Raw genomic sequence first — 57,671 nt, 5'->3', positions numbered from 1 at the left:
CTTTGCATACACGGTGAGACAATTTCATCTCTCCGCATGACGGACATTCTGTCATACCAGGTACATTAAGTTTGAAATGTGTACGGCGCAATCTTTTTTTCATTTTAGAAGTTCTTCTAAAAGGTACAGCCATTATTCCCACCTCCTTAAAGAGTTAAGATTCATCATCTTGTTTTAAGAGCTTTTCAAGGGCAGCAAGTCTCGGATCGACTTGATTCTTCTTGTCTTCCTCTGAAATGACTTGCCAGTCCTTTCCTTCTTGAGGAGCAGCTCCTTTTTCTTGTTCAGATTCACAAAAGATTTGCATAGGGATTTCTAAAAGAATTTCTTCTTTTACGATCGGAGTTAAGTCGATAGTATCGTCCTCAACAATGTGAACGTCATCATCTTCTATATCATCCGTCTGATGAAATATAAACAGTTCTTTTGTTGAAATTGTAAATGGATACGGAACATCAACGAGTGTTCTTGAGCATGGCAAAATCATTTCGCCTGAGATCGTAAAATCAAACGAAACCTGCTTAGATTTGATATCCGCTCTGCCTTTCACCCTTACAGGAGAAATGCGGCGAATGTCAGAATTCAGCTTTGTCAGCTCATGTAACTCAACTGTCTCATCAAACTCAAAACTCGGGTTTTTCATTTGATGCAACTGATAAATCGTCCATTTCATTTGTATCACCTCAGGAAAGCAACAAACATGATTATAGCTTTTAAGAATGTTTTTGTCAATATTTTTTCTTTACAGCATAATGCTGCCAGCCAAGCATCGTTGACAGCTGAATATCCTATGCATACACTTAAATCAAAAAAGACGTAAGAGTTTTCAATTGCAAATGTACCATACGTTTTTAAACATAGCAAGAAAGGCGGAAAAAATATGAAAGCTGTCGGATTGGTGGTTGAGTATAATCCCTTTCATAACGGACATCTTTATCATGCCCAAACAGCCAAACAGCAAACCGGATGCGACACGGCTGTTGCGGTGATGAGCGGACATTTTCTGCAGCGCGGGGAGCCTGCTGTTGTATCCAAATGGGCCCGCACAAAAATGGCGCTTCAGAGCGGAGTCGACCTCGTAGTCGAATTGCCTTATCTTTACGCGGTGCAAAAAGCGGAGATTTTCGCACGCGGCAGCGTCTCCACTTTGAATAAACTGGGATGCGAGGCACTGTTTTTCGGAAGTGAGAACGGACAGATTGAGCCGTTTTTAGAATCCGCAAAGGTAATGGATGAGCATAAAGATTCGTTTGATCAATGTATAAAAGAAGAGCTTAAAAAGGGTGCCAGTTATCCATCAGCAGCTGCTATCGCCTTCAAATCCATTTTACATACAGAAAACGGACTTGATATGTCGAAGCCGAACAACATTCTGGGGTACCATTATGTAAAATCGGTTCTTTCCGGCGGATATGAAATGAAGCCCTATACGACAGCGAGAATCTCCTCGGATTATCATGATGCTGACCTTCCTGATGAAGATAGTCATATTGCCAGCGCGACCAGCATCAGAAAAGCCCTGATTGAAAAGCCTTTTGATGACTGCGTTCCGTTTCTTCCTAAAGCAGCTGCACGAGAATTAGCCGATTACCGCAAGACTTTCGGACTGTGGCATACACCAGAAAGCTATTTTTCTTATTTGAAATACAGCCTTTCGACTCTCACAGCCTTAGAATTACAGCAAATATATGAAGTTGAGGAAGGACTGGAGAACAGAATCCTCCGTTCGATCAGAAAAGCCAGCTCCTATCAGGAATTTATGGAGCTTCTCAAAACAAAGCGATATACGTGGACGAGGCTTCAGCGGATGAACACACACATTTTAACGAGAACGAAAAAACAGGAGATTCACCGGCTGATCAATGACGAGGAGGTCCCTTATATCAGACTTCTTGGGATGACGAAAAAAGGACAGGCCTTTTTATCAGAAAAGAAAAAGGCGCTGTCCGTTCCGCTTGTCAGTAAGCTGTCTTCCTTTTCCCACCCTGCTCTCGATCTGGACATTAAAGCAAGCAGAATCTACAGCCTTGCGATAGAAGAGCCCCTTAGAACCGAATTTGATATACAAGAATACGGACATGCCCCGATACGATATGACGAGGATGAACACCGTTTTTTGAGCATATAAAAAGAGCACCTGGATTTCAGGTGCTCTTCGCTTTCAGCTTATTCAAATAATCAATCGCATCCTGCATCGTATCAACAGGCACAATCTTCATGTCTGAATCAATATCTTTCGCTGTTTTTACTGCGTTTTGATAATCAGAATTGCTGGCGCCGTTTTGATTCGGAGCGAAGAAGATGTCTTTACCAGCTTTGTCTGCGGCGACGACTTTTTGATCAATGCCGCCGATCGGTCCTACTTTTCCGTCGACATCAATCGTACCGGTGCCTGCAATGTCATAGCCTTTGGTTTCATCTGTTTTTGTCAGCTGATTATAAATTTCAAGCGACATCATTAATCCCGCTGATGGGCCGCCGATGTTTTCGATTTCGAAATCAATATCAGGCTTCACCTTGACGTTTCTGTCCGTATACAGCGAAACTCCTATTCCAGCACGGCCAGGGTCATCAGGAAATTGTTTTAAAGCAAGGGTGGCCGTCTTTTCTTTTCCTTCTCTTTCAATTTTTAACGTAACTTTCTCCCCGGCTGTTTTGCTGCTGATATAGTCGATCAGCTTTTCAGCAGACTGATAGGTTTTCCCGTCTGCACTGATGATTTTATCGCCGACTTCTATTTTGCCTTTCGCCGGCATGTTTTCTACCACTGAGCTTGCGTAGATGCCGTTAAAGGAATAGCTTACTTTTTTTCCTGCCTTTTGATAAGCGGCGATGACGGCATTTTCCTGTGAGCTTTTCATCATTTGAAGCTGCCGTTTCATATATTCCTCATCTGATTCGCCTTCTTCCTTGATGCTTTCATCAGGAACGATTTCATAATAGGGATGCATCTTAGCCCATGCATATGTAAATGGATTAGCCGGCCCCACTTTGACAGTCATTAAGGAGAGACTCCCTGTTTCCGAGTAGCCTCCCTCCACTTTTATCAGTGAACCAAGCTCTGTCGCTTCTCCCGGTTTCGTAATATAGTATGGCAGTTTTATAAATGATAAAACGGCAATCAGAATGAGGATGACAAGCATCCAGCTAAAATGTTTTTTGCGTAGCAAGTTATTAGCCCTCCCAATTCTCTATTTCTTTTTTTATCTGGCTGATCATTCGATTTGTTGCCTGCTCGCCTGCTGTTATCATCTCTTCTATATTGGCAAACGAGCTGGAGCTGTATGTTTCAAGAGAAGGGCGAATCATGATATCAGCGGCGATCGTCTGATGTCGCACCAATTCATTTTGGAGTATATCCATACTTTGCATGATTACATCAAAAATATGCGCCGCCTTTTCGGTTTTTCGAACCCTGGAGACATCTGAGGCGATGATAATGTCAGCCCCCATGTCTTTTACAACAGACACCGGGATACGGTCGACGACCGCGCCGTCTACAAGAAGCCGTCCGTCCAGCTTCTGCGGAATAAAAATGCCTGGTATGCTGATGCTTGCCCGCACCGCATCTGATACTGATCCTTTTCGGAAAACAATCTTTTCTCCTGTCTGCAGATCACACGCGACAATTCCAAGAGGGATTTTTAGTTCCTCAATCGGTTTGCCGAATGTATAAGCATGCACGAGCTGCCTGACACGGTCACCTCTCAAAAAACCGAGTCTCGGTACCGTATAATCAGCATAGAGCCGCCGTTTGAAAGCCTTGGCGACTTTCTTCATCGTTTCCACGTCATGCCCCGCGGCGTAGAAACTGCCGACCAAAGCGCCCATACTGCTCCCCGCAATCATATCCACTTCAATTTGGTGCTTATGTAAACTGGAAAGCACGCCGAGATGAGCCAGTCCTCTGGCGCCTCCCGATCCTAACGCTAACCCGATTTTAGGTTTGGCCAACTTGTTAACCTCCTGCCTGAATTCCCTGTATACCGAATTCTATGGTCTAAACTGAACCCCTATGCTCGTATATTAGTACAAAGGGTCAAGAGGACAGGTACTGCTTGGCCGTTTCGAGTCATACCATATTTTATCATGATATACATGTCATTGTGCATTTTTAGCGTCGGGGAGGTAAGAATGAACTTGTCGAAGATTCATACACTTTTGATTGCTGCGTTTTTTATTTTTTTAACAGCGACTGTCATCTCACATCCGCAGGCCTCATTCGAAGCCTCTAAAACCGGGCTGTCCATGTGGTGGGAGGTCGTATTTCCGTCTTTGCTGCCGTTTTTCATACTGTCTGAGCTATTAATTGGCTTTGGTATTGTAAGGTTTGTCGGTGTTCTGCTCGAGCCTTTTATGCGCCCTATTTTCCGCGTGCCGGGTGTCGGCGGCTTCGTTCTGGCCATGGGTATGGCATCAGGGAACCCCGCCGGCGCAAAACTGACGGCAAGGCTGCGGCAGGAAAAACAGATTTCAAGAGTAGAAGCAGAACGGCTTGCTTCCTTCACCAATTCATCCAACCCGCTCTTTATTTTTGGAGCTGTCGCCGTCGGCTTTTTTCAGAATGCGTCATTAGGTATTTTATTAGCATCTGCACACTATTTAGGAAATTTGGCTGTCGGTTTAACGATGCGCTCCTACGGGCGTAAAGAAGAGCGGCAGCTCATGAGAAACAAAACCATCTCTTTGCCTTCAATCAAAGATGCTTTACATGCTCTTCACACTGCAAGACTTGCGGAAAAAAGACCTTTAGGAAAAATTTTAGGCGACGCTGTAACGTCATCTGTGCAAACCCTTCTAATGGTGGGCGGCTTTATTATTTTGTTTTCTGTCTTTAATCGTTTGTTATCTGTCGTACAGCTGACCGATATTCTCTCTATTGTTACAAAAGGCGCACTGACCTTGTTTCAGCTTCCCGCTCAATTGGACATTCCTCTATTATCAGGAATGTTTGAAATCACATTAGGAAGCAAGCTTGTCAGCGAGACAGATGTCTCCCTTTTGCAAAAAGCCGTTGTCGTCAGCTTTATCCTCGGGTTCAGCGGCTTTTCCGTTCAGGCTCAAGTGGCAGGCATTTTATCAGAGACGGACATCAGATTTAAACCTTTCTTCATCGCGCGTGTGCTGCAAGGCATTTATGCCGCCGTTTTTGTCATTCTGTTATGGAAACCTCTTTACACCGCGTGGAATGACCATGATCATTACGTTTTTAAATCTCTTGAAACAGGTGAGCTGCCGACAGCTCTTATCAGCGGATGGAATCTGCTTGTGCAGATTGGCCCTGCTGTCACGTTATGTGCACTGTTTACGTACATTTTCATTTTTTCATACAGACTGACAAACGGAACAAAAAAAGGATGAGCTCAAAACACTCATCCTTGTCTGAATTTTTCCTGAAGCGCCTTCTCGACTTCCGGCGGTACAAATTCTGATACCGCGCCTTTATACTTTGCCACTTCTTTTACTATGCTTGAACTTAAGAAAGAATATTGGTTATTTGTCATCATAAAAAAGGTTTCAATTGATTCATCAAGCACGCGGTTTACGGATGTTCCCTGCATCTCGTACTCAAAATCAGACACCGCTCTCAAGCCTCTTAAAATGGCTTTTGCATTTTTTCTTTTTGCATAATCAATTAACAGCCCTTGTGACGTCTCAACTGTTATGTTCGGAATGTCTTTTGTCACTTCTCTCAAAAGCTCACAGCGTTCTTCTACACTGAATAATGGCTTTTTTGAAGAATTGTTCAGCACACACACATACACTTGATCAAATATATTGGCCCCGCGTTTAATGATATCCAGATGCCCGTAGGTCACCGGATCAAAACTGCCGGGACAGACAGCTATACTCGTCACATCACAACCCCCTCTTTTTATAGATCGCCACCCCTGTCAATCCGTAGGTTTCTTTTCTTGTTATCACTAAATCACCTACTGCTTCGGGAAGCTCGACGTCTTTATCATGCTCTGCGACGATAAAACCGTCATCTTCCAGCATTTGTTGTTCGTCTATCACACTTAAGAGCGCCTTCAGTTTTTGTTCCTTATACGGAGGATCAAGAAAAATCCCGTGAAAGCCCGCTTCTCTTTTCGCAGCTGCGTGTAAAGCACGTTCCGCATCATTACGGTACACATCTGCGTATGCTGTAAGCTCTAATGTTTTCAAGTTCGATTTTACTGTTTGAATCGCTTTAAAATCACGGTCAACAAATACACAATGGTCAAACCCTCGTGAAAGCGCTTCAATACCAAGACCTCCGCTTCCTGCGAATAAGTCAAGTCCCCTGCCCCCGTCAAAATAAGGGCCAATCATATTGAAAATGGATTCCTTCACTTTATCGGTTGTCGGTCTCGTTGATGTTCCTGGCACTGCCTTTAGTGAACGGCCTTTTTTTGATCCAGAAATTACTCTCATGTTCCACACCACTTTTTCTAAAAGCTATTTTGTTACCTTGTTCGGCCGGACGCCGTTATGTATAAGAAAAAAACCAATCCTATCTTATCATAAAGCATTCTTTCAAACAATGAGCGCTAAACTTCATTTACAAGTGTATAAGCGGAAGGATCATTGTCCATACTATAAGCAACAGCATCCAGAGGATGTTGTTGCCAACCGCGGAGAAGACTTACGTTTCCCCATAAGTTCTTCCTCCGGTTTCTCCTCTCCCTTTGCCTTCTCCTTAACAAGTTAAGGAATAGAAGGACCCCGCAGAAACCTGCGGGGATTTTTTTATACAGCTATATTCCGATTTTATAATCATATTCTTTCGCTTTATCGAGCTTTGACTCAAATTCCAATTTTAAAAACGGTTTATAAGAAGGCACAACTTTCTTAACAAAAGAATATGACGAGATCTTGTCCATTGTTTTTTCAATTTGATCCATATCACAATACAGCACGACATATTTTAAGCGTTTTGACACATAATGCACATTTCCAAACTTTCTCAGCATTTTGCTTTGCTTTAAAGAATGAAGATACACAATCATGCCCTGGCGTCTATTCTCCAATACGTTCACCTGCCTGATTTCTCTTATATGTAAAAGACGAGACGGCCAGTCTCGTCATGACACTTTGCATCCGCAGCCGCCGCCTGATCCGCAGCCGCCTCCGCATGAAGACAAACCGTCAAAATAAGGATTCCCAGTCGGAACTTTTATATGCTCTGATACAGCTGTCCCAATTTCAACGCTGATTTCATCAAGAATAGACTGCAGTTCGGTCTCTGCTTTTTTGAAGTCGGCCACCTTATCGTTCAGGTCGAGCTCCCGCTTGATCTCCCTCATTTTCCGGGATATTTCTCTATAGTCAGGATGATATTTGCCAAAACGCTGCACATCCTCATATTGCTCTTTTATTTTGATAAAAGAACGAATAATCCGCCCTGCCTCTTCATCTTCCTGGAGACGCTTGTAACAATTGCGGTAGTTCTCAGCCGTCTCCGACTGCAGAATCATCTCGGCAAGCTGCTGAGCTTCACTTTGAAGCCGCACGGATTCCATCGTCGCATACATAGCACGCACCTCCAGTTGTTAGTTTACCATGAAACCTGCCAATTGGAAAATGCTTAGCCGCCCTTAAAAATGGAGTTGTAAAAGCCCACACTGGTTTACACAATGAAAAAGACCCATTTTCGGGTCTTTTAATCTTTTGTCCGCATCGCTTGGAACATTTGCATCATCATTTGTGCCATTTGAATCCCGTTCGTAAACTGATTCACCCGATGCGGAATGGTTTTTTCATAAAAATTCATCATCTCAAGCTGAAATGAAGCCAGGTCATCCGGCTTTCTCGCCAGCCTCCGGTACCAAATCGGCTGTTCTCTTAAGAATCGTTTTCGTTCTTCATCTGCTAAAATAAATTCCTGAACGTCTTTGCGCATATAAGCTCTCCTTTATTAATCCTTCCGAAAAGAAAAAGGATGCTGTCCGGGTCCTGGCTGAGATTGCTTATGTCCGCTTCCGGAAAATGTGTTGAGAAGGCTTTGCAACGATGAGATCGACTGGCTCATTTTATTGATCTGTTCATTCATTTGATTGACATCCATCTTTTTCACAGCTGTCACCATTTTAGAAACAAAATCATTTCTTTCTGATGTGTCGGTTACCGCTTCTGCGGCTGCCCCCGGTTCTCTGTACGGATCCCAAATCGGGTCTTTTTCTCCGAAGAGAACCCAATTTTCGTATACGTCCTGCCAGCTTCTTTGTTCTTTGCGCACTTCTTTGATTAGCTTGGGATGTTTTTTAACGAATTGTTTAAAGTCATTAATTGAATGATTGGCATGTTGATTCGCCACAATCCTCACCCCCTCCGAAAAATGTACCTACTACAATGTATCGGTTTATGAGCCATAGTGTTCGCCTAATATTTACAGAAAAATTTTTAAAGCATTTCCCCTTAAAACATGAAGTGCAGAACAAACTCCGCGTAATTTCTCAATGCGCTTTCAGGTCGAACAACAGAAGCTTTATCCCTAGCCGAGACCTTCGTTTCAAAATCAAGATTCCAGCCCTTTGTAAATGTTTAGATACGGCATGTACCGAAACCCGTCAGAACAAGATCCCTAATTGGCTCCGGCCGTCTGTCAGTCTCCTCATCAAAAAAGAGCTGGACAGCAACTCGTTGCAGCCTTTTTTGGTCCGACGTCACTCACAGTATCCATCGAGAAAGGTTCATCTGAGTCTTTGCAGAAACAATAAACAGCCGCGGTACCTGTGGCCCGCGGCTGATCTATCAGCGTTTAATAAAGTTTTGAGTGTAATACTTCCGGTCTACACCGACGCCAAGATGCGTGTAATCTGAATTTAGAAGCGCTTTTCGATGGCCTTCACTATTCAGCCAGCCTTCTACAGCAGCCGGACCGTCCACATAATTGTACGCGATATTTTCTCCCGCTTGCTCAAAGTCGACATCACCTTTTTCCAAGCGGTCCTTCAGCGTGCCATATTTCTTCGATACATGGGAGAAATAGTTGTTTTTCTTCATATCCTCACTGTGGCCAAAAGCCACTTCGGCCGTCGGCTGATCCCACTCAAGCTTAGCTAACCCATGTTTGACACGAATGACATTGGTTAAATCGAGTATTTGCTTTTCACTCGTTGATTGGATCTCATTCCACTTATCTTCCGTAACAGTTTTCGGTTCTACTAACTCACCGCGGTACACTACCTCATAAGGTCTTTGCTTGACAAAGGTTTGCGCATCAAACGCCCTGATGCTGGATAGCTTCCCTTCAAATTTGTCCATATACAGCTGGACGTACATCTTCCCTACTTTTACAGTCGGTCTGGTGTTAATGTCCTCTTCAGAAAACTCAAACCGATAGGAATTTCCCTTATACTCTACATTTACAAACGGAGCCACCTGGGTTGTCTTAAATACTTCTCCCGTTGACTCACCGATTTTGAAGGGCTTTGCGTTAATATCATTTCCCGCCGCAAATAATGTGACCACTTTATTGTCCAGCATCCCGATTTGCACATATTGGTCTTTTCCTTGATTGTAAACCCACCATTCGTAATCATAAGCCGAGGGGTCAATACGTTCCGGTTCCCCAAGTTTTTTCTTTACATCGTTGGCGGATTTGCCCATAAAGGACAATAATCCTGAAGTCGGCATATGTATTCGTTTGCCGCTTGCCGCTTCCTCGTTAGAGACTTGAGGCTCGCTGTCATTTGATTTTTTTTCAGGAACAGCCCCATATTGAATAAACAGAACATAAGTTCCGCAAATAATCAAGAGGATAACCATGGCTCTTAATATATTTTTCAATCTATCACCCCCGTGATGTGAATTGCATGTCTTGCCTTATTTCTCATTACAATACAGCCTATTTAACATGTCAAAGATTTATGTGTTAATGCAAAAAGCCTTGCTCTCTGTTTTCGTCCTCTGAAATATCTGATAAAGCACTGCCGGCACGTTCATTTGTTTGTTCAGATAAGGAAAGATCGCCAAGCGTGACAATACCAGTCAGCTTGTTGTTTTTGGTTACAGGTATCCGTCTGAGCTGATGGGATGCCATTAAATGAAGTACCTCATCAACTGGCGCGTCCTCTTCGACACTGACAGGTTTTTCGGTCATAGCATCAGTGATTTTTTGGGAGTTGGGCCTTTTTGAGGCGATGCCTCTTAACACTAGATCACGATCAGTTACGATGCCGACCAATGTTTCTCCATCCTCATCAACTACCGGAATGGCTCCTACATCCGCGTCTTTCATCTTTACCGCAGCTTCATATACATTATCTAATACCGTGCAATATTGCAAGTCAGCTGTCATCAGATCTTTTATTTTTGTCATCCGTAAAACCTCCTTTTATCTAGTGATATTTTCGTCAAATTTTCATTTTTGCATACTTTCAAAAGAAGAAGATTCATTGAAAGTTTAACGCTTTCATACTATGATTGTCAGGAAAGGTAATTTTTATAAGGAGGGGTCAGTGTTGAAGTTTACTGATAGCGGACTTGAAGGGGTAAAGGCTGAGCTCAGCCTCTTGGACGATTTGATGGAAAGCAAGGGACTCATCAGAGCCGGTCAATGGGATTATGAAAGAGTGACCTATGACAGAAAGTTTTCGACGATTGAGGGAACGTTTTACCTGCGGATTCAAGGCAATGCAACAGAGGGCGATGTCGGAAGCGGCCGCGCTGTTATTCAATTAATGCCCCCTCTATTAGGAAAACACTATTACCCGCACGGAGTGGAATACGGAGAAACAGAAGAGTTCCCAGTGCAGGTTGTGACCAAAAGCAAGGCACTCATCCAGGACATCTCCGACATGCTGAAAACCGTTCAAATGTAATAAAAAAGGTACAGCCAATTGCCGCTGTACCTTTTATGATATCGTCTGCTGAATATAAGGCGGCTCCTCGTGTCCATCCTTTTCCCTTTCCTTCTTCACCCATTGAAAAAAGACAATCGCCAAAAAAGCGCCGTATACAATTTCCTGAATGATTTTCATCATAACTGCCCCGAGCTGCTGATCCTCTAACAAAGGAAGTGTATTAAACATTTCCGGTCCTGTTAACGGAACCTGTCCCAGCATATCCGCAGGAACACAAAGCTTCATGGCTTCCGCCCAGGCAGACGGATCTGTATAGGTGGCATATAACGGCGTTCCGCTAAACATGATCAGGGCGCAAGCAGGCGTCAGCAGTATACCGTCCGCCATAATATAGCCCAGCTTCATCAAGCCGCTGAGCTGCGGAAGCCGAGCCACCTTATGGACGAGCGGCCACCACATAAAAAATGCTAACACGAAAATGAGCCAAGTCATTACCGTATGGTAAAGCGTATCCGTTTTGACAGTATCAAATATTAGCGGCACATGATAAAGAGAAAAAATGCCGTTAAATAAAAGCAATGCAATTAAGGGTGTTGAGAAAAATGTAAAAAAAGGCTTAATAGCAGGCCGAAAAATCATTTTTTCCCAGGCCCATGCAGGAATTCCTGCGATTAATAAAGGAGGAACCACTAAATACAAAACAGCCATCTGCACCATATGGGCGCTGAACATAATATGTCCGAGCAGATCAATCGGGCTTCCTTCGGCTGTATATAAAAACAGCATTGCCGACAGAAAACAGGCCATTTCTTTACCCGTAAGACGGTCAGGCTTTGAAGACATCCGTCTGTAAAAAAAGATGTAAAGCACCGTGATGCCTAAAAGGATACAAAAAAGATAAGGGCTCCACATAGCGCGAAACCCAAACACGTCTAACTGATTCATGTCTTCACCTCCGGCGGCTGCTCAAATTACCACCATATAATTGTAACAAACGCAAGCACCGTAATGAACGCGACAAACATACCTGAATACAGAAACAATGCCGGCGCTTCATGCCCTTTCTGATTCATATGCATGAAGTAATACAGCTGAAATATCACTTGAATAGCCGCAAGCAGTATTATGAAAGGAATCGTAAACCAGCTGCCGATGCCGTCTGTTGCCACAGTCAGAAACGCAACGAGCGTAAGGCCTATCATCAGGCCAAAAGACATGACTTGATATTTCATCTCCTGAGCATGCTTCTTTTTCTTATATTCAAGGTCGCCGCTGATATGTCCTCTGCTTTTTTTATCGACCATGTTTATCCCACCATCCCCATTAAATATACAACGGTAAAGATAAAGACCCACACGACATCAATAAAATGCCAGTAAAGACTGGCCACGTAAAACTTAGGCGCTGTATATAAGCTCAAGCCCCTCTTTGCATTACGAATCATCAGCGCGCTGATCCACAAAAGGCCAAACGCCACGTGTGCACCATGTGTGCCGACAAGCGTATAAAACGATGAGCCAAGAGCCGAGCTTGTGATGGTAAAGCCAAACTCATGTGTGTAATGCTTAAATTCATAAATCTCCAAGCCTAAAAATCCCGCACCCAATAACAAGGTAATCCCCAGCCAAAGCTGCATTTTCCCGAAGGAAAAGTTTTTCATATGATACATCGCATATACACTCGTTAAACTGCTCGTTAATAAGAGCATTGTGGCGATAAAAACGAGTGTGACATCAAACATTTCTGTCGTAGGCGGGTCACCGGCGTTTGAATTCCGGAGTGCAAGAAAAGTGGCGAAGAGAGACGCGAACAAAACAGTCTCTCCCCCAAGAAAAAGCCAAAAACCTAAAAATTTATTTTTCCCTTCCAGTGTTGCTTTTTCGGGAGAAGCTGGAAAGGTCTCTGCGGTGAATTTTTCTTCAATTTGCATTACGCCTTCACCCCTTTATCATCGTTCGGCAGTTCCTCTTTGTGAATATGATAACCGTGATCATCAATCAATGAACGGAGCAGCATTGTAAAAAATGTGATGCCAAGTCCGATAAAGATCACCGGCAGACCCCAAGCGTGCTCGGTTCTATACAAGAGACCAAAGGCAGCGACAAAGAGGCCGAAGGAAATGATCAGCGGCAGAATTGAACCGTTTGGCATATGGATATCTTCAACCGGTTCTGCCGGTGTCATTGATTTGTGTCCCGCCTGCTTCTCGATCCACAGCGGGTCAAGCCCTCTGACAAATGGAAGCTGTTTAAAATTATATTCTGGCGGCGGTGACGAAACAGCCCATTCAAGCGTACGCCCGTCATGCCATGGATCATCTCCGACATATTCGCCCTTCACCGAGGTCCAGATGACATTGACAAGCAGGAGGATAACGGCTGCTGCCATAAAAAACGCCCCGATTGTACTGATCAAGTTGCCGGTTTCAAGCCCCTGGCCTGGCAAGAAGGTATACACTCGGCGCGGCATGCCCATTAAACCGACAAAGTGCTGGATGAAAAAAGTAAGATGGAAGCCGATAAAAAACAAGACAAATGATATTTTCCCCATTGTTTCATGCAGAATTTTACCGAACATTTTCGGCCACCAGAAATGAACACCGGCTAATAGCCCGAATACCACTCCGCCTATAATGACATAGTGAAAGTGCGCCACAACAAAATACGTATCATGGAACTGGTAATCAGCAGCTGCTGCCGCCAGCATGACACCTGTCACACCGCCAAGCACAAAGGACGGGATAAATGAGACGGCATACAGCATGGCTGTGGTATATTTCACATTTCCTCCCCAAATCGTCAGCAGCCAGTTAAAAATTTTAATCCCGGTCGGAATAGCGATCGCCATTGTAGCAACTGCAAAGATTGCGTTCGCAATCGGTCCGAGGCCTGTCGTAAACATGTGGTGCACCCAAACCATAAAGCCAAGAAAACCGATAAGCACGATCGCAAAAACCATTGAAGAATATCCAAACAATCGCTTTCTGGAAAACACCGGGATGACCTCTGAGAAAATGCCGAAAGCAGGCAAAATCAGAATATAAACCTCCGGATGTCCGAATATCCAAAATAAATGTTCCCAAATAATCGTGTTACCGCCAAGCTCAGGATTAAAGAAATTTGTGCCGAACAGCCGATCCAGCATCATAAGAGCCAAGCCAACCGTTAGCGGCGGAAACGCAAACAAAATCAATGCCGACGCCACAAATGTCGTCCATGTAAACAAAGGCAGCCTCATGTACGTCATGCCGGGAGCCCTCATGTTAATAATCGTGGCCAAAAAGTTAATCCCGGCTATCAGCGTCCCCAGTCCGGATATTTGGAGTCCAAGAACGAAAAAGTCTATGCCGTGCCCTTTGGAATGAAGCGAAAGCGAGGCATATGACGTCCAGCCCGCATCTGGCGCTCCTCCCAAAAACCAGCTTAAGTTTAAGAAAATGCCCCCGAAGAAGAAGAGCCAAAAACCAAGCGAGTTTAAAAATGGAAACGAAACATCCCGCGCTCCGATCTGCAATGGAACAACCGCATTCATAAGAGCAAATAAAAGCGGCATCGCAGCCAAAAAGATCATTGTCGTCCCGTGCATCGTCATCACTTCATTGTACGCTTGAGCACTGAGAAAAGCATTTTCCGGCTTTGCAAGCTGGATTCTGATAAACATCGCTTCAATTCCCCCGACAAGAAAGAAGAATCCTCCTGCGATTAAGTAAAGTATTGCAATTTTTTTGTGGTCCACCGTCGTCAAATAATCCCAAAGCATAGATCCGCGCGTCCGCTTTTCTGTAAGCGCATTCAACATATGTGACCTCCCCCAATATCTCCCTTTCTTCCCTACTTGCTTTCTGCTTTCAAGCCTTTTAAGTATTCATAAAGCGCGTCCATTTCACTGTCTGAAAGCTTCGGATATGTTCCTGTCATTTTGTTCCCCGGCTTTATGCTCTCAGGGTCTTTCAGCCAGGCTTTCACATTTTCTTCATTGGCATCCTTTACCCCTGCCACTTTTGTCCTTTCACCGAAAGTCGCCAGATTTGGTGCCGTTCTTGCTGCCTCCGCACGCTTATCATTCGGCTCCACTGCATGACAGCTCAGGCAGTTTTTCTCTTTGAACAGCTCTTCCCCCTGCTTAGCCAAATCATTTTCTGCTGTCGTCTTATAGTTTTTCATATCTTTTGTCCATGCCTGAAACTCTTTCGCAGAAAGGGCCTTTACTTTAAAATCCATGAGTGCGTGTGAAGGCCCGCAAAGCTCAGCACACTTTCCAAAGAACGTATCTCCCGCCTCTTTGCTGCGTTTTGAATCGAACGTTAAGAAGAACGTATTTTCGTTATCAGTATTGGTATCAATTTTTCCTCCAGCTGAAGGAATCCAGAAAGAATGTTTTACATCAGAGGCTTTTAAACTGAAATAAACCCGCTGGTCTGTCGGTACGATCAGCTCCTGGCTTGTGATAATGCCGTAATCAGGATATTCAAACTCCCACCAATATAAATTCGCTCTGACATTGACAACGAGAGCATCCTCGGCTTTGCGGTTTTTCTTATCCATAGGTGATGTATCTGCGAGTTCAAGCGTATATAATACGACAGGGATAACAAGAATGATGAGCAGCAAAATAGGGATTACTGTCCATGTGATTTCTAAAAATTTATTCCCTTCCACTTGTTTTGGTATCGTGTTTTCCCCAACCCGTGACCTTCTGAATCTTACAATCACGTAAAAGAAGATAACAGATACGACTGCTACGACAACAACCATAATCAATGTACTGAGCACTGTCAGGTCATACTGTTTATCAGCCACCTCGCCAGCAGGCTTGAGCGTGGATAAAAAAGGTTTTCCACATCCGCTTAACAGAAGCGACACCAAGGCTAATAATAAGATAAGACGCCAATGCTTTACCATTTCACCCAACCCCTTTTCTGGTCAATACAGCGGCGGAAAATAGATTGATTCCATCGCAATCCGGCCGCCTCCCAATAAAGCACTTACATTTCCTCTTCTCTTAAATTATGAGTTTTTTTACTCAAAATGCCATCTATGTATAAAAGTAAAGCCGCCTGATTAAACAAAAGGTCAAGGCGGCATTCACTAGTTGTCATCGGTTATTTTGAAGCGATAAAACAAGCAATGTATCTATTTTTTAGAAAAGCGTAAAGACAACCATTGCAACGAAATAGATTGTCATGTAATTCAGTGAGTAAACGAACATCATCGTCGCCCACTTCATGATATTTTTTGAACGGAAACCCATCAACCCAAGAATCAGCCAGCCGATATTTAACAGCAATCCGAGAATCACAATCGGTAGACCTAGGCTTCCTAAAAAGAATGGAAGCGGCATCAGGCACGCAACCCATACAATAATTTGTCTTTTCGTCACTTCAAATCCATATACGACTGGAAGCATTGGAATATTCGCGGCTCTGTAGTCCTCAGTTTTCTTAATGGCAAGCGATAAGAAGTGAGGAATCTGCCAAATGAATAAAATCATAAATAATACCCATGCCACGACGCCGATATTTCCTTCTACTGCCGTCCATCCAATCAGAGGCGGCACTGCTCCGGAAACACTCCCCACTACTGTGTTAATCGTATAGCGGCGTTTCGTCCACATTGTGTACAGGACAACATAAGTAAATACTCCGATAAAACCAATAACAGCAGCCATCACAGTGGTCATCAGCAGCATGATCAATCCTAAAGCAACAAGCAAAATTCCAGACCATAAAGCCTGATTCGGCTGAATTTTACCCGTAACCGTCGGTCTTACTTTTGTACGCTCCATGATATGATCAATGTCCCGGTCATACCAGTTATTGATCGCACAGGAGCCCGCAATAATCAATGATGATCCAAATAAAGTAAGAAGAACGGTGTTTATATTGCCTAAAAAGCTTAAACCGGAAATATGAAAAGCAAGCCACATTCCAGTAAAAGTTGTGATGAGATTAGAATTTACGATCCCTATTTTAATGAGGGACAGAAAATCTTTCCATGCCGTTGTTTCTTCAATTTGTCCGTCTATAGCTGTATCATTTAAGATTCTGGAGTTAGCCATAACGTAAACCTCCCTTACAAACCTAACGCAGGTTCATAATAACCTGCAACTCTATCATACAAGATAACAACTTGTAAAAAAACATCCTATTAAATATTAAACGAGAAACAGGAATTTATTTGTGAACTTTTTATGAATTTTACCAGAGAAAAAGGCAATCGCCAATTCGCCAATGCGTTTACCTTATTTCTATCAGACCCGGCATGAATAATCAAGTATACATTTCCAGAAGTCGTAATTCTATTATATTTTTGTGAACAAAGGGCTCTAAGAATTGCCACAAAACACATATTCGCTTACACTTGGTACGTATAAAAAATTGCAGCAGTTTGTTAAGAAGGTGGATATTGTATGAATAAAGCATTAAAAGCTCTCGGTGTTTTGACTACATTTGTGATGCTTATTGTTTTAATCGGGGGAGCCCTCGTTACAAAAACAGGTTCCGGCCAAGGATGCGGCAGACAGTGGCCGCTGTGCCACGGGCGCTTCTTCCCTGAACTGAATCCCGCTTCTATTATTGAATGGAGCCACAGATTCGCAAGCGGCATCTCAATTATTCTTGTATTAAGCCTTGCCTTTTGGTCATGGAGAAAAATCACACCTGTTTTCCGTGAGACAACGTTTCTTGCCATCATGTCCATTATCTTTTTGTTTCTCCAGGCACTGCTTGGCGCGTTAGCTGTTGTATTCGGTTCAAACGCGCTTATTATGGCGCTTCATTTTGGGATTTCACTGATTTCCTTTGCGTCTGTTCTAATATTAACATTGCTTATATTTGAAGCTGATAAATCAGCCAGAAAACTTGTTAAACCGCTTCAAATCGGCAAGAAAATGCAATTTCACATGATAGGTATTTTGATATATTCCTATATCGTTGTGTATACTGGCGCATACGTAAGACATACAGAATCCAGTCTGGCGTGTCCTGATGTGCCGCTGTGCAGCCGGCTGAACAATGGACTTCCGACCCAATTTCACGAATGGGTGCAAATGGGGCACAGAGCTGCAGCCTTGCTCCTGTTTGTATGGATCATCGTTGCCGCTGTTCATGCGATTACTTCCTATAAAGAACAAAAGCAAATCTTTTGGGGCTGGATTTCGTGTCTTATTTTTATCACGTTACAGGCACTGTCCGGTATTATGATCGTATATTCTGAACTGGCGCTGGGCTTTGCGCTTGCGCACTCATTTTTTATTGCCTGCCTGTTTGGGGTTTTATGCTACTTCTTATTACTGATTGCACGCTTTCGTTACGAATCAAAACGGGCATAAGACACAGGACCAAAGCTCTTATACGCTTTGGTCTTTTTTATCCTTCCAACTTGATGATTGATATAAGGTTTGGATCATCTCGACCGATGATGAATGCTAAACCCGCTGTTCAGTCGATGTTTAGGACAGGATTTTAAATAAAATAACTTTTCACCAAGAAGTCCATTCATTCTTACCAGAAAAGCAGCCATCATCATACGAAAGCCTATGAAGCATCCCTCCTTGTTCAGCTTGTCTCATTCCCTGCGCCTGTGAGCAGACAACCAATGCGTCCTTTACACACGTTTGCATCAGCCCCCGATTTGCTGCACCTTCATGTCTTCATATCTCGTTCTTCACTAAAAAAGAGTGTATATCAGCTGATATACACTCTTTTTGATTATGCTTTTTCAATTTCGAGAAGCAGATCTCCCGTTTGGATCGGCTCTCCATTTTTCACATGAATCTGTTTGATTGTTCCTGAGAATGGCGCCTGAACCGTTGTTTCCATTTTCATGGCTTCGTTGATCATCAAATGATCACCTTTATTGACTTTGGCACCCGCTTCTGTCAGTACCTTGATGACAGTTCCAGGCATAGAAGCCGCAATATGATTTGGATTTGTACGGTCTGCTTTTAATCTCTCCTGAACGGAAGACTTAATGCTTTCGTCCTTTATGACCACTTCACGCGGCTGGCCGTTCAGTTCGAAATAGATCACGCGAGTTGCATCCGGCCGAGGTTCACCGATTGAAATCAGTTTGACGATCAGCGTTTTCCCGCGTTCAATTTCCACTTCTATTTCTTCTCCTAATGTCATGCCATAGAAGAAGGTCGGAGTATCTAATACTGAAATATTCCCATAGCTTTCAGCAGTTTTCACATAATCGGAGAAGACTTTAGGATAAAGGGCGTACGCCACAGCATCCTGGTCTGAAATCTCTAGGTTATACTGCTCTTTAAACTCCTGTTTGATCGCTTCAAAGGATACCGGCTCAAGCAGTTCTCCCGGTCTGACTGTGATCGGCTCCTGCCCTTTTAAAATGAGCTTTTGAAGCTTTTCCGGGAATCCGCCATGAGGCTGTCCAATATTTCCTTTGAAAAGCTCAATAACAGAATCAGGGAAATCTAATGATTCGCCTTTTTCGTAAATGTCCTTTTCAGTCAGGTTATTTTGCACCATGTACAGCGCCATATCCCCGACTACTTTAGAGGAAGGCGTAACCTTCACGATATCACCGAACATATCATTTACGCGTCTGTACATCTCTTTGACTTCGTTCCAGCGATCGCCCAGGCCTACTCCTTTCGCCTGCTGCTGCAGGTTGCTGTATTGGCCACCAGGCATTTCATGCTCATAAATTTCAGTATGCGGAGACTTCATCCCGCTTTCAAATTCACTATAATATTTACGAACTGATTCCCAATACTGGGATAGTAATTCCACGCCTTGCACGTTCATTTCCGGACGGCGGGAGTTTCCCTCCATCGCATGGTAAAATCCGCTCGCACTAGGCTGTGATGTTAAGCCAGCCATTGAGCTGACTGCCACGTCTACGATATCAACGCCTGCTTCTACTGCTTTTGCATACATATAAATTCCGTTGCCGCTCGTATCATGCGTATGTAAGTGAACCGGAATATTGATCGTTTCTTTCAACGCAGACACCAGCTCATATGCGGCTTGCGGTTTTAACAGACCTGCCATATCTTTAATTCCGAGAATATGGGCTCCTGCAGCCTCAAGCTCCTTCGCCATAGATGTATAATAAGCAAGATCATATTTTGTACGGGTTTTGTCGAGAATATCACCTGTGTAACAAATTGCCGCTTCAGCCACTTTACCTGAATCCCGAACGGCATCAATTGCTAACGTCATCCCTTTTACCCAGTTTAAGCTGTCGAAAATACGGAAAACATCAATGCCGGATTGAGCGGATTGCTTTACAAATTCTTTAATTACATTATCTGGATAATTCGTATAGCCGACAGCGTTTGAGGAACGAAGCAACATCTGGAACAGCGTGTTCGGCACTTCCTTGCGGAGGTCCTCCAAACGCTTCCATGGATCTTCCTTCAGGAAACGGTAAGCTACATCGAAGGTCGCGCCTCCCCACATTTCCATGCTGAACAACTCCGGCCATAACGCAGCCGTCGGATTAGCGATTTTTTTCAAATCATGCGATCTGAATCTAGTCGCCAGTAAAGACTGATGGGCATCTCGGAATGTTGTATCAGTTAATAGAACAGATTTCTGTTCCTTAACCCAATTTACAAGCCCTTCAGCGCCTTTTTCATCTAGAATTTGTTTTGTTCCTCTTGCAGGCTGCTGGTCGACGTCTACTTTGATAGCTAACGGTTTGTCAAACGCCGGTTTCTCTTTTTTGCCGATTCCAGGGAAACCATTCACTGTTACATTTCCAATGTAAGTAAGCATTTTTGTTCCGCGGTCTTTCTGTTTAGGAAAATTAAACAACTCAGGCGTTGTATCAATGAAAGACGTATCATATCGCCCTGTCAGAAACTTTTCATGCTTTGCGACATTTTCAAGGAACGGAATGTTTGTTTTAATTCCTCTGATTCTAAACTCCTGAAGGTTTCGAACCATTTTGGCCGCCGCCTGTTCAAACGTTAAAGCCCAAGTTGATAACTTAACGAGCAGTGAATCGTAATATGGCGTAATAACGGCGCCTTGGAAGCTGTTTCCTGTATCAAGACGAACACCAAAGCCTCCACCCGAGCGGTAAGCCATGATTTTCCCTGTGTCAGGCATAAAATCATTTTGCGGATCCTCAGTCGTTACCCGTGACTGAATCGCATAGCCGATTGTAAAAATGTCCTTCTGCTCCGGAATGTTGACTTTTTTGCTGTGAAGGCTGTGGCCTTGGGCAACAAGGATCTGTGTCTGCACAATATCAACACCGGTAATCATTTCCGTAATTGTATGCTCAACTTGAACACGCGGATTTACTTCTATAAAATAAAACTCGTTGTTCGCGACAAGGAATTCAACCGTACCAGCATTTATATAGTTCACGTTTTTAGCAAGCGCAACCGCCGCTTCACAAATTTGATCTCTCAATTCAGTTGACAGCGAAACGCTCGGCGCTACTTCAATCACCTTTTGGTGGCGTCTTTGAACAGAACAGTCCCGTTCAAAAAGATGAATCACGTTGCCCTGATTGTCTCCAATCACCTGAACCTCAATATGCTTAGGGTTTTCAATCAGTTTCTCTACATATACTTCATCATTGCCAAAGGCTGCTTTTGCCTCTGATTTCGCACGTTCATATGCTTCTTTGACTTCACTTTCACTTCTGACAATTCTCATGCCGCGTCCGCCGCCGCCAAGCGAAGCTTTAATAATAATCGGATAACCGTGAATTTGTCCGAATTGTTCGACTGCTTCAAGCGTTTCTGCAGGGCCGTCGCTTCCTGGAATAACAGGAATTCCGGCTTTTTCCGCCTGCTCACGCGCTTTTACCTTATCACCAAACATATCTAAATGTTCAGAAGTCGGACCGATGAACACGATGCCTTCTTCTTCACAGCGCCTTGCAAAATGTATATTTTCAGATAAGAAACCATATCCCGGATGGATCGCATCCACCTTGTTTCTTTTCGCAATATCAATAATACCTTCAATATCCAGGTAGGCGTCAATTGGTTTTTTCCCTTCGCCCACCAGGTACGCTTCATCTGCTTTGTAACGATGATAGGAACCGGAATCTTCTTTTGAATAAACCGCAACTGTACGAATATTCAATTCTGTACAAGCACGGAATATACGGATTGCAATTTCTCCCCTGTTTGCTACTAACACTTTTTGTATCGATTGCTGTGACAAACTTTTTTCCCCCTTACCCGAATGGAATATAATCTATCATATCGGAATACCCTTTACGTGTACACACTTGTTTTTTACAGATAAACAGTTTTTTCAAGCTGTTTCTTTTTCATTCCCTTTGGCGCCAAGGACTCTCTCTTCTTCTTATTCTCTGAATATTTCACAAACATGCTGATATTGATTAATATCCCCATACTTCCTAATAAAAGCAGTAAAGAAGAGCCTCCGTAGCTGATGAATGGCAGCGTAACACCCGTAATCGGGATGAGCCCGCTGACACCGCCAAGGTTAATAAACGATTGTACGGCAATCATGCTTGAAATGCCGATTGCCAGAAGACTTCCAAACGGGTCATCGCATTTTCTCGCAATATAGAAACCTTTTAATACGATAAAGCCCAACAGGAAAACAACAAACAATACCCCAAAAATGCCAAGTTCTTCAGAAATCACGGCCATGATAAAGTCAGTATGTGACTCAGGAAGATACCCGTATTTCTGGATACTTTCTCCGAGTCCAAGACCGAAAATACCTCCCGACCCAATCGCATAATAAGAATTGATCACTTGCAAACCTGATGTATTCGCATATTTAAACGGATCTTCCAGACTCTCAAAACGAGCTAAACGCCCTTCAGTTAAAATGTTATCCTTATTTAAATAAATAAGAGGACTGACCAGGATTAAAACAATTCCGCCCAGCAAAACAAGCCTTGCCAGCGTCTTCCCGCTGAAACCCGAGCACAAAATCATGCACGTAGCGATGATGGCGATAATCATCGCTGTACCAAAGTCAGGCTGCATGGCAATTAAGCCGCAGATAATAACCGTCATCACCACAGGAGGCGCAACTCCTGTTAACAGGTGATCAATATAGCTTTGTTTTTTTGCATAGACAGCTGCTAGATATAAAATCACTACCAGCTTGACAAATTCACCCGGCTGAATACTCATTCCGCCGATTTTAAACCAGCTTTGCGCATTTCCGGCAACATGCCCGAATACAAACAGTGAGATAAGCGCAAACACTGAAACAAGCAGCATCACCTTTTGAAATTTTTGATGAGCCAGTGCTTTGTAAGGAAACACGGCCATAACAATAAAAAGGATGCCTCCTGCGATTAAAGCAAACAGCTGCCGCATGAAGAAATAATTACTGCTTACGTTATACCGAGAAACAGCTGTAATCATACTTGAGCTGTATACCATCACTAAACCGAATCCGCATAGTAAAACAATTGCGAATATCAGTGAGTAGTCATAAGATTTTAGCATTTTTTTTAACATAACATCCTCTTCCCTGCTTCCAACTTCCATTACCTATGGTTTTTATGTATTTATATTTTTTATTTTACTACAATTTATCAAATGACACGAAGATTCTCTATACGATTCGGATGAAATGCGCAAAAAGAGACCGTCATTATACGGTGAAAAAGCCAGCGGTTATAAAAAAACCCAAACTGTTAATTAGTTTGAGTTTTATCATTTATTTACCTGTAAACGCGTCGTGCAAAGCAGACAATTCGCGTTCTAATGTGTATAAAAGGTCTTTTCCATCTTTTTCGTCAACCAATCCCAGGCGGACAGCAAAATCGATTTCCCTCGAAAGTCCGAACATTTGAGTATCTAATACCTCTTCATATAGAGGACATTGAGGCATCGTTAAGTTATCCATTTGTACTCGGATCAGCTTCAAAATCTTCTCAGCGTCAACTTTCAGTAGCTCAAAAGCTTTTTGCCGATGGTCAACTATCATCTCTGAAGCCAAAAGTATCCCTCCGTTCCCCAGGCGAGTACCTAATTCTTCTATTTATCATAAAGGGTATCAGCAGAAAATGCAAGAGGATTTAAACAGATGACATAAATTAAAAAATACTCAGCCTATACGTTTCAGACATTATTTTCAAAAGCTTTACACCTGCAATGCTGTTCCCTTTTTCATCCAAAGCCGGGCCGAAAATGCCGATCCCAAAATCATAGGGTGAAATGCCCATAATCCCTCCTGATACACCGCTTTTCGCAGGAATTCCGACCTTAATCGCAAATTCTCCGCTTGCATTATACATTCCGCAGGTGACCATAAACGTCTTGCAAATTCTTGCGACATCTTTTGAAATGACTTGTTCTCCTGTTTCTGGATGCCTGCCGTTGAGCGCAAACACAGCCCCAATTTTCGCTAAATCAAGACTGTTCATCTCAATCGCACATTGCTTCGTATATAAATCCATTACTGCTTCAACATCATCCTCAAAAATCCCATACTGCTTCATATAATAACACATTGCCCGATTAATCATTGATGTGCTGTATTCAGACTCAGCTACGTCCTGGCAGTAGGTGATGTCTTGGTTGTTTGTCAGTTTTCTGATAAAAGAAAGCAGATAATCGAGTCTCTCTTTAGACGTTTGTCCTTTAATCAAGCTGGTTACAACCAGTGCCCCGGCATTTATCATAGGATTTAGCGGCTTGCTCGGATTCATGGTTTCAAGCTTAATAATTGAATTAAACGGATCACCGGTCGGCTCCTGGCCGACATAACTGAAGACTCTGTCCTTGCCGTATTCCATTAACACAAGGGCAAGCGAGAGCACTTTCGATATACTTTGAAGGGTAAATGTTTTCTCTACGTCACCCGCTGACAGACAAGTATTATTGGAATAATAAATCGCTACTGAGAGATCGTGCTGATCAGCTTTTGCTAAAGCGGGAATGTAGCTGGCCACCTCTCCCTTGTCTGTCACCTTTTTTGCTTCTTTCACTAACGCTTCCAGCTCGTCATTATGCCGGCATACCATGCGACCACCCTCGCTCCCTGAGCATCTCAATACACATAATTTGTTACACAAAGTGACAATTCATGCGAAAACTTTTATAATTTTGAGAGAAGGGGGTTATACCATGAGCGTTATACAAGTAAAAGGCAATGTTACATATCCGATTACAATTGATCCGAGCGTATGGATTTTTGATGATCGTAAATTTTCATTTGACCGTAAAGGGGACGGCCAAGAAATCAATTTACATTCGGCTGAGAATGAATCTGGCCTGGATACTGAACGTGTTATTAGAGAAGGACAGATTGCGCCGCCTACATTAAAGACGGAAAAACAATTTGAGAAACAGAAATTGATGAACGGCAGCTTCGCAATGAAATTGGGAAATGTGCTGAAAAATGCTGAGCCGCTCAGCTCTGCATCACAATGCGTATTTATTACAAGTTCCGGTAAAGCCGCCGTTTCTCTTGATACCGCGCTGAACAGTATTGTCCATTTCAGCCAGGCAGGCAAGCCGATTCAGGAAGGCGGTCCGGTTCATATTTATTTTGAAGATCCAGTTGATCACGTACAGCCAATCACCAATATAAAAGAGATTGAAATCATTTAAATCATCACAGCAAGTCAGCGGCAAGCTGGGCAAGCCCGGATCTCTCACCTTTTAAAAGCTTCACACTGCCTGAGATGGGTTGTCCTTTAAATCGCTCAACGACATATGCCAGACCATTATTCAGACTGTCTAAATATGGGTGATCAATTTGTTCAGGATCGCCCATTAAGACAATTTTACTGCCTTCGCCCACTCTTGTAAGAAGTGTTTTCACTTCATGCCTGGTCAAATTTTGCGCCTCATCAATAATAATAAATTGATCGGGAATGCTTCTCCCTCTGATATAAGTCAGCGCCTCTACTTGGATCGAACCGATCCCTGCCAAAATCGCCTCGAGCTCTCCCGGTTTCTTGGCATTAAACAGAAACTCCAAGTTATCAAAAATCGGCTGCATCCAAGGCTTTAGCTTCTCCTCTTTTTCACCCGGTAAGTATCCGATATCCTTGCCCACAGGTACAATCGGCCTTGCCACGACCAGCTTTTTATATATCCCTAAATCTTCTGTCTGTAATAGCCCCGCTGCCAAAGCAAGCAATGTTTTCCCGGTTCCGGCTTTTCCAATCAGCGTTACCAGCGGAATATCTTCTCGCAGCAAAAGCTCTAACGCCATGGTCTGCTGAACATTCCTCGGTCTGATTCCCCAAACGTGTTCATCATCAAACACAAGCCTTTTTAAGACCGTACCCGTTTTATCCGCAATTCCGACAGCTGAGGACGATCCTCCTAATTCATCCTTCATTAACGCGAACTGGTTTGGGTAAAATGCATGCTGCTTTATATCCTGAACTGAAATTTGATTTTTTCCGTAAAAAGAGCTAAATAACTGCTGGTTAATATATAAATCCTTATAACCGCTGTACATCTCATCATTGTCCACAACCCGGTCATTTAAGAAATCTTCAGCAAGAAGGCCGATGGCATCCGCTTTGACTCTGACTAATACATCCTTGCTGACAAGGATCACAGGCCTGCCGTTTTCCTTCGTCTCTTCTTCGAGGCTTAAGTTTTTAGCAACGGCTAATATACGATTATCATTCGTTTTTTCGATAAAAATTTCTTGAAGCTGGTGAAAGGAACGGTGGTTTAATTCAATTCTGAGCGTCCCCCCCGTATCAAGCGGAACCTTCTCATGCAGTCTCCCCTTCAGTCTTAGCGCGTCTATCAGCTTAGATACGTGCCTCGCATTCCTCCCAACTTCGTCCATATATCGTTTCTTTGAATCAACCTCTTCTAAAACGACAGCAGGGATGACAACTTCATTTTCTTCAAAAGAAAAAATAGCGTTAGGATCCTGTAATAACACATTCGTATCTAACACATAAATTTTACTCAAGTCTCAGCCTCCTGATATAAGGGTCAAAGTTCTTCCTGCTTCTTTTACGATGAAAAAGGTGAACGCCTGCTAAAATATATGTTTTTGTGAATAAAGATAGAAGGTTAATTCAACAATAAAATTAATGAATGCATTTCAAGGAGGGAAACCGCAAGTGCGAATTCTTTTCATTATCATACAGCTCACACTCATTTTGTCCGCCTGCGCTGTTCAACAGGGAAGACAGGAGCAAAATATTGAAAAAGAATCAACGAGACAGCAGGAAACAAAACCGATTCACGTAAAGGACACATCTCAGGAAACAAAAGACAATGGAACTAGAACCGATATTGCCAAGCATCTTGTCGGCGTTGCTGAAAAAGTGCCAGATGTCAAGGATGCAACAGCTGTTGTGCTCGGGGGATATGCTGTAGTAGGAATTGACGTTGACGATAATCTGGATAGAAGTAAAGTCGAAACCATTAAATACTCTGTGGCACAGGCTTTAAAAAATGATCGGCACGGAGCCAATGCAGTCGTGGTTGCTGATCCTGATACCGTCAGCCGCCTCAATGAAATGGGGAGAGAGATCAGTGAAGGCCGTCCTGTTACGGGGATTTTAGATGAACTGGCCGCAATTGTCGGACGGGTGCTTCCGGAAGTGCCTAACGATGTGATTGACGATGAAGATGAACCGCAAACCAAGCAGCAAAACGATCAATTAAACGAAAAGCAAGAGAAGGAAATGGAAACGGAACAAAACGATCAATCTGATCATCATATGAAAAAGAACAATAATGATTAAGCTTTAGCCCTTGCGGCTTTAGCTTTTTCTTATTTTGGACAGCATCTGATCCATGATATAATACATAGTAGAGTGAAAGAGGTGATATGATGAGGGTCCAATGTTCTATTTGTGATAAAATTGAAACAATTGATGATGAAACCCTGATCGCGAAACGGCTGAGAAACCGTCCGATCCATACATATATGTGCCAGGAATGCCATGACCGAATTGCCCAAAAAACAGAAGAACGGCTGAAAACCGGAAAGTTCACGTTTCACCCGGGACAGCAGAAGAAAGAAAAAGTTAAAAAATAAAGCGGCAGCTATTCATACAGAATAAAAAAAAGACTCAGCGAGATGCTGAGTCTTTTTCATGATCTTGCCGACTGTTCCTTTTTCGACTGATACAGCCGAATTTTGTAAATGATTAAAATCAATGCAGCGACGACCAATCCCTCTGCCACAGGCAAAAATACACCAAGAAAAGTCAAAACAGTGCAGCCTAAAGCCAGAAATAAGTACACCACTGCTGATTTTAATACCGGAAGCCGTTTTGCAAATCCAAGTTTAAACACAATAACAGCTAAAACAAAAATGGTGCCGTATAGCAGCCACATGCCTGCTGCGGGCTGCCGGTCCACTTGATATAGAGCGGCGAAGAACGACAGGCGTTCGCTTACGTCATTCAAAAAGATTCCCTCCCCTGTAGCGTACGGGTTTTATCTTTTCAAATTCTGCAAAGGATTAAGACAATCCTGCTGTTTTTTTCTTTTTAGCCGCTTTTTCACGTTCGTTTTTGTTGAGGATTTTCTTTCTTAAACGGATGGATTCAGGCGTTACTTCGCAGTATTCATCTTCGTTTAAGTACTCTAAAGATTCTTCAAGAGACATGATGCGCGCTTTTTTAATTGTTGTTGTTTGATCTTTTGTTGCAGAACGGACGTTTGTCTGCTGTTTCATTTTGCTGACATTGACAACAAGGTCGTTGTCACGGTTATGCTCTCCAACAATCATTCCTTCATAAACTTCAGTACCAGGTTCAACAAAAATCACACCGCGGTCTTCAATCCCTTGAATTCCGTAAGATGTCGCTTTTCCGTTTTCCATTGACACGAGCACACCTTGACGGCGTCCGCCGACTTGGCCCGCCTGCATCGGCTGGTAGCTGTCAAACGTATGGTTCAGGATACCGAAGCCGCGTGTTAATGACAGGAACTCTGTTGAGTAACCGATCAATCCGCGGGAAGGCACTGTAAAGATTAAACGGACTTGGCCGTTACCGTTGTTAATCATATCGATCATTTCACCTTTACGCGCTCCCATTGATTCCATTACAGAGCCTGTATGCTCTTCCGGAACATCAATTTGCACACGCTCTATAGGCTCACAGCGTACACCGTCAATTTCTTTGATGATAACTTCAGGTTTTGACACTTGAAGCTCATAGCCTTCACGGCGCATGTTTTCAATTAGAATAGACAGGTGAAGCTCACCACGGCCAGAAACCACCCAAGCATCCGGAGAAGCTGTAGGCTCGACACGCAAGCTGACATCAGTCTGCAGCTGTGACTGAAGGCGTTCTTCAATTTTGCGGGCAGTCACATATTTTCCTTCACGGCCGGCAAACGGGCTGTTATTTACGACAAATGTCATTTGAAGTGTCGGTTCATCAATGCGAAGCACCGGAAGCGGTTCTTGATGCTCTACAGGACAGACTGTTTCACCAACGTTGATATCTTCCATACCGGAAACCGCAACGAGGTCTCCCGCTTTTGCTTCTTCAATTTCCACCCGTTTTAAGCCTTGGAAACCAAAGATCTTTGTCACACGGAATGATTTAGCTGTACCGTCAAGCTTCATAAGAGAAACCTGCTGACCGACTTTCATCGTACCGCGGAAAACGCGTCCGATTCCGATACGGCCTACATAGTCGTTATAATCAAGAAGTGCAACTTGGAATTGAAGCGGCTCATCTGCATTCTCAACAGGCGCCGGAACATGCTTAATAATCGTTTCATATAAAGCTTCCATGTTTTCATCTTGCTGCTTCGGATCAAGGCTAGCTGTTCCATTAATCGCGGAAGCATATACCACCGGGAATTCGAGCTGTTCTTCATTTGCATCAAGCTCGATGAACAGGTCAAGAACCTCATCGATCACTTCTTCAGGACGTGCGAAATCACGGTCGATTTTGTTCACAACAACAACCGGGTTCAAGTTTTGCTCAAGAGCTTTCTTCAGAACGAAACGAGTTTGAGGCATACAGCCTTCATATGCGTCAACGACAAGCAGTACGCCGTCAACCATTTTCATAATCCGTTCTACCTCTCCCCCAAAGTCTGCGTGTCCAGGGGTATCCAAAATATTGATACGTGTATCTTTATAGTTAATCGCAGTATTTTTCGCCAAAATTGTAATGCCGCGTTCGCGTTCAAGGTCGTTTGAGTCCATTGCGCGTTCAGCAACTTGTTCGTTGGCACGGAATGTACCAGCCTGGTGTAAAAGCTGATCGACTAGAGTCGTTTTCCCATGGTCAACGTGGGCAATAATCGCGATGTTGCGAAGATCATTTCGAAGTTTCACTTTTTCATCTCCTAAAAAAATTAGATAACTTTCATATTATACCACACATCCTCTTTAAAAGCGTCACGTTTTTCTGTAAACTTATCATAAGACGTAAAAGGGGATGGAAATATGAAAAAAATGAATTGGCTTTTATTATTATTTGCATTTGCAGCGGTTTTCAGCATAATGCTGATCGGCGTCTTTATCGCCGAAAAAAGCGCGTGGGGCATTATCGCCAGCATTGTGCTCGTTTGCGCCGTGATGGGAAGCGGATTTACGTTAAAAAAGAAAATGCGTGAGCAAGGATTGCTCGATTAAAAGCTTATCCTTGCTAAAGACATTGTAATCAAAAACACCGCAAATGAATGCGGTGTTTTTTCGTGGCGTAAGGCTTATCTCCCCTGTTTCCTAGGCGGGAAGAAGCAAAATAATATCCATTCATGGACAATCGTTCTAAATATGACATCTTTAACCAAACAAAAGTGGTTCGACATTGATATACATAAACTACCATAAAGCCTATTTTCCTGACACCAGCCCCTCCCTATAATGGGAATTGCACCACAATTCACAAAAGGGAGAGACGAAACATGAAAAAAACATTTGTAAAAAAAGCCATACTTACAACCGCCGCACTGACCTCAGCCACCCTGCTAACTTTCGGACCTGATGCCGCAAGCGCAAAAACAGTTAGTCACAGCACACCTGCTTTGCAGGAGACCATCACACATAAAGACCTGAATGCATTTTTAGATTTATTAAATCAATGTATATATGAAGAAGACGGGGTTTATTATTTTGACAGTGAAAAAGCTGTCGAGTTAGGAATGACACAAGAAGAGGCTCAAATCATTGCGAAATTGTGGGAATCGACCTCTGAATTTTTTGATGTTGTTTCACAATGTGTGTATGTTGAAGACGGCAGCTACAAATTTGATACAGAAAAAGCTGTTGAGCTCGGCTTCACAGAAAAAGAAGCACTCGCACTTGACCAATTTTTCGCCGCTGTTTCCCTTAAGATTCATATTCTGCAGGCATCCATTGTTTCAGAAGATGGAGCGTACAGCTTTGATAAAAATGCAGCTTTAGAAGCTGGTGCGACAACGGAGCAGGCAATTTTTTATGAAAAGCTCTTTGGCGCTCTGTCTCAAGAACAGCTTGCAGCCATCTACCAAATGCTTCATCCGCAGGCTTAATGTAATAAAAGCGCTTGTCCGTCAATCCGGCAAGCGCTTTTCCTTTAGATCAGCAGTTTGATGATCAGCATCACAGCAAACACTGCTCCAAACCAGAAGGCTGCTTTAATAATCAGCAAACCATAGTACCTTTGTTTAAAACGGATTTCTTCTTCAGGCAGAAAAGCATCTTGAGGTGTCTGTTCATCTTTAAACTCAAAAGGCTCAGACATCTGTTTATACATGTCTCTGCAGCTGCCGCAGGTGTTCATATGCTCTTCAATGAAGTTTTCCGTTTCTTTTTTGCAATCACCTTCAATATACAGAGGGAGAAGGTCTCTTACTAGAAAGCAGGTCATATCCGCTCCTCCTCTCTTCTTTTCGTCATGTTTTTCTTGAGCTCCAATCTTGCCCGGTGAAGTGCGGTTTTCACTTTTGAAAGGCTCCAGCCTAAGATTTCGGAAATTTCTTCATAAGAAAGCTCTTGAAATTCTTTTAAAATCAAAACGGATTGGTGCTGATCCTTTAGCTTTAGCAGCTCTTGCAGTGTATCTGTTCAAAATGCAATACATAATGACTGAATAATTCCAACACGTACAACAATCCTTTACTTCTTATTAAGGCCTCATTCGGTTAGACAAGCCACTTGTTAAAAAGTTTCAATAAAAACCAAAAATTTCTCATCTCCCCTTTGATGAAAAGACGACATCACTCTTGCAATCATTCAGCACATGACACTTGACTCATCTTGATATTATTCAACAAAAATAAACACAGGACAATTCTATCAATTTTGTCTAGTTATGTTAGTTTTTGTTGAGAATGCTAGATTGCTCGTTTAATATAACGATATAAAGATTTTTCAGTATTTTCAAAAAGGGGGATTTATTGTGGGTTTAGGTAAAAAATTGTCCGTCGTTGTCGCTGCTTCGTTTATGAGTTTATCGATCGGCCTTCCGGGTGTTCAGGCTGCTGAGAATTACCAGCTTAAGGAGAATCAAACAAACTTTCTTCCCAAAAGCGCCATTGCACAAACAGAGCTCTCTGCTCCAAATGACAAAGCTGTCAAACAGTTTTTGAAAAAGAACAGCAAAGTATTTAAAGGCGATCCCGCCAAAAGACTGAAACTTGTGGAAAGCACAACTGACGCTCTTGGGTACAAGCACTTTCGATACGTGCCTGTTATTAACGGAGTGCCTATTAAAGATTCCCAAGTGATCGTTCACGTCGATAAATCTGACAAAGTCTATGCGATCAATGGAGAATTGCACAATCAGTCTGCTTCAAAAACAAAAAACAGCAAAAAGGTATCCTCTGACAAAGCATTGGCACTCGCTTTTAAAGCCATTGGCAAATCACCTGACGCCGTTTCTAACGGAAGCGCAAAAAACAGCGATAAAGCGGAGTTAAAAGCGGTAGAAACAGAGGACGGCAGCTATCGTCTGGCTTACGATGTCACGATTCGCTATATTGAACCTGAACCTGCGAACTGGGAAGTCTTAGTGGATGCCGAAACAGGCAGCATTATAAAACAACAAAATAAAGTAGAACATGCAGCCGCAACAGGATCAGGGACCACACTAAAAGGTGCAACAGTTCCTCTGAATATTTCTTATGAAAGCGGCAAATATGTTTTAAGAGATCTGTCAAAACCAACCGGCACTCAAATTATCACGTATGATTTACAAAACAGACAAAGCCGCCTTCCGGGAACGCTAGTCTCAAGCACAACAAATAAATTCACAACTTCATCACAGCGCGCAGCTGTAGACGCCCACTATAACCTGGGTAAAGTGTATGATTATTTTTACTCGACGTTTAAACGGAACAGCTATGACAACAAAGGCAGTAAAATCGTTTCTTCTGTTCACTACGGCAGCCAGTATAATAACGCCGCTTGGACAGGGGATCAAATGATTTACGGTGATGGAGACGGCTCCTTCTTCTCCCCGCTTTCCGGCTCCTTGGATGTGACAGCGCATGAAATGACACACGGTGTCACTCAAGAAACAGCCAACCTTGTCTATGAAAATCAGCCTGGGGCATTAAACGAGTCGTTCTCTGATGTGTTCGGTTACTTTACTGATACAGAAGACTGGGATATCGGTGAAGACATTACGGTCAGCCAGCCGGCTCTCCGCAGCTTGTCCAATCCGACAAAATATGACCAGCCTGACAATTACGCCAACTATCAAAACCTTCCGAATACAGATGAAGGCGATTACGGCGGTGTACACATAAACAGCGGAATTCCAAACAAAGCCGCTTACAATACTATTACAAAACTAGGCATTTCTAAATCACAGCAGATTTATTACCGTGCGTTAACAACGTATCTTACGCCTTATTCCACTTTCAAAGATGCGAAGGCCGCCCTCATTCAGTCTGCCCGTGACCTTTATGGCTCAACTGATGCCGCAAAAGTTGAAGCAGCCTGGAATGCCGTCGGTTTGTAATTTCTAAATGAAAAGCCTGAGATATCTCAGGCTTTTTCTTGATTTTCAAGTTTTTTTGAAAATCTGCAGCTGTTTCACGACAGCCGGACATATGTTAATGTTCAAATGTGCGGACTGCCTACCTTACCTCTGAACAAATCGCAGACTGCGCACATACTAACCCGGTCATTATCCGCCGGCCAATTGTTTAAAAAAACGGGTTTAGTGATGTCAAAAGAGGTTCCGTCGGGGCTTACCATTAAAAGATGCAGAAGTCATTTCTACGACATTTATAAGGCGATTGGGTAGAAGGCGACCTTTTCCACACCATGAAAATCCTAATCCCGACTGTTGCGTCAGAGCAAATTTACATGAGATTCTAAAGCTAGGCCCAAGCCGCTTATGTTCATCGCGAGGAGCCTCCGATGCTGATGCGCACGGCGATCCTGATGACGTTGTTCCGTATGAGCAAAGCGGATTAATATAAGACTCTCACAAAAGCAGGTCATGTTGCAGTTATGTATTACAAGTAATAGCTAACAAATAAAAGAGAAAAATCTTACTCTCCCAACCCAAATATATTGACAAAATTTTTTATTTATGCTATAATTTACTATTAATATTTTTGTGTGTATAATAAGATTCTCCTGGCCGGGGGAATCTTATTTTTGTTTATCAGGAGGACATGATATGAAGGAAAATGAGTCCAGTTTAACAGCTTTACTATCTGCTTTTAGCCGAGCCTATCACAGTCAATATGACACACCTAAAATTTTTGACGATTATATTGCCAAACACCTTATTTCTGAAAAAGAGTTTTCCGACATTAGTCAAAATATGATACAAGGCATACAGTTTTTCAATAAGGATATTGCCTTGAAGTTTCAAGATGACCCAGAGGAAATGCTGAAGTGGATTACACAAGTCCAGCTTTCCCCTACGCCCTTAGCTCGAGCAGCATATTGTGAGAAAGTATTGCGCAACGAAGCGGTGCTGGGGGCAAAACAGTATGTCATTCTTGGCGCCGGGTTAGATACTTTCTGCTTTCGGCATCCAGAGCTGGAAAACAGCTTAGATATATATGAAATTGATTACCCCGCTACACAGCAATTGAAAAAGAAAAGATTGGATCATGCACAGCTGACTATCCCAACGAATCTTCATTTGGTTCCTATGGACTTTACCAAAACGTTTTCATATCAGCCTCTCTTAGATGAAGGCTTTGATAACAAAAAAACGTTCTTCAGCCTTTTAGGAGTTTCTTATTACTTGACGAAAGAAGAAAATAAAAGCCTGCTTAACCATTTATTTGCCCATGTTCCCTCGGGAAGCTCTATCGTTTTTGATTATGCAGACGAAACGCTCTTTGAAACAAAAGGAATGTCTAATAGAGTTGAACATATGGTGAAGTTGGCTTCAGCAACCGGTGAACCGATGAAATCGTGTTTTACTTATCATGAAATCGAAAAAGCATTAGATTCAGCTGGTTTACTCATCTATGAACATGTCACACCAGCTGAAATCAATGACCTTTTCTTTAAGAAACGAACGGATTATTTGTCAGCGTTTGAAACCATTCATTATATACACGCCGTAAAAAAATAAACCCCTTGGTTCATCACCAAGCTCGCCTCTCAATCAATGGTTAAAGATTGGGAGGTTTTTTGCGCATGAAAATAAGCTGCCGTCATATATACGGCAGCTTAAACTAAAGGCTTTACCATGATCATGTATGACTTGTCTGCCTCATCTTTCTCCGTCTTGAGCTGTTCAAAACCGCACTGGCTCAAAAAACGGATCCATTCATTCCGGTCAATTGGAACCGCTGTAAATAGCGCTCTGTGTTTTTCCTGAAGCGATTGGCCGATCTGTTCAATGATCTCTCTGGCATGTCCCTTTCTTTCTTCAGCAGGATCAACCAGCACAGTTCCCAGCCATGGCTTTCCGTTGGAAGGAGCCCATTCGAGATGATAGCTGACGGCAACAGGCAGGCCGTCTTTTTCCCATACAAGCCATGATCCGTTATACATCGAGTAGGAGATCATATAGCTTTCTGCATCTTTTTCCCCAAACTCTTCCTTTTTCCAAACAGGATGAGCCTCCGCAATTTCCTCAAACCAACTGAGGTCATCCTGTTCAAATGGTCTATTTTTCAGCATGAAGATACTCTTCCAATATTGTTTTATGTATAGATGGGTTTCCGGCCAGCACACAGTGATTTTCTAAAAAGGTGAACGGTTCACCTTCAGTCGTTGTATAGATGCCCCCTACTTCGTTTAACAGCACACACCCGGCTGCGTAATCCCAAGGAGCAAGCCGCATCGTAATGTAAGCGTCAATTCTTCCCGCAGCGACGTTTGCCAGTTCTAAAGCGGCAGAGCCATAGGAGCGTGTTCCTCTCACCCTTTTCACAAGCGGCGCCAGCACACCCGGGTCAATTCTTCTGTTTTCCGTCACCCATGTTGCATTAATGGCAAGAATCGCTTCTTCAATAATGGTTTCCTTTAAAGGAGACAACTCCGTTTCATTCATATAAGCACCTTTACCACTAAACGCGTGATACAGTTCATCATGCACCACATCGTAAATTAAACCGATTTTGCCTTTTCCATTTTCAAAAATACCAATTGAGATTGCAAAATTTCTTTGCTGGTGCACAAAATTCATCGTGCCGTCAATCGGATCGATAATCCAGACGACACCCTCCAATGAGTGGATTTTATCTCCTTGTCCTTCTTCTCCAAGTATGCGATGCCCCGGAAAGGTTTCTTGAATGCGGTCAATAAAAAACTTTTCCGTTTCCTTGTCAATATTGGTGACTAAATCATTCGGATTTGATTTTGTTTCAATTGTCAGGCTTTCGTGCATCGACTGTTTAATTCTTGCGCCTGCTTCTTTTATCCATTTCTTTGCAGTCTCATCAATTTCCGTCCAATTTGTCATTCATGCGTACCTCTTTTCTATGTAGACCTTTATTTTATAGAATACTGATAACGGCAGTGAAAAAGCAAGGAAAATGAAAAATATGCCTTCTCACGTAAAAACGAACCATTCACGCGGTTCGTTTTCACTATAGCTTTTTACCCGTTGAGGCGAATCCATTCTTTTCTGAGACGTTCAAGTTTGTTTTTGCTTAGTTCAATCTGTTCGTCATTTTCTTTCTGCATTGCCTCATAAAGGGTTGCCAATTCATAATCAACCTCTAGTCTCCAGACAGCTACACGGTTGTTTTTCTCTTCCCTAAATCCCTCTTTCACAACTTGCCTCATTGTCTTTCGCCCCTTCCAGAGATCATTTGTTTTAAAAAAGCATCCCATTTTGCCATTCAACAATGATACTTCTTATATCCTATGATTCTTCTATTTACCTGTAACATGATTCTGAAAATTGTGTGTTTACCTATTCGTTTATTACCACATTCCCCCTCTCTTCAAACGCGTGCTCATCTTTTTGCTGCGCGTTCTAACTGTGATAAAATATGTATACTTAGCATGAAGGAGGAAAATCATGACACAAATGCGTTTTACTGAAGAAGACTTTCACACATTTACAATAGACGGCTTAGACGCGCGCATGGAGGTGTTAAAAGAGCGGGTTCGTCCGAAGCTGACTGCTCTAGGCGAGCACTTTGCCCCGACATTATCTGCTTTAACCGGAGATGAAATGTTCCCCCATGTGGCCAAGCATGCAAGAAGATCAGTCAACCCTCCCGCAGACAGCTGGGTGGCTTTTGCCAATAGCAAAAGAGGCTATAAAAAACTGCCGCATTTTCAAATCGGCTTGTGGGAGAGCCATGTTTTTGTATGGTTCGCGATCATTTATGAGTCCCCTATAAAAGAAGAATACGGCAAATTGCTTGAAGCGAATCAAGACAGCGTTACAAATCACATTCCAGACAGCTTCGTTTGGTCTGCGGATCACACAAAGCCAGGGGTCCATAAGCAGTCAGAAATGGACAAGGAACAACTCAAGACATTGTTTGAACGTTTGCAGACCATAAAGAAAGCCGAACTGTTATGCGGTATACAGCTTTCAAAAGATGAGGTGCTGAGTATGAATAACGAAGAATTTCTGCAGCGAATCGACGATGCCTTCCAGCAGCTTGCATTTCTGTATCGCTTAACCCAAAAAGTATCTCAAGCATAAAAAAGAGCCGGGATCTTTCATCCGGCTCTTTTCCTTTTACATCTTAATCTTTGCCTGGTCAGATTCCTTCGCCTGCTTGACCGTACGATAAGGAGAGTATGTACTTTGTTCCTCAAACTCGCCGCATAGCTTTTTTTCTTCAGCTTTTCCCGGCACAATTTCTTTGAAACGCCGGTACGCCTTAAGCAGGTCTTCACGATCGGCTCCCTTTTCATAAGCCTGTTCAACCTGCTGGAAAAATGCAATCACATCCACTGCTTCTTCGGTTGTCCAATCTTCATTCATGGGATATTGGTATTCCATTTTCTTCACTCCTTATAAATTCGCTTTCCTTTTACAAAAAGCATCTTCATTTGATCATAAATTGTTCTTTACATTCTTTCAAGTTCATAATATAATTCATTTGTTTTACGTCTAAAAAACGGTTGAGAAACTGATTTTAATACACACTAATATGCATAGGTATTACTACAAAGGTGGGAAAACAATTGTCGCAACATGAAACACCCTTATACACAGGCCTGAAAAAGCACGCAAGCAGACAGCCTGTTCAATTCCACATTCCCGGCCATAAAAAAGGGGCAGGAATGGATCCAGAGTTCAGACAATTTATCGGTGAAAACGCGTTAAGTATAGATTTGATTAATATTGAACCATTAGATGACCTGCATGCGCCCAAAGGCATTATTAAAGAAGCGCAGGATTTGGCGGCCGAAGCCTTCGGCGCGGACCACACCTTTTTTTCTGTTCAGGGCACAAGCGGCGCAATCATGACAATGGTGATGGCTGTCTGCGGACCTGGAGATAAAATCATCATTCCAAGAAATGTGCACAAATCCATTATGTCAGCTATTGTATTTTCCGGAGCTGTCCCAATCTTTATTCATCCTGAAATTGACAATGAACTGGGCATCTCTCACGGCATTACACTTGAATCCGCTAAACGGGCGCTGAGTGAACATCCTGATGCCAAGGGGCTTCTAGTGATCAACCCGACATATTTCGGAGTAGCTGCTGATTTAAAAAGCATCGTAGAATTAGCCCATTCCTTTAATGTGCCGGTTCTGGTCGATGAAGCACACGGCGTTCATATTCATTTTCATGACCAATTTCCGCTTTCAGCGATGCAGGCAGGTGCAGACATGGCCGCGACAAGTGTGCATAAGCTAGGCGGATCACTGACACAAAGCTCTATCCTAAACATGAGAGAAGGCCTTGTATCTAAAGACAGAGTGCAATCGATACTCAGCATGCTGACAACCACGTCTACTTCTTATTTGCTTCTAGCCTCTTTGGACGTCGCCAGAAAACGTCTTGCGACAGAGGGCTATCAGCTTGCTGAAGAAACGTTGAAGCTTGCCAACCAGACGAGAGAACGTCTGAACCAAATTGAGGGCATTTACTGTGTCGGTTCTGAAATTCTCGGTTCTAAAGCAGCTTACAATTATGACCCGACAAAATTAATTATTTCAGTTAAAAATCTTGGGCTCACAGGGCATGATGTCGAGAAGTGGCTGAGGGAATCCTTTAATATTGAAGTAGAGCTTTCAGATCTTTATAACATCTTGTGTATCTTCACGCCTGGTGACAGCCAAAACGATGCGGATCGCCTTGTTGAAGCTTTAAAAGAGATTGCGCGTCAAATGTCAGCAAATGATGTTACGCATCAACAGACAAAGGTACTGCTTCCAGAAATCCCGTTACTGGCGATGACGCCGCGTGACGCTTTCTATGCGAATACAGAAGTTGTTCCATTAAAAGAAGCAGCAGGACGGATTATCGCTGAATTTGTAATGGTGTATCCGCCTGGAATTCCTATCTTTATCCCCGGCGAGATTATTACAGAAGAAAACATCAGCTACATCTTCAAAAACATTGATGCCGGACTTCCAGTTCAAGGACCGGAGGACTCTACTCTAAGCATGATTCGAGTTATAAAAGAGCAAAAAGCTATTCAATAAATACAAAAAGCATGCGGCTAAGCCGCATGCTTTTTCTTACTCTTCATCAAGAGGACACTGACATTGTCCGCAGCATGTTCCGTATAACGTTGTAACCTTCTCATCCTCGAAGTAATGAATGGCTTCGTTACAATCTTGGCAAACAATCGTACCCATCTCTCATTCCCCATTTCTTTTAATTTTGAAAACGCTTAATTTCTTTTATTGGTATTATATTAATATGTCACATTTAAAATGTCAACAACAAACTGTATAACACATTTATTTGGAAAAGCTTTTAATGTAACACGTTTTTCTTTTCGGTTATATGAATTATCATCTTCATAACAAACGCTTTCATTCGATACTTATGCTGAAAAGACATGGTGATTTCATGTTTTCTTGAACTTTTTTTGAATCGTGTAACGAAATTGCAAATGATTCGCGATGAATAAAATGTGCGTTCAGAGTATTGGGTTTAAAGGAATGTTATCTCTCTTTAAAAACGGTTTCAATTATATAACAATTAGGTAACAAGAAGCAGATGACGCGGTTACTCGTGATAAACTAAAACTAGTTTACTATGGTTTATACAGAGGAGAAGATAGATGCGATATCGCGCGGTATTTCCCATACTGATGATAATATTTGCTTTATCGGGCTGCACCCTTTCCACAATCAATCCAATACAAAAAAGCCGAATTGACAGCATTCATCATACTCAAATCCTATTTTTTTCTGATGAAAATCAAATTGATCAAGAGGCGTCATATTATGATGCTCTGCTTGATTTAGAAAAGGATTATCCTGATCAAATAGATAAAATGAAGGTATACGATAACAGGAAAGGCTGGGAAGATGAAATCGAAACCGTCCCTACTCTCATGGTAGTTGATCAGCGGCATGTCGTTGTGAAAATAGAGGGATGTGTGAAAAAGAAAGAAGACATTATTAAACCATTACAGCATGTACTGTCTAAATAAAGGAAAACAGCCCTCGCTTACAGCGGGGCTGTTTTTTTATGTTATCTCTATTATTTTACGATGTGAATCGGGCTTCCGATTGCCACTTCAGCAGCTTCCATTGTGATTTCACCCAATGTTGGATGCGCATGAATTGTCATAGCGATATCTTCAGCAGTCATGCCGCCTTCGATAGCTAAGCTTAATTCAGAAATCATGTCAGAAGCGCTTGCGCCGGCGATTTGCGCACCGATCACAAGGCCGTCCTCTTTACGAGTGATCAGCTTCATGAAGCCGTCTGTTTCGTTAAGAGAAAGCGCACGGCCGTTTGCTGCAAATGGGAATTTAGCAGCAACAATGTCAAGGCCTTCTTCTTTCGCCTGTGCTTCAGTGTAACCGACTGATGCAAGCTCAGGCTCAGAGAAGACAACCGCAGGAATACCAAGGTAATCGATTTCTGCAGGCTCTCCAGCGATCGCTTCTGCAGCAATCTTACCTTCGTAAGATGCTTTGTGAGCAAGCGGCGGTCCTTCAATGATATCACCGATTGCATAGATGTTAGGGACGTTTGTACGGCACTGTTTGTCAGTTTTGATAATACCGCGGTCAGTCATCTCAATACCGACTTGATCAAGACCAAGTTCATCAGTATTTGGACGGCGTCCGACAGTGATCAATACGTAATCAGCATCAACGGTTTTTTCTTCACCTTTTACTTCGAAAGTGACTGTTACGCCGTCAGCCTTTTCTTCAACGCCTTTAGCCATCGCGTTTGTATGGATTTCAACATTGCCTTTTTTCTTCAGTCTGCGAGTAACAAGGGAACTCATTTGTTTTTCGAAGCCTGGGAGAATTTCATCTCCGCCTTCAAGAATGACAAGCTCAGTTCCGAAGTTTGCATACGCAGTTCCAAGCTCAGTTCCGATGTATCCGCCGCCAATGACAACGAGTTTTTTAGGAATTTCTTTAAGAGCCAAAGCGCCTGTTGAATTTAAAACACGCTCAGTATATTTGAAGTTTGGCAATTCGATAGGACGAGAACCAGTCGCAATGATTGCGTTTTTGAACGTGTATGTTTGAGCAGAATTCTCATCCATTACACGAACTGAATTGCTGTCTACGAAGTAAGCTTCGCCTTTTACTACATCTACTTTGTTGCCTTTAAGAAGACCTGCTACACCGCCAGTAAGCTTGTTAACAACAGAAGTTTTCCACTCTTGAACTTTTGTGAAATCAACTGTTACGTTCTCAGCAGTGATTCCCATGTCATCAGAATGCTTAGCATTCTCATAACGGTGGCCAGCATTGATCAGCGCTTTTGAAGGGATACATCCAACGTTCAGACAAACGCCTCCAAGAGTTCCTTTTTCAACGACTGTTACTTTTTGTCCAAGCTGTGCAGCGCGGATGGCAGCTACATAGCCGCCAGGTCCCGCACCAATTACAAGAGTATCTGTTTCAATAGGGAAATCTCCTACTACCATAACATTACGCCTCCATTAAAATTAATTGTGGATCGTTCAGTAAACGCTTGATGTGATTGAGTGCATTTTGCGCAGTCGCTCCGTCGATCATACGGTGGTCGAAGCTGAGAGAAAGAGCTAAGACTGGAGCTGCTACGATTTCGCCATCACGAACAATCGCTTTTTCTGCAATGCGTCCGATACCAAGAATCGCAACTTCTGGATGGTTGATAACCGGAGTGAACCATTGTCCGCCGGCAGAACCGATGTTTGTAATTGTGCAAGATGCGCCTTTCATTTCAGCTGGAGCAAGCTTGCCTTCACGAGCTTTTGTTGCAAGGCTGTTGATCTCATCAGAAATTTCAAAGATCGCTTTACGATCTGCATTTTTTACAACCGGCACAAGCAAGCCTTTTTCAGTGTCAGCAGCGATACCGATGTTGAAATAATGTTTTTGGATTACTTCATCTGTTTTATCGTCAATTGACGTGTTTAAAACAGGGAATTTTTTCAGTGCAGATGTAAGAGCTTTTACAACGTAAGGCAAGTATGTCAGCTTGATGCCTTGATCAGCAGCAACCTGTTTGAACTGTTTACGATGTGCAACAAGGTTTGTTACGTCCACTTCGTCCATTAGTGTTACGTGAGGAGCAGTGTGTTTAGAGTTAACCATCGCTTTTGCAATTGCTTTACGGATACCGCTCATTTTTTCGCGAGTTTCTGGGAATTCGCCTTCTGGAGCTGGTGCAGCAGCCGGTTTAGCAGCTGTTTCTTGAGGTGCAGCCGTTTCTTGCGGCGCAGCTTCTTGTGCTCCTCCGTTTACAAAGCTGTCGATATCTTCTTTCACAACACGTCCGTTGTTGCCTGAACCAGTTACTTTGCGAATATCTACGCCTTTTTCACGAGCGTATTTACGTACAGAAGGCATAGCGATCACGCGTTTGTTCGGGTCAACTTCAGCTTGATCCTGCTGTCCTGCGCCAGTTTCTTTAGCAGGCTCTTCAGCACGCTCTTCTTTCGCAACATCTTGTCCAGCTTCACCAGTAGACTGAACTTGCGCTTCAGTTTTTGCGTCGCCAGACTCATCGCTGCCTTTAAATTGAAGGTCTTCGTAACCAGGTGCATCAAACGTAATGATCGTTTGTCCAACAGTTGCAACTGTTCCCTCTTCAACTTTTAATTCTAATACTTTTCCTTTAACAGGTGAAGGAATTTCTACTACTGCTTTATCATTTTGGACTTCAGCCAGTACATCATCTTCGTCTACCTCATCGTTAGGCTTGACAAACCATTTTACGATTTCGCCTTCGTGGATACCTTCCCCGATATCTGGAAGTTTAAATTCAAATGCCACAGTTCTCGACCTCCTAGTTTGATTAAGCAATTTTAAAGTTTACATCGTAAGCATTGAAAACACATATATAATGGAGGGAAAGCGTTTCAGCTCCCTCCCGATTATGCAATTTGATTAAAATTCAAGTACTTTTCTAGCTGTTTCAAGAACGTCTTTATGGTTTGGAAGCCATACGCTCTCCGCTTGAGAGAAAGGAAATACTGTATCAGGCGCAGCAACGCGAAGTACAGGCGCTTCCAAGCTCAAAATCGCACGGTCATTGATTTCAGCTACTACGTTCGCAGCAACGCCGGCTTGTTTTTGAGCCTCTTGAACAACAATCGCGCGGCCTGTTTTTTCCACAGATGCAATGATTGTGTCGATATCAAGCGGGCTGACTGTGCGAAGGTCAACAACTTCAGCAGAAATGCCGTCTTTTTCAAGCTCTTCAGCTGCTTTTAATGATTCATGAACCATTGCGCCGTAAGTGATGATTGAAAGGTCAGTACCTTCACGTTTTACGTCAGCTTTGCCAAGCTCAATTGTGTATTCTTCTTCAGGAACTTCCTGACGGAAAGAACGGTAAAGCTTCATGTGCTCTAAGAAAACAACAGGATCGTTGTCTCTGATCGCAGAAATCAAAAGTCCTTTGGCATCGTAAGGAGTTGATGGAATAACAACTTTGATACCAGGCTGTTGTGCAACAAGACCTTCTAAGCTGTCAGCGTGAAGCTCAGGAGTATGAACACCGCCGCCGAACGGAGAACGAATGGTTACAGGTGAAGTCCAGCGTCCGCCAGAACGGTAACGCATACGAGCCATTTGGCCAGAAACTGAATCCATTACTTCGTAAACAAATCCAAAGAATTGGATTTCCATTACCGGACGGAAGCCGTTTAAGCCTAAACCAAGGGCAAGACCGCCGATACCAGATTCAGCAAGAGGCGTGTCAAACACACGGTCTTCACCGAATTCTTTTTGCAATCCTTCTGTCGCACGGAATACGCCGCCGTTAACACCAACGTCTTCTCCGAAAACTAAGACATTTTCGTCATTTTTCAGTTCTGTGCGTAACGCATCCGTGATTGCTTGAATCATTGTCATTTGCGCCATGGCTTACTTCGACTCCTTCTGTGTATAAATTTCAAATTGCTCCTCAAGGTTATGAGGCATTTTTTCGAACATGATTTTCATTAAATCAGTTACTTTTTGCTTAGGCTCAGCATCCGCTTTTTTGATCGCCTGCTTAATTTCTTCTTTTGCATCCTCGATTACTTTTGTTTCTTCTTCTTCAGACCATAGGCCTTTGTTTTCAAGGAACGCACGGAAGCGTACAAGCGGATCTTTTTGCTCCCACTCGTTTTCGATTTCTTTTGTGCGATATTTAGTCGGATCGTCACCAGCCATTGTGTGCGGGCCATAACGGAATGTCAGTGTTTCAATCAGTGTCGGGCCTTCGCCGTTAATCGCCCGTTCGCGTGCTTCAGCAGTTGCAGCGTATACAGCAAGCGGATCCATTCCGTCTACTTGTACACCCACAATACCGGCAGCTACTGCTTTTTGTGCAATTGTGCCTGCTGCAGATTGTTTTTCAACTGGAGTTGAAATCGCGTAACGGTTGTTTTGCACCACGAAGATCGCAGGTGCTTTATAAGCGCCGGCAAAGTTAATTCCTTCGTAGAAGTCCCCTTGTGAAGCTCCGCCGTCACCAGTGTAAGTGATTGCGACAGCTTTCTTACCGCGTTTTTTAAGACCTAGCGCAACACCGGCCGTTTGAATGTATTGAGCACCGATAATGATTTGTGGAGAAAGGGCATTCACATCATCAGGCATTTGGTTACCCCGGAAATGTCCGCGAGAGAACAGGAACGCTTGATATAATGGAAGGCCGTGCCAGATTAACTGAGGCACATCACGGTATCCCGGAAGAACGAAGTCTTCTTTTTCAAGCGCGAAATGTGTAGCAATCTGAGAAGCTTCTTGGCCCGCAGTAGGAGCGTAGAATCCGAGACGTCCTTGACGGTTTAATGAGATAGAGCGCTGATCAAGCACACGCGTAAATACCATGCGGCGCATAAGCTCTTTCAATTGATCATCAGTTAAATCAGGCATCGCCGCTTCATTCACGACTTCTCCCTTTTCATTTAAAATTTGGAACGTTTCGAACTGCTTTTTAATGGCATCAAATTGCTTCTTACTATCAACGATTACTTTTTTCGTTTTTGCAGCCATACTAAGTCACCTCTTCCTTTCTTTTAAACAGTCATTAGACGTGCATTCCTTTTATACATACAAACTTAGGGTACCCTAAAGTATCAGCAGCAAGTCGTATATATTTTAGCCGATCCCCAGTTTGCCGAAACCATTTATGTAGGATAGTTACACTCTGCTTTGAACTGTATTATTTCGAAGTTGTAAAAAACTAATACAACACCGCTTAACATGGATTAGTTTACACCATATAAAGAAGAACCGTCAATCGTTTTCATCGCTGATTTTCAATAAATGTATTCGCTTTACATTTTCTATAAAAAAACAGATGCAACCTGCACCTCAAACTGTACTAGTATAACCTATCACACTGTACTACAATAGAAATTTAAATTTTGAATAGAATTTAAAAAAAGAGCTGATCATAGTCAGCTCTTTTTTATGTGATAGCCTGCGGCGTCATATAAATCTTCGCGGGCTTTATTATATTTCTCCGTTTGCACATCAAATTCTCCGCTTTGTTTAAGGACTTTTTTATAAGAAGCATTTGCTTTTTCGATCTGCTTTTCAAGCTTATCCAGCGTCAAGTCTTTGTCTTTCAGAAGCTTATACAGTTTTTTATCAAGTTTAATGGCTTTTTCATATTCTTCAGACATAGAGCTGTATGCTGCATATCTTTTTTCCATATGATCTGCCGCAGTCTCAGCCTTTTTCTTTATGTGTCTATCCTTAATAGTTTCAGCGGATTTTTTTGCTTCCTCAAATTCTGATTCGGATTTCTCGATGCTCTCATTTTCAAGCTTTAGATGTTCTTCACGTTTATTTACATTCTCTAACGCCTCATTTGATAAAGAAACGATTTTTTTATAATCATCCATATTAAGCTTGATGACATCATTGTAAAGAGCATGTTCTTTTTTCTCTAATTCCTCGAGCGTTTTCTGTTCTTCTTGAAACGGCTTTTCTAGATCAGCGACTTTTTCTAATGAGTCATGAAGTGAGTCCAGCGGATCCTGTCCCACACACCCGGTTAAAAGTAAACTCAAAGCGCAAAAGGCTCCGATTTTCACACCGTGTCGCCGTTTTATTCTTTCTTTCACGTTAAATCCCCCAATCTTGACATTTTCTACTATAGAATCCATAAAGATATTTGACAATAGCCAGATGGTTATCTCATGGTTTGCTGAACAAAAAATCAAATCTAAATCGTGAAAAATCAGGACAGATGACCATACAACTTTTTTGTTTTTACATAGGTTATTGTAGACGCTATGCCTACTACAAGGCTCTGGCGTAATTAAAAGAGGAGGTTATGTTCATGTACGGTTATGGATATGGTTACGGCGGAGGCTGCTGCAGTTATGGTTACGGATATGGCGGAGCAGGATATGGCCGCACATTTGCGTTAATTGTTGTTTTATTCATTCTGTTAATCATTGTCGGAGCTGCTTATTTAGGCGGAGGCTGTTAATCATTACACAGTAAAACACTGACCAGCCATTTACGGCTGGTCATTTGTTTCGTTGCACCTTTACGAAGAAATCCGATATAATTTACATATTAAGCTTTAGGAGTGAAGTTTCTTGATTACTATGGAAAACATCGTGCGCGACGGCCACCCTGCCCTAAGAGTGACAGCAGAGCCTGTCGGGCTGCCTGCCACAGAAGAAGAAAAACAGCAGCTGGCAGATATGATTGAATTCGTAAAAAACAGCCAAAATCCGGAATTAGCCGAAAAATATAAGCTGCGTCCCGGCGTGGGACTCGCGGCTCCTCAAATTAATATTAATAAACGGATGATCGCAGTCCATGCAGAAGATGCTTCCGGGAAGTTATACAGCTATGCATTGTTTAATCCAAAGATCGTCAGCCATTCCGTTGAAAGAAGCTACTTAACAAGCGGTGAAGGCTGCCTGTCAGTTGATGAGGCAATTCCCGGCTTTGTTCCGCGCTATGCTCGTATCAGAGTGAAAGGAACAACACTGGAGGGTGAACAAATTGATATTCGTTTAAAAGGATTTCCGGCGATTGTATTTCAGCATGAAATCGACCATTTAAATGGCGTTATGTTTTATGATTATATCAATAAAGAAAATCCTTTTAATGAACCTGAAAATGCGATTGCGATTGACCGCTAAAAGAAAATATGCGGCTGACACTCTAAGTGCCAGCCGCTTTTTTATTTTAGCAGGCCTAATTCTTTGACAGCATGAGCAATTCCATCCTCGTCTACAGGCTTTGTTACAAAATCCGCAACTTCTTTTAATTCAGGAACGGCATTCCCCATGGCAACGCCTGTTCCGACAAACTGAATCATTTGCAGATCATTTAATCCGTCGCCGAAGGCATATGTATCGCTGATATCAAACGGAAGACGCTCGATTACTTTTTTAATCCCCTCCGCCTTTGATCCGCCGCGCGGCAGAACATCAGTCGAAAGCTCATGCCAGCGCACAAGATCGAATTCAGGAAAAGCCGCATAAACTTTTTCTTCTTCATCCTGGCAAAACAACAGAAGCTGAAAAATGTCTTTTCCTTCATAGAAGAGGTCATCGGTTTCAGGATAGTCGGTCTTCAGGCTGCCGATTCCCTCCAAAACATGAGGATGATCTGCAACAGTTGCTTTCATTGTATCTTCAGCCATAAACACAACCGGGTGGCTTCCTTCTCCCGCCTGCTTTAACAATCTTCTGATAGCCTCTTCAGGCAGCGGATTCTTATAAATCACTTCTTTTTCAAAGACGACATACTGACCATTGTAGGAAATAAATGAGTGAATGCCTAACTCCTCTAAAATCGGTTTCACCAGAAACGGGGACCGCCCGCTGGCGATAAACACATGGTGTCCCTGCCGCTGAAGCTCTGCTACCGTTTTTCTTGTGCTTTCCGGTATTTTTTTGTCATGATCATATATCGTGCCGTCAATATCGAAAAAGATTAATTTTGAGTCCATCGTTATTCCCCTTTATGTCTTAATCTGCAATTCCCACACTCATCATACAAAAAGATTCCGGTTCAGCAAACCATTTCCCTCAAAAACTAAATAAAATTCCATTAATATCCACGAAAAGTCCGTGCTAAACTCCGTATACTATTTGTATACAACAACCTTGGACAAGTAACAATTGAAGGAGGGGCCTGCGTTATGCTTAGGAAATTAAAAAAGAAGCTCAGAAGACAATGGAACGGAATGCTCCGCAGGAAAGTCATTGCCTGATAAGGGATCTGTCACTTTTTCAAAGGTCCTTATTTTGCTCAAGACTTTCCTTATATTCCGTTTTCGAATATAATAGAGTAAGGCGAGTCTAACATACGGCATTTAAGGAGAGATTTGGATGATTTATAAGGTATTTTATCAAAAAAAAGCTGAGGAAGTACCTGTTCGGGAAAAAACAGATTCACTTTATATTGAAGGCGTATCAGAGCGTGACGTCAGAACAAAACTGAAAGACAAGAAATTTAATATTGAATTTATCACACCTGTTGACGGTGCTTTTTTAGAATATGAACAACAGAGTGAAAATTTTAAAGTATTGGAGTTATGAGCGGTATGAAATTTGTAAAAAATGATCAGACTGCTGTTTTCGCCCTCGGAGGACTGGGCGAAATCGGTAAAAATACGTATGCGGTGCAGTTTCAGGATGAAATTGTGCTGATTGATGCGGGGATTAAGTTTCCCGAGGACGAACTGCTCGGTATTGATTACGTCATTCCCGATTACACGTATTTAGTCAAAAACGAAGATAAAATTAAAGGGCTTTTTATTACGCACGGGCACGAAGACCACATAGGCGGCATCCCGTACTTGCTTAGACAAGTCAATATTCCCGTTTACGGCGGTAAACTCGCGATCGGCTTACTTCGGAATAAACTTGAAGAGCATGGATTATTAAGACAGACTAAGCTTAACATCATCGGTGAGGATGATATCGTAAAATTTCGCAAAACGGCTGTGTCATTCTTTAGAACAACACACAGTATTCCGGATTCCTACGGTATTGTTGTAAAAACGCCGCCCGGAAACATCGTACATACTGGAGATTTCAAATTCGACTTTACTCCAGTCGGCGAGCCGGCAAACTTAACGAAAATGGCCGAAATCGGCAAAGAAGGCGTTCTGTGTCTCCTTTCAGACAGCACAAACAGTGAAAACCCAGAGTTCACTATGTCTGAACGCCGTGTCGGAGAAAGCATTCATGACATTTTCCGCAAGGTGGACGGCCGAGTTATCTTCGCTACATTTGCGTCGAATATTCACCGCTTGCAGCAGGTAATTGAGGCTGCTGTATTAAATGGAAGAAAAGTTGCCGTATTTGGACGCAGTATGGAATCGGCTATCGAAATCGGACAAACTCTCGGCTATATTAACTGTCCTAAAAATACGTTTATTGAACATAACGAAATCAATCGCATCCCTGCCAATAAAGTAACGATCCTCTGTACAGGAAGCCAAGGGGAACCGATGGCGGCTTTATCCAGAATTGCAAACGGCACACACCGGCAGATTTCTATCAATCCTGGGGATACAGTCGTATTTTCTTCATCCCCTATCCCAGGCAACACTATCAGCGTGAGCCGTACAATTAACCAGCTGTATCGTGCGGGGGCTGAGGTTATTCACGGACCTCTTAATGATATCCATACATCAGGCCACGGCGGACAGGAAGAACAAAAGCTGATGCTACGTTTAATCAAGCCTAAATTCTTCATGCCGATTCACGGTGAGTACAGAATGCAAAAGATGCATGTCAAGCTTGCAACAGATTGCGGCATCCCTGAAGAAAACTGCTTTATCATGGATAATGGTGAAGTATTGGCGCTTAAAGGCGATGAAGCTTCAGTTGCCGGTAAAATTCCATCCGGTTCAGTATACATCGACGGTAGCGGTATCGGTGATATTGGAAATATCGTGCTTCGCGACCGCAGAATTCTTTCTGAAGAAGGTCTTGTGATCGTCGTTGTCAGCATAGATATGGATGACTTTAAGATTTCAGCGGGCCCTGACTTGATTTCCAGAGGATTTGTTTACATGAGAGAATCGGGCGATTTGATCAATGACGCCCAAGAGCTCATTTCAAACCACTTACAAAAAGTCATGGAACGAAAAACCACTCAATGGTCAGAAATCAAAAATGAGATTACGGATACGCTTGCTCCGTTCTTATATGAAAAAACGAAACGCCGCCCAATGATCCTTCCGATCATTATGGAGGTTTAAAAAAAGATGCACTCCTAAGTGAGTGCATCTTTTTTATTGCAGTGCTATATGCTGAAATGACTTTACATCAAACAACCCTGTTGTCGTCATTTTGATGTCAGGAATGACAGGCAAAGCCAAAAATGAAAGCGTCAAAAATGGGTTAAAGCGGTCTTTGAAACCAATAAATGAGAGCTTTTCATGAAGCGTCATTAAACTTTGATTCACCAATTCTGCAGATTGGTCGGATAATAATCCCGCAATCGGCAGAGGAACAGAGTGAAGTTCTTCCCCATCTTTTATAACTGTTAATCCGCCGCCTATTTCCTGCAGCTTATTAACTGCGGCTGCGATATCGGCGTCATTTGTCCCGACAGCAATGATATTGTGCGAATCGTGTGAAATGGTTGTTGCAATCGCTCCGCTTTTCAAACCAAATCCTTTCACAATACCAAGTCCCGTTTCTTTTAATCCCTTATGCCGTTCAACGACTGCAATTTTTAACAAATCAAGTTCAATGTCAGGCTGAAAAATGTGTGCTTCTGGAGCCGGAACACTCACAAGGCGTGTTTCAAGCTGATTTGGTATGATTTGAATGACATTCATCTGCTGCTGGGGTTTAATTGGCATATGAAAATCCTGTTCGGAAAGAGGAGCAGCAAGGTTAACGGAATCAAGCAGTGCCGGGTCTGGTGTTAGCGTATGAACTTGTGCCTGACCGACTGCTTTATTATCTTCAGCAACAGTTTGTCCTTTTACCATCGTCTTTGTGACAGTGACATTTTCCACATCTGAAATAAAGAGCAAGTCGGCGTCAAATCCCGGAGCAATTGCTCCCTTTGTATCTAGTCCGTAACATTCCGCTGCATTCAGGCTTCCCAATTGGTATGCCAAAAACGGATCGAGGCCTGCTTGAATGGCCATTTTCACCTGATGATTCACACTTCCCTCTGACAATAAATCATCTACATGTTTATCATCAGTACAGAAGAAGAAACGACGCGCATTCTTTTCATTAACAGCCGGCAGCACTTTCAATGTGTTTTTTGCCACTGACCCTTCTCGCATCATGACATACATCCCTCTTCTGATACGATCAAGCGCTTCTTCCTTCGTTGTTACCTCATGATCGGTCAAGACAAGAGCGGTCCTGTATATATTGATGAGATCAGTTGACAAGCCTGCTAAATGCCCATCAATCCGTTTCCCGGCACTCCGGGCATCTAACAGCTTATTAACCATGTCTGCTTCACCCTGCTCAACCGATACATAATCCATCACTTCAGCAAGACCCAATACCTCTTTTTCTTCGTAAAATGGCTTCAAATCGGCCGCCCGGAGTACTGCACCGGATCGCTCAAAGCTGGCGGCAGGCACACTGGAGGGAAGCATAAAATGGATATTCAGCGGTGTTTGGCGGGCCTGTTCAATCATAAATTTGATTCCTTCTTGACCGGACACATTCGCTATTTCATGCGGATCGGTAATAATGGTCGTCACGCCATTCGGCAATACGGCTTTGGCAAACTCGATCGGTGTCACCATTGATGACTCAATATGTACATGACCATCGATAAATCCCGGCACAATGATTTGCCCCTCTGCATCAATGGTTTCTTCACCTTCATACTGGCCGAGGCCTACAATGACTCCGTCTGTTATCGCAATATCTTCATAAATCCACTCATGATTATATACGTCCATGATTTTACCGTTCTTAATGACGATGTCAGCTTTTTGTCTGCGGGCTGAAGCATTCAGCCTTTTGACCAGCGCTTCTTTATTCAAATGGCCCCCTCCTCTTTTTTATTTATATGGTACAATATGCTATCGGAACGCTTATCCGTAGTCAATAAAATTTTAATAAATTGGCACTCAGTTCATTAAAGTTGTTATATTCTGATAATATGAAAAAACCGCCCCTAAGGACGGCTTATATTTCTTCTATTTCGTATGAAGAACTCTTTTCTCAAAACGTGAAATATCCGTAACCGATCCAATAACGATGAGAATATCTTCTTGGTGTATCACTTCAGTTGCAAGCGGCGACACGATGACTTCCTTGCCCCTTTTAATCGCTACAATATTAATACCGTATTTCGCCCGTATATCTAAATCGAGAAGAGTGTTTCCGGCAAGACGGCTGTTGGCTACGATCTCGACAAGACTATGCTCTTCTGACAGCTCCAAATAATCAAGTACATTGTTGGAAACGATATTATGCGCAATTCTTTTTGCCATATCTCGTTCCGGATGGACAATGTGATCCGCTCCGATTTTAGACAGCACTTTTTCATGATAATCGTTCTGAGCCTTAACTGTAATCGTATTGACACCCAGTTCTTTGAGGATCAGAGTTGTTAATATACTCGCCTGAATATTTTCACCGATCGCAACAATGACGTGGTCAAAATTCCTCAAACCTAAATTTTTCAGAACAGATTCGTCGGTCGAATCTCCGATGACGGCATGTGATGCAATTTTGGCATACTCGTTGACTTTATCTTCATCAATATCCATCGCCATGACCTCGACGCCCTCTTCGCTCAATGCTTTGCAAATACTTCCACCAAAACGGCCGAGTCCAATTACCGCAAATTCTTTTTTCATAGTGGTGCTCCTTTACCTAACATCATATTGATCAAATTTTATCATATTCTTTTGAAGCAGTGTTAATTTCATCAACCCTTTGGCAGCGAATTCATATGCTGCTTAAGCCGTTCAGTAAAGCCCGGGGTCAAATAAAGCTCGGCTCCCCGTTCAATCTCGGTTTGATAATGCTGAGGAGGTGCTGTTTCTGCTTCTTTTCGGAGGACGAGAAAGGTTAAACAATCGGTATAGAGCTTTCCCCCTGCTTCAACGTCTACAAATGCCGGCCGATAGGTAAGAGATTCAACCCCTTCTCTTTTATACAAATAGGCGACAGCTGAAAAAGAAAGACGATACAAAACCCCTTCTGTCGTGCCTCCGTCTTCAGTGATATCCGCTCTTGAGCCGTCTTGTCTTTTTAACGTAAAGCGGGTTGTATACCCTTTTAAAACAGCTCCTCCCACTGGATCTTGAAAATAATGATCAACCCCTGCTTTTTGAAAACGGGCATTGTCCATACAAGATCCGTAGGCAAAATAGTACACGGGTCCTTTAGATTTGCTGATCATCTGATGTTCTTTCCAGTCACCGCTTCCTATTTTCACAAAGTCAGCACAATTATCTTTTTTCATATCATACACAAGTGCTTTCTTAATTCCAGCATCAGTTTCTACATGTACAGATTTCTTGTAATAGCCTTGATAAAAAAGATCCAGCTTATGTATACATGATTCATCTGCTTCATAAATCTCACCGCAAATATAGCCATCAGCCTCTAAGACGGCAGCAGGTTCCTCGGCTGCCGTATCAAAAAGACATCCCTTTGTCCGTGCCTGCTCACTGATACAAGCCGACTGTGATAACAGATGATGATTTTTTTCATGCTTCCTTAAGGTCCCATATACAAACAGAAGCGATTTCATCTTGTTTTTCCCCTCTCAGCTGTCAGATTTTAAAGGCAGAACAACTTGAAAGATGCTGCCTTTTCCAGCTTCACTTTCAATCTTCAATTCCCCGTTATGCTCCTTTAATATTCTCAAACAAATCGCGAGCCCCAGTCCTGTGCCTTTCTCCTTTGTTGAATAAAAAGGTTTTCCGATTTGTTCAAGCTTTTCCTGTGACATGCCGTTCCCTTCATCTTTTACGCTTATTACGACGTGTGAAGCTGTTTTAGCAGTGGAAATCGTAACGACACCGCCTTTTGGCATTGCTTCAATTCCATTTTTGATTATATTGATAAAAACCTGCTTCAGCTGGTTTTCGTCCCCTTTAATCATACAGGTTTCCGTCTCATCAAAATTCTTTTCTATAGCAATATTGGACAATATGGCATTTGTGTCAAGCAATGTTGTGACTTGTTTCAAAATTTCATTAATTGGGTGCGTTTTAAATGTAATTTCCTGTGGCTTCGCCAGCAGCAGAAGCTCGCCGAGCACCAGATCAATTCTTTTAATCTCTGAAAAGATGATATCAAAATAATCTTTTCTATCCGGATATGATGTTTTCATAATTTGAAGGAATCCGCTGACGGACGTTAAGGGATTTCTGACCTCATGGGCAATGCCGGCAGCCAGTTCACTCGTGATCGACAGTTTCTGCGACTCTCTCGCAAGCCGTTCATTAATCTCCAGAAGCTCATCTTCAGCCTCTTTTCGCTCAGTGATGTCTGACATTGTACCTAAGCTTCCGGTAAATTGCTCATCTCGGTCATAGTAAAGTTTATAGTGGACCTCACCCCAAAAGATCGTCCCGGTCTTTGTCACATATTTTGCCGTAAACATTCCCGAGGACGCTTTGTTTTTGATTTGAGTATTAATGTGATCAGCTACATGCTTTTCTTTTATGAAGTAATCATTATACATTGTCCCCATACATTCACTGATCGAAAAACCTGTGATCGCTGCCCACGCTTGATTTAAGTATGTAATTTCGCCTTTTGCATTTGTTTGGAAAACGATCTCCTGTAAATTATCCATGATGCGGTTCTTCTCATCAGAAAGCTGTTTATACTTCCATTCATTATCTTTCATTTTCTTGACCAGCTGTTTTTTCTCATCGACATAATACGCCAGCATCCAGACACTGAAAATCGTGACTGCTGTATACACAATGTCAACAGGCCAATTAATCGGATTTTTGCCTATAAAATAAAATAAATAATCCCAAAACATAATAAAAATCATTGCCAAAATAATGGAAATGATACGTGCTTGATATTTTCTCATATGACCACCTGCCGCTTGTGTTTCTCTGTTTATTGTACCATTCTTCGACAAATAGTTGAGTAAAATATGTAAAGTATCCCAAATCATTCATTACCTTTTGTTCATGATGTCATATCTTAGGCGGCGGTAATCAGAAATCGGCACGCAAAAAAAGGCGGAGATTACACATTCCGCCTTTTAACATATATTATTCTTTTAAAGCGGCTTGGATTTCTTCGAGAAGCAGCTGTGCACCTTCAGGACTTAACGTAATTTTACCGTTGCCGTATTCTTTATTTTCTGAAGTGATTTCCCCAGTCATTAAACAAACGCCATGAGGTTTGTACTTTTTCAAGATAATTTTATCACCGTCGACAAAAAACTCAATGCTGTCTTTAATAGCAATATCCAGTGCCCGTCTTAACTCGATCGGCATAACAATACGGCCTAATTCATCTACTTTTCTTACAACACCTATTGATTTCATAAAAACCCTTCTTCCTTAAACGTTTCTTTTTTCATGTAATATTAAAGGTTGTCCCTCAATATATCGTAGACGTACGAAACTTAGAAAAAGTTTCCCGCTTTCTTGAAGAATTGCTCGAAATTTTTTCCATAAAACCGATAAATGTATTACTTCTGTTACACCCTTCCGCATTTTTTTACAAAAACATTTCTTTCCTGACGCACACCCCCACAAATCACTTCTTTTCTTAGAAACTTTAAATGTAGAATCATATTAAATCAGGATAAAGATTGGGTGAAAACATGTTTCAATCAACTGAAATTGGAATTGACTTAGGAACAGCTAATATACTTGTTTACAGCAAAAATAAAGGAATCATCTTAAATGAACCTTCTGTTGTCGCAGTAGATACAACGACGAAAGCAGTGCTTGCGATCGGGACTGACGCGAAAAATATGATCGGTAAAACACCAGGAAAAATTGTCGCTGTCAGACCGATGAAAGACGGCGTTATCGCTGACTACGACATGACAACTGATTTGTTAAGGCACATCATGAAAAAAGCCGGAAAGAGCATCGGCATGTCGTTTAGAAAGCCGAATGTCGTTGTGTGCACACCATCAGGCTCAACTGCAGTGGAACGCCGCGCCATCAGTGACGCGGTGAAAAATTGCGGAGCGAAAAACGTCCATTTAATCGAAGAACCGGTGGCAGCTGCGATCGGAGCGGATTTGCCGGTTGACGAGCCGGTTGCTAACGTGGTGGTAGATATCGGCGGCGGGACGACGGAAGTCGCGATTATTTCCTTTGGAGGCATTGTCTCCTGCCATTCAATCAGAATCGGCGGAGACCAGCTTGATGAGGATATCGTTGCATTTGTGCGGAAAAAGTACAATTTGCTGATCGGTGAACGCACAGCTGAGCAGGTTAAAATGGAAATTGGCCATGCATTGATTGAGCATGTGCCGGATGCAATGGAAATTCGCGGACGTGACCTTGTAACAGGGCTACCAAAAACCATTCTGCTTCAATCAAATGAAATTCAAAATGCGATGCGTGAATCTCTCCTTCATATTCTTGAAGCGATTAGAGCCACACTTGAGGACTGTCCTCCTGAATTAAGCGGAGACATTGTCGATCGCGGTGTCATTTTAACAGGCGGCGGGGCGCTTCTTAAAGGAATAAAAGAATGGCTGTCAGAAGAAATCGTTGTACCCGTACACGTTGCGCAAAACCCGCTTGAATCCGTGGCAATCGGCACCGGACGTTCCTTAGAGGTGATTGATAAGCTCCAAAAAGCGGTTAAATAATCCTTTTCTCGCAAAATCTCAGAAAGTAATTGAAATTCCTGCTTCTTTTTTCCTCTCTCTCTTCATATTGTGAGAAATGGAGAAACGATAAGGAGGAAACAGATGCTTAGAGATTTAGGAAGACGGGTAGCGATTGCAGCCATTTTGAGCGGAATCATTCTTGGAGGCATGAGCATTTCACTGGCAAACATGCCTCATGCGCCTGAAGGCCCTGTTAAAATGAATCATCCATAAGTATTGAAAAAC

The 57,671-nt window shown here is 42.6% G+C and carries 62 protein-coding genes and 2 pseudogenes (1 of these 64 only partly in view); 21 read left to right on the top strand and 43 right to left on the bottom strand.

Translation table 11 applies throughout. The features are described from left to right. Window positions 1-133: the 5' portion of a 50S ribosomal protein L32 gene (gene rpmF / locus LJF29_RS09435; protein ID WP_003154457.1), read on the bottom strand. The gene continues 47 nt to the left of window position 1, outside the view; only the first 133 of its 180 coding nucleotides appear in the window; the start codon lies at window positions 131-133; its stop codon lies off the left edge, out of view. Window positions 134-154: 21 nt separating this feature from the next. Next, entirely contained in the window at window positions 155-673 is a 519-nt protein-coding gene (locus LJF29_RS09430; RefSeq protein ID WP_010334147.1) for a YceD family protein, read from the bottom strand. Window positions 674-700: 27 nt separating this feature from the next. Here LJF29_RS09430 and LJF29_RS09425 point away from each other — a divergent pair. Beyond that, a pseudogene (locus LJF29_RS09425) lies at window positions 701-884 on the top strand (hypothetical protein). Further along, window positions 881-2,128 carry a nucleotidyltransferase gene (locus tag LJF29_RS09420; protein ID WP_229148146.1) on the top strand — a complete coding sequence of 416 codons (1,248 nt, stop codon included), beginning with the start codon at window positions 881-883 and terminating at the stop codon, window positions 2,126-2,128. The pseudogene LJF29_RS09425 and the gene LJF29_RS09420 overlap by 4 nt, the downstream one beginning before the upstream one ends. A gap of 16 nt (window positions 2,129-2,144) precedes the next feature. Here the strand turns inward: LJF29_RS09420 and ddcP are convergent, their stop codons facing one another. Continuing rightward, window positions 2,145-3,170, bottom strand: coding sequence for a protease DdcP (ddcP, locus tag LJF29_RS09415; RefSeq protein WP_229148145.1), 1,026 nt, complete (start codon window positions 3,168-3,170; stop codon window positions 2,145-2,147). 4 nt (window positions 3,171-3,174) lie between these two features. After that, window positions 3,175-3,954: a patatin-like phospholipase family protein gene (locus LJF29_RS09410; RefSeq protein WP_010334143.1), complete on the bottom strand. Its 780-nt coding sequence runs from the start codon at window positions 3,952-3,954 to the stop codon at window positions 3,175-3,177. A 180-nt stretch (window positions 3,955-4,134) separates the two neighbouring features. On the opposite strand from LJF29_RS09410, the gene ylbJ reads away from it, so the two are divergent. Further along, the gene (ylbJ, locus tag LJF29_RS09405; RefSeq protein WP_229148144.1) at window positions 4,135-5,361 is read left to right on the top strand and encodes a sporulation integral membrane protein YlbJ; all 1,227 of its coding nucleotides are present in this window, start codon (window positions 4,135-4,137) and stop codon (window positions 5,359-5,361) included. A gap of 11 nt (window positions 5,362-5,372) precedes the next feature. Here the strand turns inward: ylbJ and coaD are convergent, their stop codons facing one another. From coaD to LJF29_RS09365, 8 genes are all read right to left on the bottom strand, one after another. Further along, window positions 5,373-5,858: a pantetheine-phosphate adenylyltransferase gene (coaD, locus tag LJF29_RS09400; RefSeq protein ID WP_024121295.1), complete on the bottom strand. Its 486-nt coding sequence runs from the start codon at window positions 5,856-5,858 to the stop codon at window positions 5,373-5,375. Between the two features lies 1 nt (window position 5,859). Continuing rightward, complete coding sequence (gene rsmD, locus LJF29_RS09395) at window positions 5,860-6,417, bottom strand: 16S rRNA (guanine(966)-N(2))-methyltransferase RsmD (RefSeq protein WP_168747726.1); 558 nt, start codon at window positions 6,415-6,417, stop codon at window positions 5,860-5,862. Between the two features lie 323 nt (window positions 6,418-6,740). Further along, entirely contained in the window at window positions 6,741-7,013 is a 273-nt protein-coding gene (locus tag LJF29_RS09390) for a YlbG family protein (protein ID WP_010334141.1), read from the bottom strand. Window positions 7,014-7,067: 54 nt separating this feature from the next. After that, entirely contained in the window at window positions 7,068-7,517 is a 450-nt protein-coding gene (ricF, locus tag LJF29_RS09385; RefSeq protein WP_010334140.1) for a regulatory iron-sulfur-containing complex subunit RicF, read from the bottom strand. 128 nt (window positions 7,518-7,645) lie between these two features. Next, on the bottom strand, window positions 7,646-7,885 hold the full coding sequence (locus tag LJF29_RS09380) for a YlbE-like family protein (RefSeq protein ID WP_010334139.1): 240 nt from the start codon (window positions 7,883-7,885) through the stop codon (window positions 7,646-7,648). 15 nt (window positions 7,886-7,900) lie between these two features. Further along, the gene (locus LJF29_RS09375; protein WP_029441238.1) at window positions 7,901-8,299 is read right to left on the bottom strand and encodes a YlbD family protein; all 399 of its coding nucleotides are present in this window, start codon (window positions 8,297-8,299) and stop codon (window positions 7,901-7,903) included. A gap of 437 nt (window positions 8,300-8,736) precedes the next feature. Next, complete coding sequence (locus LJF29_RS09370; RefSeq protein ID WP_229148143.1) at window positions 8,737-9,774, bottom strand: CAP domain-containing protein; 1,038 nt, start codon at window positions 9,772-9,774, stop codon at window positions 8,737-8,739. 85 nt (window positions 9,775-9,859) lie between these two features. Then, window positions 9,860-10,306 carry a CBS domain-containing protein gene (locus tag LJF29_RS09365; protein ID WP_010334136.1) on the bottom strand — a complete coding sequence of 149 codons (447 nt, stop codon included), beginning with the start codon at window positions 10,304-10,306 and terminating at the stop codon, window positions 9,860-9,862. A 139-nt stretch (window positions 10,307-10,445) separates the two neighbouring features. On the opposite strand from LJF29_RS09365, the gene LJF29_RS09360 reads away from it, so the two are divergent. Further along, window positions 10,446-10,808 (top strand): YugN family protein, encoded by a 363-nt coding sequence (locus LJF29_RS09360; RefSeq protein ID WP_081720783.1) that lies wholly within the window; start codon window positions 10,446-10,448, stop codon window positions 10,806-10,808. 33 nt (window positions 10,809-10,841) lie between these two features. On the opposite strand, the gene ctaG is transcribed toward LJF29_RS09360, so the two are convergent. The 6 genes from ctaG to cyoE form a co-directional block, all read right to left on the bottom strand. Then, window positions 10,842-11,735: a cytochrome c oxidase assembly factor CtaG gene (gene ctaG, locus LJF29_RS09355; protein WP_229148142.1), complete on the bottom strand. Its 894-nt coding sequence runs from the start codon at window positions 11,733-11,735 to the stop codon at window positions 10,842-10,844. 26 nt (window positions 11,736-11,761) lie between these two features. Then, complete coding sequence (ctaF, locus tag LJF29_RS09350) at window positions 11,762-12,094, bottom strand: cytochrome c oxidase subunit IVB (RefSeq protein ID WP_010334133.1); 333 nt, start codon at window positions 12,092-12,094, stop codon at window positions 11,762-11,764. Window positions 12,095-12,096: 2 nt separating this feature from the next. Next, window positions 12,097-12,720, bottom strand: a complete 624-nt coding sequence (gene ctaE / locus LJF29_RS09345) for a cytochrome c oxidase subunit III (RefSeq protein ID WP_059352864.1) — start codon at window positions 12,718-12,720, stop codon at window positions 12,097-12,099. Beyond that, window positions 12,720-14,588 carry a cytochrome c oxidase subunit I gene (gene ctaD, locus LJF29_RS09340; RefSeq protein WP_026014704.1) on the bottom strand — a complete coding sequence of 623 codons (1,869 nt, stop codon included), beginning with the start codon at window positions 14,586-14,588 and terminating at the stop codon, window positions 12,720-12,722. The genes ctaE and ctaD overlap by 1 nt, the downstream gene beginning before the upstream one ends. A 32-nt stretch (window positions 14,589-14,620) precedes the next feature. Continuing rightward, window positions 14,621-15,691 carry a cytochrome c oxidase subunit II gene (gene coxB / locus LJF29_RS09335; protein WP_229148141.1) on the bottom strand — a complete coding sequence of 357 codons (1,071 nt, stop codon included), beginning with the start codon at window positions 15,689-15,691 and terminating at the stop codon, window positions 14,621-14,623. Between the two features lie 238 nt (window positions 15,692-15,929). After that, window positions 15,930-16,847: a heme o synthase gene (cyoE, locus tag LJF29_RS09330; RefSeq protein ID WP_010334129.1), complete on the bottom strand. Its 918-nt coding sequence runs from the start codon at window positions 16,845-16,847 to the stop codon at window positions 15,930-15,932. A gap of 351 nt (window positions 16,848-17,198) precedes the next feature. On the opposite strand from cyoE, the gene ctaA reads away from it, so the two are divergent. Next, complete coding sequence (ctaA, locus tag LJF29_RS09325; RefSeq protein WP_010334128.1) at window positions 17,199-18,119, top strand: heme A synthase CtaA; 921 nt, start codon at window positions 17,199-17,201, stop codon at window positions 18,117-18,119. 379 nt (window positions 18,120-18,498) lie between these two features. Here the strand turns inward: ctaA and pyc are convergent, their stop codons facing one another. The 4 genes from pyc to glsA all read right to left on the bottom strand — a co-directional run bounded on the left by pyc (window position 18,499) and on the right by glsA (window position 24,742). Further along, window positions 18,499-21,945, bottom strand: a complete 3,447-nt coding sequence (gene pyc, locus LJF29_RS09320) for a pyruvate carboxylase (RefSeq protein ID WP_010334126.1) — start codon at window positions 21,943-21,945, stop codon at window positions 18,499-18,501. 74 nt (window positions 21,946-22,019) lie between these two features. After that, window positions 22,020-23,231 (bottom strand): FtsW/RodA/SpoVE family cell cycle protein, encoded by a 1,212-nt coding sequence (locus LJF29_RS09315; protein WP_229148140.1) that lies wholly within the window; start codon window positions 23,229-23,231, stop codon window positions 22,020-22,022. 202 nt (window positions 23,232-23,433) lie between these two features. Further along, entirely contained in the window at window positions 23,434-23,715 is a 282-nt protein-coding gene (locus LJF29_RS09310) for a YlaN family protein (RefSeq protein WP_003221339.1), read from the bottom strand. A 97-nt stretch (window positions 23,716-23,812) separates the two neighbouring features. Then, entirely contained in the window at window positions 23,813-24,742 is a 930-nt protein-coding gene (gene glsA, locus LJF29_RS09305; protein WP_010334124.1) for a glutaminase A, read from the bottom strand. A gap of 103 nt (window positions 24,743-24,845) precedes the next feature. On the opposite strand from glsA, the gene LJF29_RS09300 reads away from it, so the two are divergent. Then, entirely contained in the window at window positions 24,846-25,331 is a 486-nt protein-coding gene (locus LJF29_RS09300; protein WP_229148139.1) for a peptidyl-prolyl cis-trans isomerase, read from the top strand. Window positions 25,332-25,335: 4 nt separating this feature from the next. Here the strand turns inward: LJF29_RS09300 and LJF29_RS09295 are convergent, their stop codons facing one another. Next, window positions 25,336-26,664, bottom strand: coding sequence for a PhoH family protein (locus LJF29_RS09295; protein ID WP_229148138.1), 1,329 nt, complete (start codon window positions 26,662-26,664; stop codon window positions 25,336-25,338). 154 nt (window positions 26,665-26,818) lie between these two features. Here LJF29_RS09295 and LJF29_RS09290 point away from each other — a divergent pair, with 154 nt between their 5' ends. Both LJF29_RS09290 and LJF29_RS09285 read left to right on the top strand, forming a co-directional pair. Beyond that, window positions 26,819-27,448: a YhcN/YlaJ family sporulation lipoprotein gene (locus LJF29_RS09290; RefSeq protein ID WP_010334121.1), complete on the top strand. Its 630-nt coding sequence runs from the start codon at window positions 26,819-26,821 to the stop codon at window positions 27,446-27,448. Between the two features lie 86 nt (window positions 27,449-27,534). After that, a complete protein-coding gene (locus LJF29_RS09285; protein ID WP_105954170.1) occupies window positions 27,535-27,744 on the top strand; it encodes a YlaI family protein in 210 nt (69 codons plus the stop codon). 56 nt (window positions 27,745-27,800) lie between these two features. Here the strand turns inward: LJF29_RS09285 and LJF29_RS09280 are convergent, their stop codons facing one another. Then, window positions 27,801-28,118 (bottom strand): YlaH-like family protein, encoded by a 318-nt coding sequence (locus tag LJF29_RS09280; protein WP_229148136.1) that lies wholly within the window; start codon window positions 28,116-28,118, stop codon window positions 27,801-27,803. Between the two features lie 55 nt (window positions 28,119-28,173). Then, complete coding sequence (gene typA / locus LJF29_RS09275) at window positions 28,174-30,012, bottom strand: translational GTPase TypA (protein WP_229148135.1); 1,839 nt, start codon at window positions 30,010-30,012, stop codon at window positions 28,174-28,176. 111 nt (window positions 30,013-30,123) lie between these two features. Between typA and LJF29_RS09270 the strand changes: the two genes are divergently transcribed. Together LJF29_RS09270 and LJF29_RS09265 are read left to right on the top strand one after the other, a co-directional pair. Further along, window positions 30,124-30,312, top strand: a complete 189-nt coding sequence (locus LJF29_RS09270; protein WP_010334117.1) for a YlaF family protein — start codon at window positions 30,124-30,126, stop codon at window positions 30,310-30,312. Between the two features lie 272 nt (window positions 30,313-30,584). Beyond that, on the top strand, window positions 30,585-31,190 hold the full coding sequence (locus tag LJF29_RS09265; protein ID WP_029441237.1) for a hypothetical protein: 606 nt from the start codon (window positions 30,585-30,587) through the stop codon (window positions 31,188-31,190). Between the two features lie 44 nt (window positions 31,191-31,234). Here the strand turns inward: LJF29_RS09265 and LJF29_RS09260 are convergent, their stop codons facing one another. Together LJF29_RS09260 and LJF29_RS09255 are read right to left on the bottom strand one after the other, a co-directional pair. Next, window positions 31,235-31,528, bottom strand: a complete 294-nt coding sequence (locus tag LJF29_RS09260; protein WP_229148134.1) for a zf-HC2 domain-containing protein — start codon at window positions 31,526-31,528, stop codon at window positions 31,235-31,237. Further along, window positions 31,525-31,713: pseudogene (locus LJF29_RS09255) on the bottom strand (sigma factor-like helix-turn-helix DNA-binding protein); the annotation flags it as partial. The pseudogene LJF29_RS09255 and the gene LJF29_RS09260, both read right to left, overlap by 4 nt. 346 nt (window positions 31,714-32,059) lie before the next feature. Between LJF29_RS09255 and LJF29_RS09250 the strand changes: the two are divergent. Both LJF29_RS09250 and LJF29_RS09245 read left to right on the top strand, forming a co-directional pair. Beyond that, window positions 32,060-33,625, top strand: a complete 1,566-nt coding sequence (locus LJF29_RS09250; protein ID WP_229148133.1) for a M4 family metallopeptidase — start codon at window positions 32,060-32,062, stop codon at window positions 33,623-33,625. A gap of 669 nt (window positions 33,626-34,294) precedes the next feature. After that, on the top strand, window positions 34,295-35,209 hold the full coding sequence (locus LJF29_RS09245; protein ID WP_229148132.1) for a class I SAM-dependent methyltransferase: 915 nt from the start codon (window positions 34,295-34,297) through the stop codon (window positions 35,207-35,209). 98 nt (window positions 35,210-35,307) lie between these two features. Here LJF29_RS09245 and LJF29_RS09240 read toward each other — a convergent pair whose 3' ends face one another. The 3 genes from LJF29_RS09240 to LJF29_RS09230 all read right to left on the bottom strand — a co-directional run bounded on the left by LJF29_RS09240 (window position 35,308) and on the right by LJF29_RS09230 (window position 36,873). Then, on the bottom strand, window positions 35,308-35,763 hold the full coding sequence (locus LJF29_RS09240) for a GNAT family N-acetyltransferase (protein ID WP_229148131.1): 456 nt from the start codon (window positions 35,761-35,763) through the stop codon (window positions 35,308-35,310). Beyond that, window positions 35,750-36,547: an inositol-1-monophosphatase gene (gene suhB / locus LJF29_RS09235; RefSeq protein WP_010334111.1), complete on the bottom strand. Its 798-nt coding sequence runs from the start codon at window positions 36,545-36,547 to the stop codon at window positions 35,750-35,752. The genes LJF29_RS09240 and suhB overlap by 14 nt, the downstream gene beginning before the upstream one ends. Before the next feature lie 137 nt (window positions 36,548-36,684). Continuing rightward, the gene (locus LJF29_RS09230; RefSeq protein WP_010334110.1) at window positions 36,685-36,873 is read right to left on the bottom strand and encodes a hypothetical protein; all 189 of its coding nucleotides are present in this window, start codon (window positions 36,871-36,873) and stop codon (window positions 36,685-36,687) included. Between the two features lie 238 nt (window positions 36,874-37,111). Between LJF29_RS09230 and LJF29_RS09225 the strand changes: the two genes are divergently transcribed. Next, entirely contained in the window at window positions 37,112-37,750 is a 639-nt protein-coding gene (locus tag LJF29_RS09225) for a YktB family protein (RefSeq protein ID WP_168747698.1), read from the top strand. 36 nt (window positions 37,751-37,786) lie between these two features. Here LJF29_RS09225 and LJF29_RS09220 read toward each other — a convergent pair whose 3' ends face one another. Next, window positions 37,787-38,053: a UPF0223 family protein gene (locus tag LJF29_RS09220; protein ID WP_229148130.1), complete on the bottom strand. Its 267-nt coding sequence runs from the start codon at window positions 38,051-38,053 to the stop codon at window positions 37,787-37,789. Window positions 38,054-38,238: 185 nt separating this feature from the next. Between LJF29_RS09220 and speA the strand changes: the two genes are divergently transcribed. Continuing rightward, window positions 38,239-39,711 carry an arginine decarboxylase gene (gene speA, locus LJF29_RS09215; protein ID WP_229148129.1) on the top strand — a complete coding sequence of 491 codons (1,473 nt, stop codon included), beginning with the start codon at window positions 38,239-38,241 and terminating at the stop codon, window positions 39,709-39,711. 36 nt (window positions 39,712-39,747) lie between these two features. Here the strand turns inward: speA and LJF29_RS09210 are convergent, their stop codons facing one another. Further along, window positions 39,748-39,867 carry a GapA-binding peptide SR1P gene (locus tag LJF29_RS09210; protein WP_010334106.1) on the bottom strand — a complete coding sequence of 40 codons (120 nt, stop codon included), beginning with the start codon at window positions 39,865-39,867 and terminating at the stop codon, window positions 39,748-39,750. A gap of 431 nt (window positions 39,868-40,298) precedes the next feature. Here LJF29_RS09210 and slp point away from each other — a divergent pair, with 431 nt between their 5' ends. Continuing rightward, window positions 40,299-40,673: a peptidoglycan-associated lipoprotein Slp gene (gene slp / locus LJF29_RS09205; RefSeq protein ID WP_168747694.1), complete on the top strand. Its 375-nt coding sequence runs from the start codon at window positions 40,299-40,301 to the stop codon at window positions 40,671-40,673. A gap of 50 nt (window positions 40,674-40,723) precedes the next feature. On the opposite strand, the gene lpdA is transcribed toward slp, so the two are convergent. The 5 genes from lpdA to LJF29_RS09180 all read right to left on the bottom strand — a co-directional run bounded on the left by lpdA (window position 40,724) and on the right by LJF29_RS09180 (window position 46,759). Continuing rightward, a complete protein-coding gene (gene lpdA / locus LJF29_RS09200; RefSeq protein WP_168747692.1) occupies window positions 40,724-42,136 on the bottom strand; it encodes a dihydrolipoyl dehydrogenase in 1,413 nt (470 codons plus the stop codon). A 4-nt stretch (window positions 42,137-42,140) separates the two neighbouring features. Then, window positions 42,141-43,469, bottom strand: coding sequence for a pyruvate dehydrogenase complex dihydrolipoyllysine-residue acetyltransferase (pdhC, locus tag LJF29_RS09195; protein WP_024121262.1), 1,329 nt, complete (start codon window positions 43,467-43,469; stop codon window positions 42,141-42,143). A gap of 114 nt (window positions 43,470-43,583) precedes the next feature. Beyond that, entirely contained in the window at window positions 43,584-44,561 is a 978-nt protein-coding gene (gene pdhB / locus LJF29_RS09190; protein ID WP_029441235.1) for a pyruvate dehydrogenase complex E1 component subunit beta, read from the bottom strand. 3 nt (window positions 44,562-44,564) lie between these two features. After that, complete coding sequence (gene pdhA / locus LJF29_RS09185; RefSeq protein ID WP_024121261.1) at window positions 44,565-45,680, bottom strand: pyruvate dehydrogenase (acetyl-transferring) E1 component subunit alpha; 1,116 nt, start codon at window positions 45,678-45,680, stop codon at window positions 44,565-44,567. 407 nt (window positions 45,681-46,087) lie between these two features. Further along, window positions 46,088-46,759, bottom strand: a complete 672-nt coding sequence (locus LJF29_RS09180) for a YkyA family protein (protein WP_229148128.1) — start codon at window positions 46,757-46,759, stop codon at window positions 46,088-46,090. A 218-nt stretch (window positions 46,760-46,977) separates the two neighbouring features. On the opposite strand from LJF29_RS09180, the gene LJF29_RS09175 reads away from it, so the two are divergent. Beyond that, window positions 46,978-47,130 carry a YjcZ family sporulation protein gene (locus LJF29_RS09175; protein ID WP_010334100.1) on the top strand — a complete coding sequence of 51 codons (153 nt, stop codon included), beginning with the start codon at window positions 46,978-46,980 and terminating at the stop codon, window positions 47,128-47,130. 112 nt (window positions 47,131-47,242) lie between these two features. Continuing rightward, on the top strand, window positions 47,243-47,797 hold the full coding sequence (gene def / locus LJF29_RS09170) for a peptide deformylase (RefSeq protein WP_229148127.1): 555 nt from the start codon (window positions 47,243-47,245) through the stop codon (window positions 47,795-47,797). 41 nt (window positions 47,798-47,838) lie between these two features. Here def and LJF29_RS09165 read toward each other — a convergent pair whose 3' ends face one another. Next, window positions 47,839-48,612, bottom strand: coding sequence for a Cof-type HAD-IIB family hydrolase (locus tag LJF29_RS09165; protein WP_229148126.1), 774 nt, complete (start codon window positions 48,610-48,612; stop codon window positions 47,839-47,841). Between the two features lie 382 nt (window positions 48,613-48,994). On the opposite strand from LJF29_RS09165, the gene rnpZA reads away from it, so the two are divergent. Beyond that, complete coding sequence (gene rnpZA / locus LJF29_RS09160; protein WP_010334097.1) at window positions 48,995-49,204, top strand: RNA polymerase subunit omega 1; 210 nt, start codon at window positions 48,995-48,997, stop codon at window positions 49,202-49,204. Between the two features lie 5 nt (window positions 49,205-49,209). Next, window positions 49,210-50,877, top strand: a complete 1,668-nt coding sequence (gene rnjA, locus LJF29_RS09155) for a ribonuclease J1 (RefSeq protein WP_010334096.1) — start codon at window positions 49,210-49,212, stop codon at window positions 50,875-50,877. Between the two features lie 33 nt (window positions 50,878-50,910). Here the strand turns inward: rnjA and ade are convergent, their stop codons facing one another. The 5 genes from ade to abhA all read right to left on the bottom strand — a co-directional run bounded on the left by ade (window position 50,911) and on the right by abhA (window position 56,136). After that, window positions 50,911-52,644: an adenine deaminase gene (ade, locus tag LJF29_RS09150; RefSeq protein WP_229148125.1), complete on the bottom strand. Its 1,734-nt coding sequence runs from the start codon at window positions 52,642-52,644 to the stop codon at window positions 50,911-50,913. A gap of 156 nt (window positions 52,645-52,800) precedes the next feature. Then, window positions 52,801-53,466, bottom strand: coding sequence for a Ktr system potassium transporter KtrC (gene ktrC / locus LJF29_RS09145; RefSeq protein WP_010334094.1), 666 nt, complete (start codon window positions 53,464-53,466; stop codon window positions 52,801-52,803). 71 nt (window positions 53,467-53,537) lie between these two features. After that, complete coding sequence (locus tag LJF29_RS09140; RefSeq protein ID WP_229148124.1) at window positions 53,538-54,368, bottom strand: gamma-glutamylcyclotransferase; 831 nt, start codon at window positions 54,366-54,368, stop codon at window positions 53,538-53,540. A 15-nt stretch (window positions 54,369-54,383) separates the two neighbouring features. Beyond that, a complete protein-coding gene (locus LJF29_RS09135; protein WP_010334093.1) occupies window positions 54,384-55,670 on the bottom strand; it encodes an ATP-binding protein in 1,287 nt (428 codons plus the stop codon). Between the two features lie 187 nt (window positions 55,671-55,857). Further along, entirely contained in the window at window positions 55,858-56,136 is a 279-nt protein-coding gene (gene abhA / locus LJF29_RS09130) for a transcriptional regulator AbhA (protein WP_003244728.1), read from the bottom strand. 281 nt (window positions 56,137-56,417) lie between these two features. Between abhA and mreBH the strand changes: the two genes are divergently transcribed. Both mreBH and LJF29_RS09120 read left to right on the top strand, forming a co-directional pair. Continuing rightward, a complete protein-coding gene (gene mreBH, locus LJF29_RS09125) occupies window positions 56,418-57,425 on the top strand; it encodes a cell shape-determining protein MreBH (RefSeq protein WP_168747680.1) in 1,008 nt (335 codons plus the stop codon). Window positions 57,426-57,527: 102 nt separating this feature from the next. Further along, the gene (locus LJF29_RS09120) at window positions 57,528-57,659 is read left to right on the top strand and encodes a protein YkpC (protein WP_010334091.1); all 132 of its coding nucleotides are present in this window, start codon (window positions 57,528-57,530) and stop codon (window positions 57,657-57,659) included. The last annotated feature ends 12 nt before the right edge of the window (window positions 57,660-57,671 follow it).

The organism is Bacillus sp. LBG-1-113 (assembly GCF_020708615.1).
In the GTDB taxonomy this organism is placed as follows: Bacteria; Bacillota; Bacilli; order Bacillales; family Bacillaceae; genus Bacillus; species Bacillus mojavensis.
Note: the sequence above shows the minus strand (reverse complement) of the source record. Positions and strands in the feature narration are given on the sequence as shown.

Bases quoted from the DNA above. Each gene is read 5' to 3' on its own strand.
- LJF29_RS09430 (WP_010334147.1), bottom strand. From the start codon at position 673: ATGAAATGGACGATTTATCAGTTGCATCAAATGAAAAACCCGAGTTTT.
- LJF29_RS09420 (WP_229148146.1), top strand. From the start codon at position 881: ATGAAAGCTGTCGGATTGGTGGTTGAGTATAATCCCTTTCATAACGGA.
- ylbJ (WP_229148144.1), top strand. From the start codon at position 4,135: ATGAACTTGTCGAAGATTCATACACTTTTGATTGCTGCGTTTTTTATT.
- rsmD (WP_168747726.1), bottom strand. From the start codon at position 6,417: ATGAGAGTAATTTCTGGATCAAAAAAAGGCCGTTCACTAAAGGCAGTG.
- ricF (WP_010334140.1), bottom strand. From the start codon at position 7,517: ATGTATGCGACGATGGAATCCGTGCGGCTTCAAAGTGAAGCTCAGCAG.
- LJF29_RS09380 (WP_010334139.1), bottom strand. From the start codon at position 7,885: ATGCGCAAAGACGTTCAGGAATTTATTTTAGCAGATGAAGAACGAAAA.
- LJF29_RS09365 (WP_010334136.1), bottom strand. From the start codon at position 10,306: ATGACAAAAATAAAAGATCTGATGACAGCTGACTTGCAATATTGCACG.
- ctaG (WP_229148142.1), bottom strand. From the start codon at position 11,735: ATGAATCAGTTAGACGTGTTTGGGTTTCGCGCTATGTGGAGCCCTTAT.
- ctaF (WP_010334133.1), bottom strand. From the start codon at position 12,094: ATGGTCGATAAAAAAAGCAGAGGACATATCAGCGGCGACCTTGAATAT.
- ctaE (WP_059352864.1), bottom strand. From the start codon at position 12,720: ATGCAAATTGAAGAAAAATTCACCGCAGAGACCTTTCCAGCTTCTCCC.
- ctaD (WP_026014704.1), bottom strand. From the start codon at position 14,588: ATGTTGAATGCGCTTACAGAAAAGCGGACGCGCGGATCTATGCTTTGG.
- coxB (WP_229148141.1), bottom strand. From the start codon at position 15,691: ATGGTAAAGCATTGGCGTCTTATCTTATTATTAGCCTTGGTGTCGCTT.
- cyoE (WP_010334129.1), bottom strand. From the start codon at position 16,847: ATGGCTAACTCCAGAATCTTAAATGATACAGCTATAGACGGACAAATT.
- ctaA (WP_010334128.1), top strand. From the start codon at position 17,199: ATGAATAAAGCATTAAAAGCTCTCGGTGTTTTGACTACATTTGTGATG.
- LJF29_RS09315 (WP_229148140.1), bottom strand. From the start codon at position 23,231: ATGTTAAAAAAAATGCTAAAATCTTATGACTACTCACTGATATTCGCA.
- glsA (WP_010334124.1), bottom strand. From the start codon at position 24,742: ATGGTATGCCGGCATAATGACGAGCTGGAAGCGTTAGTGAAAGAAGCA.
- LJF29_RS09300 (WP_229148139.1), top strand. From the start codon at position 24,846: ATGAGCGTTATACAAGTAAAAGGCAATGTTACATATCCGATTACAATT.
- LJF29_RS09285 (WP_105954170.1), top strand. From the start codon at position 27,535: ATGATGAGGGTCCAATGTTCTATTTGTGATAAAATTGAAACAATTGAT.
- LJF29_RS09270 (WP_010334117.1), top strand. From the start codon at position 30,124: ATGAAAAAAATGAATTGGCTTTTATTATTATTTGCATTTGCAGCGGTT.
- LJF29_RS09265 (WP_029441237.1), top strand. From the start codon at position 30,585: ATGAAAAAAACATTTGTAAAAAAAGCCATACTTACAACCGCCGCACTG.
- LJF29_RS09260 (WP_229148134.1), bottom strand. From the start codon at position 31,528: ATGACCTGCTTTCTAGTAAGAGACCTTCTCCCTCTGTATATTGAAGGT.
- LJF29_RS09245 (WP_229148132.1), top strand. From the start codon at position 34,295: ATGAAGGAAAATGAGTCCAGTTTAACAGCTTTACTATCTGCTTTTAGC.
- LJF29_RS09240 (WP_229148131.1), bottom strand. From the start codon at position 35,763: ATGCTGAAAAATAGACCATTTGAACAGGATGACCTCAGTTGGTTTGAG.
- suhB (WP_010334111.1), bottom strand. From the start codon at position 36,547: ATGACAAATTGGACGGAAATTGATGAGACTGCAAAGAAATGGATAAAA.
- LJF29_RS09230 (WP_010334110.1), bottom strand. From the start codon at position 36,873: ATGAGGCAAGTTGTGAAAGAGGGATTTAGGGAAGAGAAAAACAACCGT.
- LJF29_RS09225 (WP_168747698.1), top strand. From the start codon at position 37,112: ATGACACAAATGCGTTTTACTGAAGAAGACTTTCACACATTTACAATA.
- LJF29_RS09220 (WP_229148130.1), bottom strand. From the start codon at position 38,053: ATGGAATACCAATATCCCATGAATGAAGATTGGACAACCGAAGAAGCA.
- LJF29_RS09210 (WP_010334106.1), bottom strand. From the start codon at position 39,867: ATGGGTACGATTGTTTGCCAAGATTGTAACGAAGCCATTCATTACTTC.
- slp (WP_168747694.1), top strand. From the start codon at position 40,299: ATGCGATATCGCGCGGTATTTCCCATACTGATGATAATATTTGCTTTA.
- lpdA (WP_168747692.1), bottom strand. From the start codon at position 42,136: ATGGTAGTAGGAGATTTCCCTATTGAAACAGATACTCTTGTAATTGGT.
- pdhB (WP_029441235.1), bottom strand. From the start codon at position 44,561: ATGGCGCAAATGACAATGATTCAAGCAATCACGGATGCGTTACGCACA.
- pdhA (WP_024121261.1), bottom strand. From the start codon at position 45,680: ATGGCTGCAAAAACGAAAAAAGTAATCGTTGATAGTAAGAAGCAATTT.
- LJF29_RS09175 (WP_010334100.1), top strand. From the start codon at position 46,978: ATGTACGGTTATGGATATGGTTACGGCGGAGGCTGCTGCAGTTATGGT.
- LJF29_RS09165 (WP_229148126.1), bottom strand. From the start codon at position 48,612: ATGGACTCAAAATTAATCTTTTTCGATATTGACGGCACGATATATGAT.
- rnpZA (WP_010334097.1), top strand. From the start codon at position 48,995: ATGATTTATAAGGTATTTTATCAAAAAAAAGCTGAGGAAGTACCTGTT.
- rnjA (WP_010334096.1), top strand. From the start codon at position 49,210: ATGAAATTTGTAAAAAATGATCAGACTGCTGTTTTCGCCCTCGGAGGA.
- ktrC (WP_010334094.1), bottom strand. From the start codon at position 53,466: ATGAAAAAAGAATTTGCGGTAATTGGACTCGGCCGTTTTGGTGGAAGT.
- LJF29_RS09140 (WP_229148124.1), bottom strand. From the start codon at position 54,368: ATGAAATCGCTTCTGTTTGTATATGGGACCTTAAGGAAGCATGAAAAA.
- LJF29_RS09135 (WP_010334093.1), bottom strand. From the start codon at position 55,670: ATGAGAAAATATCAAGCACGTATCATTTCCATTATTTTGGCAATGATT.
- abhA (WP_003244728.1), bottom strand. From the start codon at position 56,136: ATGAAATCAATAGGTGTTGTAAGAAAAGTAGATGAATTAGGCCGTATT.
- mreBH (WP_168747680.1), top strand. From the start codon at position 56,418: ATGTTTCAATCAACTGAAATTGGAATTGACTTAGGAACAGCTAATATA.
- LJF29_RS09120 (WP_010334091.1), top strand. From the start codon at position 57,528: ATGCTTAGAGATTTAGGAAGACGGGTAGCGATTGCAGCCATTTTGAGC.